Source organism: Agromyces excoecariae (genome assembly GCF_051715505.1).
GTDB lineage: Bacteria > Actinomycetota > Actinomycetes > Actinomycetales > Microbacteriaceae > Agromyces.
In genome coordinates this window covers 1-46,289 of the sequence record NZ_JBPSLA010000010.1, presented here as the reverse complement: position 1 = coordinate 46,289, position 46,289 = coordinate 1, and the positions used below count along the sequence as shown (strand labels likewise).

Genomic DNA, 46,289 nt, shown 5'->3' with positions numbered 1-46,289 from the left:
CGGTTCCTGTGTGGGGCGGCCCCCGCCGGGGCGGGGGGGCCCCCCCCCCGGGGGGGGGCCGCGGCCGCTCCGTTTCGTTCGCGACGTCGCCGCGGCTCGACCGGCGCGCTACACGGTTGCGCGGATGCGGCCGACGACGCGTCCGCCCCCGAGCACGTCGAGGCCGAGCTCGGGTTCGAGCGCGTCGACGGCCGACGCCTCGAGCGCCCCCGCTCCGACGAGCAGCCGTGCGGCGACGATCGCGGACGCGCGTGCCGAGCCGTCGAGCATCTTGAGTGCGACGGTGGTGCCGTCGGGGGCGGTCATCACCTGGACACCCTCGGCTCCGAACTTCGAGAACACGCCGAGCCGGTCGATGGCGACCGAGTCGGGCCGCCCCGGACCGGCGATCGCCCAGCCGTTCGCGCGCACGCCCTCGGTCAGCGCGGCCCCCTCGCGGAAGAGCGCGAAGGGCGACGACGTCGACGAGGACGCGATCTTCTGGATGCCGCGTGCGAGCGCCGTGAGGCCGACCGCGTGCACCGGTGCGCCGCAGCCGTCGATCACGGTGGCCGCCGGCCGCTCGCCGGTGAGGCGCTCGAACACGTCGAGGATGCGCTTCTGCAGCGGATGGTCGAGGTCGAGGTAGTCCTCGATCGGCCAGCCGTTGGCGTGGCAGGCGAGCAGCATCGCGGCGTGCTTGCCCGAGCAGTTCATCGTGATGGACTCGGGTCGCATGCCGCCGCGGACGAGCTCGTCGCGCGACGCGCGGTCGGTCGGGAACTCGGCCGGGCAGCGCAGGGCCGACGGGGGCAGGGCGACGCGTGCGAGCAGGCCGCGAACGAGCGCGACGTGCTGCGGTGTCCCGGTGTGGCTCGCGGTCGCGATGGCCGCATCCTCACCGCGCAGGGTCACGCCCGAGGTCATCACGGCGAGCGCCTGGAACGGCTTCATGCTCGAGCGGGGGAGCACTGGGGCCCTCGTGTCGCCGAGCTCGCGCACGACCTCGCCGTCGGGTCCGAGGACGACGGCCGAGCCGACGTGGCGCGACTCGACGAAGCCGCCACGATCGACGACGGCGAGCTGTGCGGCGGCGGATGCCGCGAAGGTCTCGCCCACGGATCAGGCGAGGGACGCGAAGGCGTCGTCGAGCACGCCGAGCGCGTCCTCGATGAGCTCGTCGGTCATGCGGAGACTCGGGAGGAACCGCAGGACGTTGCCCCACGTGCCGGCGCTGAGGAACAGCACGCCCTGCTGGGCGGCGTACGCGACGATCGCCGACACGGCCGCCGCGTTCGGCGTCTTCGCGGCCTCCGCCGTCCCGGACTCGACGAGCTCGATCGCGATCATCGCGCCGCGGCCGCGGATGTCGCCGATGATGTCGTACTTCCCGCGCAGCCGCTCGAGGCCGGCGGTGAGGGTCGCCTCGATGCGGCTCGCCTCGGCCAGCAGGCCCTCCTCCTCGATGGTCTCGAAGACCGCGATGGCGGCCGCGCACGCGACGGGGTTCCCGCCGAAGGTTCCGCCGAGGCCGCCGGGGTGGGAGGCGTCCATGATCTCGGCACGACCGGTGACGGCCGCGAGCGGGAAGCCGGCGGCGATGCCCTTGGCCGTGAGCACCAGGTCGGGGGTCCAGCCGAAGTGCTCGGACGCGTAGTACGCGCCGGTGCGCGCCATCCCGGACTGGATTTCGTCGGCGATCATGACGACGCCGTTGGCCGTGCACCACTCCTGGAGCGCGGGGAGGTAGCCGTCGGCGTAGACCATGAAGCCGCCCTCGCCCTGGATGGGCTCGACGACGAGGCATGCGAGGTCGGACGCGCCGACGACCTTGTCGAGGTAGGCGATGGTACGCGCCGCCGCCTGCGCGCCGGACAGGCCGTCGCGGTACGGGTACGAGCTCGGGGCGTGGTACACGTCGCCGGCGAACGGACCGAATCCGGTGCCGTAGGGCATCGCCTTGTAGTTCATGGCCATCGTGAGGTTGGTGCGGCCGTGGTAGGCGTGGTCGAGCACGGCCACCGCGCGGCGGCCGGTGTGCTTGCGCGCGATCTTCACGCCGTTCTCGACCGCCTCGGCGCCGGAGTTGACGAGCACGGACTTCTTGGCGAAGTCGCCGGGCGTGTGCGCCGCGAGCAGTTCGGCCACGCGCACGTACTCCTCGTAGGGGGTGATGGTGAACAGTGTGTGCAGGACGTCTCGCGACTGCGCGGTGGCGGCTTCGACGACGCGGGTGGGCGTGTGGCCCGCCGTGGTCACCCCGATGCCGGCGCCGAAGTCGAGGAATCGGTTGCCGTCGACGTCCTCGAGGACGGCGCCGTGCGCGCGCTCGATGTAGACGGGGAGCACGCTCGACACGCCCGCCGACACGACGGCGGTGCGCCGAGCCTGGAGCTCCTGAGAGCGGGGACCGGGGACAGCGGTGACGATCCGTCGCTCCTGCGGCACGGTGGCCGATTCGGCCGATTCGGCGGGCACGGATTCGACGGGGATCCAGGTGTCAGTCATGATCGGACCAGCTTAACCCCGGGGCCGCCGTGCGAGGTCGGCGGCCGGGTGCAGGATCGACGACGTCGGAGCGCAGCGGGCGCACCGGGCGGGAGGGAGCGACATGCTCGGCGAGCACCACTACGCGATCGAGGTCGAGTGGGAGGGCGACCGCGGGGAGGGCACGACGACGTATCGGTCGTACGGCCGTCAGCACGCCGTGCGCGCCACCGGGAAGCTCCACGAGATCGCGGGCTCGAGCGACCGCGCCTTCCACGGCGATCGCGATCGCTGGAATCCGGAGGAGCTCGTGCTCGCCGCCCTCAGCGAGTGCCACATGCTCTCCTACCTCCACGTCGCCGTGAACCACGGGGTCGTGGTGGTCGGCTACGAGGATGCGGCGATCGCGACGATGCGCGAGGACGGGCGCGGTGGCGGGCGCCTCGAGGAAGCGGTCCTCCGTCCGCGGGTCACGGTCGCCGACCCCTCGATGCGAGAGCTCGCCGAGTCGCTGCACCACGAGGCCTCCGAGAAGTGCTTCATCGCGGCATCCGTCGCCTTCCCCGTTCGGCACGAGCCGACGACGCTCGTTCGCGGAGCCTGAGGCCGACGGGCACCCCGGTGCCGTCGGGCGATCGGGCCGGATTCGGCAACCCGGCCGAGCACCGGCGGGAACGCGTCGCAGCGCGTCAGGGCAGGGCCGGGGTCGGCGCGAGGCCCGACCCGGGCGGTGCGGGCGCCGGACAGGGGTAGCCGCCGACGAGCCGCGAGCAGGGCGGGAAGTACGCCGGCAGCCGCTCGTCATGGGGGTCGCCGAACCAGCGGTTCCAGATGCGCCAGAAGTTCAGGTTGCCGTAGGCGGAGCACTGGTCGCCGCCCGAGGGGTCGGCGAGCACGGCGTCGTTCGGCTGGTACGGCGTGTAGTTGTACAGGTTCGCCGTCGCCTGGTTGCGGATCCGCACGGTCGAGGCGCCGCAGGCCGCATCGGGGTGGAAGCCCACGTCGACGCTGCCGACGTGGAACTGCCGGACGGGTTCGACGGTGTACTGCCGGAACTGCCATGCCGCGCGGTAGACCTGGTTGAAGAACCCGAAGTACCTCGCATCGCAGTCGGCGGTGTCCGGGCAGCCGTACCCTGTTGCACGTTCGTACCCGCGTGCGCTCGGCCGTGTCAGCAGCGACTGCTCCTTCTGGAGGAGCACGAGGAGGGTTCGCTGGCTGATGCCGCAGGCGGCGGCGACCTCGACGATGATGCGGCTCGCGGGCAGCGCCTCGCCGCCCGGCACCGCGGTGCAATGCCGTGGGCCGGCCGCGGGAACGGGCTCGACGTCCTCGGTGTACTCCGCGAGGCACGGCACGTCGTCGACGGGCCGGCACTCGCGCGACTCGAGGAAGGCCTGGACGTCTCGCACCGTCATCGCGGCCGAGTCGTAGAACGCGTCGTCGCTCACGATGAAGCCCGGGTCGAACCGGTCGGTCGACGGGATGCGCCGGTCGGCGGAGGTCGGGTCGCGCTCGATCCCGGGGGTCGGTACGCAGCCGGCCAGCAGCAGCGCGACGGATGCCGCGAGTGCGGCGATCCAGGCGCGGGAGCGGGTCCTCATCGGGCCGACGATACCGGTGCGGACCGCCCGGTCGCTGGGAACCTCCACCGATCCCGGTGAACCCCCGGCCGGAGGGCGACGGCGGCGCGCAGCTAGAAGCGTTCCCTCGGGGCGACGCGGTCGGCGATCTTCGCGAGCGTGCCCTGCGGCGGCGCCTCGTTGTACGCATCCGCGAGTTCCTGACCGGTGAGGGCGTGGATCGCGGCCATGATCTCGTCGGTCGCGGCCCTGCGGGCGCGTCCCGACGTCGCGGCACCGTGCCGACCGAGGTCGAGCGGCTCGCCGAATCGCACGGTGACCGGGCGCACCCGCGGCAGGGACGAGCCGACGGGTTGGATCTCCTCGGTGCCGATGAGGCCGACCGGCACGACCACGGCTCCGGTGGTGAGGGCGAGCCACGCGACTCCGGTCCGCCCGCGGTAGAGCCGCCCGTCGAGGGAGCGGGTGCCCTCGGGGTAGAGCGCGAACGCGCTGCCGGAGTCCAGGATGCGGCGCCCCTGGTCGAGTGCCGTCTGGGCCTGCGCGCCGGCGCCGCGTTCGACGCTCACGGCGCCGATCGCGGTGAAGAACGTCCGCGACATCCAGCCCTTGACGCCGGTGCCGGTGAAGTAGTGCGACTTCGCGAGGAACTGCACGGGTCGCGGCGCCGCGAGCGGGATCACGATGCTGTCGACGAACGACAGGTGGTTCGAGGCGAGGATCACTGGTCCCGACCGTGGCACGTGCTCGGCGCCGGTGATCGTGGGCCGGAAGATCAGTCGGACGAGCGGACGGAGGACGCCGCGCACGAGCCCGTACACCGGGCCGGGCTTCGACGGCGGGGACGGGACGGCGTCGGCCTCGATCTCACTCACCCTCCGACGCTACGTCAGCCCGTATGCGGACCCCGGAATATTGCTCGGCAGCGGGGCGCGGGTGCGCCATCATGGGCAGATGGACACCGCATCGGCCGAGGTCGTCGAGCTCGCCGAGTCGGGGGTCCGCGTGCTGGTCGCCGCGGGCGGCCGACGCGGCGCCGGCGTCGATTCGGTGCTCCGGGCCCACCTCGCCGCATCGGCCGGCGTTCCGGCGGACGACGTCGAACTCGACCACGCCTGCCCGGTGTGCGGTGTGAGGCACGGCAGCCCCGTGGTGCGCTATCCGACGACGCCCTCGGGCGGGTCCTGGTTCGCCGACGCGGCGACGGGCGCCGGCGTGGTCGTCGCGGCCGTCGGCACGCGGTATCCGGTCGGGGTCGGCGTCGAGGCGGCGGCCGACGCCGCGCCGATCCTGGACGCCGCGGCGCTGCACCCCGACGAGCGCGAGCGGTTGGCCGAACTCGACGCATCCGCCCGGGCCCTCGTGCGCGCGCAGCTGTGGGCGCGGAAGTCCGCACTCCTGCGCGCGGTCGGCCACCTCGAGGTCGTCGAACCCTCGCGGATCGCGGTGACGATGCCCGGCGACGACCACGGCGAGGCCCGCATCTCGCGGAGCGTGCCCGAGCTCGGGTCGCGATGGGAGGACGTCCGGATCGCGGACGTCGCCGTGCCCGGCCGGGTCGCGGCATCCGTCGCCCTGCTCCCGCGCCGCTGAGGCGGCGCGGCCTAGAGTTGGCGTGTGCGCAGCGTCATCATCCTCGGGTCCACCGGTTCCATCGGCACGCAGGCGCTCGACGTCATCCGCGCGAATCCGCGGCGCTTCGACGTCGTGGGCCTCGCCGTCGGCTCCAACCGCGCCGAGCTCGAACGGCAGGCGGAGGAGTTCGGGGTCGAGAACACGGCGGTCGGCATCGACGAGGCCGTGCAGCTCGTCAGGAGCGTCGACGCCGACGTGGTGCTGAACGGCATCACGGGCTCGGTCGGGCTCGGGCCGACGCTCGCGACGCTCGAGCGCGGAATGACCCTCGCCCTGGCGAACAAGGAGTCGCTCATCGTCGGCGGCGACCTGGTCACGCGGCTGGCCGCGCCGGGGCAGATCGTGCCGGTCGACTCGGAGCACTCCGCGATCGCGCAGGCGTTGCGGTCCGGCACGCACGACGAGGTCCGCCGGCTCGTGCTCACCGCGTCGGGCGGGCCGTTCCGCGGTCGCCCACGCGAGGAACTCGTCGACGTCACTCCGGCCGAAGCCCTCGCGCACCCCACCTGGGACATGGGCCTCGTCGTCACCACGAATTCGGCGACGCTCGTGAACAAGGGCCTCGAGGTGATCGAGGCGCACCTGCTCTTCGCCGTCGACTACGACCGGATCGAGGTCGTCGTGCATCCGCAGTCGATCGTGCACTCCATGGTCGAGTTCGTCGACGGCTCGACGATCGCCCAGGCGTCGCCGCCCGACATGCGCCTGCCGATCTCGCTCGGGCTCGACTGGCCGAACCGCGTCGCCGCGGCAGGGAATCCGCTCGACTGGACGAGCGCGCAGCAGTGGACCTTCGAGCCGCTCGACGAGGCGGCCTTCCCGGCCGTGAAGCTCGCCAAGCAGGTCGGCCGCGCCGGCGGCGAGTACCCCGCCGTGTTCAACGCCGCGAACGAGCAAGCCGTGGCGGCCTTCCACGCGGGCCGCATCGGGTTCACCGAGATCGTCGACACCGTGAAGGCGGTCGTCGACGCGCACGAGTCGCCCTCCGGCGCGCTGACGGTCGACTCGCTCGCCGAGGCGGAGCGGGTGGCGCGGCGGGCGGCCGACCTCCGCATCGCGCGGGCGTAGCGCCGGGCGGGCCCGCGGCATCCGTTCACAGTCGGCGGACAGCGCGCGCCAAGGGATCGCCCCTACGATGACGGGGTGGAATCCGTGCTCCTGTTCGTGATCGGCGTCGCCATCATCGTCGTCGGCCTCGCCGTCTCGATCGGCCTGCACGAGATCGGCCACCTCGTGCCCGCGAAGCTCTTCGGCGTGAAGGTCACCCAGTACATGATCGGCTTCGGTCCGACGGTCTGGTCGAAGCGGAAGGGCGAGACGGAGTACGGGGTCAAGGCGATCCCGCTCGGCGGCTACATCGCGATGATCGGCATGTTCCCGCCCGGCAAGGACGGTCGCGCCAAGGAGGACAGCACGGGCTTCTTCCGCTCGCTCGTGCAGGACGCCCGGGACTCGAGCGCCGAGTCGATCACTCCGGGCGACGAGCATCGCGCGTTCTACCGCCTACCGGTCTGGAAGCGGATCGTCGTCATGTTCGGCGGCCCGTTCATGAACCTCGTGCTCGCGATCGTGCTCTTCGGCGTGCTCCTCATGGGCTTCGGCGTCTCGCAGCCCTCCACCACGATCGGGTCCGTCTCCGAGTGCGCACTGCCCGCGACCAGCGAGCGCCAGACGTGCGAGCCGGGGGATCCGGCGGCGCCCGGCGCGGAGGCCGGCATCCAACCCGGGGACACGATCGTCGCCGTCGACGGCGAGCCGATCGACTCGTGGACCCGGTCCACGGCGATCATCCGGGAGCACCCGGGCGAGGAGATCCCGGTGGTGGTCCTCCGCGACGGCGCGGAGGTCGAGCTCACGGTCACCCCGCTGCTCAGCGAACGGTACGTCGTCGACGACCGGGGCCAGGTGGTTACCGGGGCCGACGGCGAGCCGCTCACCGACGAGGTCGGGTTCGTCGGCATCGGGCCCGCGACCGAGACCGTCCGCCAGCCCGTCACGGCCGTGCTGCCGATGGTCGGCGAGAACGTGCAGGCCGTCGCCGGCATCATCGTGAACCTCCCGCAGCGGCTGGTGGACGTCGCGAACGCCGCGTTCGGCCCGGACGAGCGCGACCCGAACGGGCCGATCTCCGTCGTCGGCGTCGGACGGGTGGCGGGCGAGATCGCGAGCCTCGACGAGGTGCCGATCGCCTCGCGCGCCGCGGGTCTCGTGGGCATCCTCGCCTCGCTCAACGTCGCCCTGTTCGTCTTCAACCTGATCCCGCTCCTCCCGCTCGACGGCGGCCACATCGCCGGCGCGCTCTGGGAGGCCATCCGGCGCGGTTTCGCGAAGCTCCGCAACCGGCCGGACCCCGGACCCGTCGACCTCGCCAAGCTCATGCCCCTCACGTTCGCGATGGTGATCGTCCTCGGCGGCATGAGCGCGCTGCTCATCTACGCCGACATCGTGAAGCCCATCAGCGTGCTCTGATCGGGGTACTCCCGGAGGAGTAGCCCGCCGCCATCCCGCCGGCCGATCCGGGCGCCGCGCACCGGGGATACGATCGGGAGATGCCCGCGCCGACCTGGGACGGCGCCGCCCCGTGGGGCGGACGACCCGAGCGATTCCGGCCCTCGCCGACGGCCGTGCTCGTCGCCCCGGTGGTCGTCAGCGCCATCGTCCAGGTGCCGGCGGCGATCGCGATCGCAGCGTGGATGCGGTTGCCTGCGGGCGTCGCGGTCCTCTCGGTCGGGCTCGCCATCGCCGGGCCGCTCGCGCTCCTCGCCGCCCGCCGTGCGCCCGGTCCGACCGTCGCGGTGGTCACGGGGCTCGCCCTCGCCGACCTGCTCCTGCCGCCGGACGTCGGGCCGCCGTACGTGGCGCTCGCGTTCGCGATCGTCCTCGCGGTCTCGCGCGGCGCACTCGGGTGGGCGGTCGTCTCGGTCGTCACGGGCTGGGTGGCCGCGATCGTCCTCGCGTCGAGCCTCGGTCCGACGTGGCATCCGCTGCGCATCGCCGCCACCACCGCGCTCCTCGCCGCGTGCTTCGGGATCGGGACGTTCGCGCGCGTCCGGCGCGAGCGCGCGGCGACCTACCGCGCCGACCTCGCGCGACGACGACGGACCGCGGAGGAGCAGGAGCGGATGCGGATCGCCCGCGAACTGCACGACGTCATCGGGCACGCGCTCTCGCAGATCAACGTCCAGGCGAGCGTCGGCCTGCACCTGATGGACCGCGAACCCGAGCGGGCGCGCAGCGCGCTCGAGAACGTGAAGACGACCTCGAAGACCGCCCTCGAGGAGGTGCGCACCGTCCTCGGGGTCATCCGGGGCGATGGCGAGGGCGATGGTGAGGGCCCGGCTCCGCTCGCGCCGCAGGCCGAGCTCGCCGACCTGCCTGGGCTGGTGGCGGGGGTCGCGGCGCCGGGCCTCGAGCCCCAGCTCGTCGATCGGCTCGAATCGGCGCCGCCCCGCGCAGTGCAGTTCGCCGCCTACCGCATCGCGCAGGAGGCGCTCACGAACGTGGTGCGGCACGCCGAGGCGTCGCGGGCGTTCGTCGTCCTCGAACGGCTGGGCGACGACCTGCTCCTCACGGTCGACGACGACGGTCGCGGACTGCGCGGTGCGGACGAGGGCAGCGGCATCCTCGGCATGCGCGAGCGCGCGGCGCTGCTCGGCGGCACGGTCGCCGTGGAACGCTCGCCGCGAGGCGGGACCCGCGTCACGGCCCGGCTGCCCTGGGGAGGCGCAGGATGATCCGGGTCGCGCTCGCCGACGACCAGGTGCTCGTGCGCGCGGGGTTCCGGGCACTGCTCGAGGCCGAACCCGGCCTCTCGGTCGTCGGCGAGGCCTCGACCGGCGAGGAGCTGCTCGCGCTCCTGCGGGCGGAGCCCGTCGACGTCGTGCTCATGGACATCCGGATGCCGGGCGGCGACGGGCTCTGGGCGACCGAGCAGATCGCCGCCGATCCGGCGCTCGCCGAGGTGCGCGTCGTGGTGGTGACGACGTTCGAACTCGACGAGTACGTGGTCCGTGCGGTCAGGGCCGGAGCGAGCGGCTTCCTCGTCAAGGACACCGAGCCGGTCGACCTCATCCGAGCGGTCCGCGTCGTCGCCGAGGGCGATGCGCTGCTCTCGCCCGGCGTCACGCGGCGCCTCCTCGAGCGGATGTCGGTGGGGCTCCGCGATGCGCCCGACGGCGACGCGCTCGACGAGCTCACCGATCGCGAGCGCGAGGTGCTGCGCCTCGTCGGGCTCGGCCTCACGAACGACGAGATCGCCGAGCGGCTCGTGCTCAGCCCGTTGACGGCGAAGACCCACGTCTCGCGCATCATGTCGAAGCTGCACGCGCGCGACCGGGTCCGGCTCGTGGTCATCGCCTACGAGTCCGGCCTCGTCGCGCCCGGTTGGCAGTGACGGGCATGGGCGGGCGGCGACGACCGCCGTCGGCCGGGGCCGTGCTCCCTCGGGAGTAGCGCCAGTGCCGCCCTGCGGCGGATGCATCGTCGGTCGCCCGCGGCGAGGCTGGTTCCGACGGCCCGTTCCGGGGCCGCACGATCAAGGAGTCCCGACATGCTCACCACACTCGCCGCCGCGTCCGCGGTCGCCCACGCCGGTCCGTGGGGCGCCGGATTCGGCTGGGCGTTCCTGTTCGTCCCCATCCTCTGGATCCTCGTCATCGGACTCGTGGTGTTCCTCGTCACGCGCCGCCGGCGCGCATGGGGCGGCGCCGACGGCCCGCCGTGGGCCCGGTCGGCCTCGGCCGAGTCGACGCTCGCCGAGCGGTTCGCCCAGGGCGACATCGACGAGGCCGAGTACCGGGCGCGCCTCGAGGTGCTCCGCGCGAGCCGGCCGAACGGCTGAGGCCCGCGGCCGCGCTCGAGCGAACCTCAGGCCAGCGAGCGCTCGAGCGCGGCCGCCTGGTGCCGGTGGCCGATCGTCTCGTAGCCGACGATCACGACGATCGGCGAGAGCGATGCGACGACGATCCCGCTCCCCATGCTCGCACCGTTCGCGACGACCACGACCGCGGCGACGAGGGGGATGAGGCTTCCGACGTAGAGCAGGATGTGGAACGGGTCGAACTCGCGCAGCAGCGCGGAGTAGATCGCGAACAGCGCCGTCGAGTACACGGCGACCGGGACCACGACCGTGAGGACCGCCGTCGTGTCGTCGATGTGCGCCGTGCCCTCGATGACGTACGCGGCGACGTGCAGGCCGGCGCCCGTCGCGGCGAGCGAGCCGAAGATCGCCAGGTGCCCGTACCCCCAGACGAATCCGCGTTCGCGGTGACGCGCGAGCACCGCCCCGGACGGCATGGTGAAGTACACCCACCAGAGCCCGAACGCGAGCATCGTGCCCCCGACCGTGACGAGCACGGCCTCGACGTCCCACCCCTGCTCCTCGACCACGGCGCTGATCGCGAGGATCGTGCCGAGCACGATCTCGCCGAGCGTGATGATCACGAGCAGGCCGTAGCGCTCGGCGACGTGGTGCGGATGCCACGGCGTGCCGCCGCCGACGCGCTCGGCGATGATCGGCCCCGCCATCTCGAAGACGACGAGGGCGATCCAGACGATGAACACGGTCGAGAGCGGGGGATTCGCGACGAGCAGCAGGATCCAGCCGACCTGCGCCGTCGAGACCAGTACGACGTAGGCGAGCGCGGCACGGCGGTGGGCGGGGTCGTGCCGCGCCGCCCGGAGCCACAGCGCGACGACCGCGACGCGCATGATCACGTAGCCGATCACCACGACGCCGTTCTCGAGCTCGCCGCCCGCGTCGATCGAGTGGAAGGCCTGGGGCAACCCGAGCGCGAGCACGATGACGCCGATCATCACGACCATCGTGGCGACGCGGAAGAAGATGTCGTCGTTGTCGTACGCCGATGCCAGCCACGTGAAGTTGATCCAGGCCCAGGCGATCGCGAAGACCGCGAACACGAAGCCCGCGGTGGCGGAGGCGAAGTGGCCGAGCTCGAGCAGGTGCGCGGTCTGGCTTCCGGCGGCACTGAATGCGGCGACGAAGACCAGGTCGAAGAAGAGCTCGAGCGGCGTGGCTGCGCGGTGGGGCTCGTCGGGGTCGCGGCCGGTCATGCGGCGCAGCCGGTGGTCGAGTCGCATGGGCCGGTGCGCCGCGCGCCCCGCGGCGTCCGTGGTCGCCTCGCTCATCGCGCCTCCTCGTCGGACCGGCCCGTGCCGTGGGGCCCCATTCCATCACAGCGGGGGCCACCTCGGCACGGGCCGGGCCCGGCGTCGCAGGTCAGCGCGAGAGCAGCAGCGCCTCGCCCTGCCCGCCGCCACCGCACAGGGCGACGGCCGCCCGGCCTCCGCCGCGCTGCGCGAGCTCGCGCGCGGCGTGGAGGGCGAGGCGGGCGCCGGAGGCGCCGATGGGGTGGCCGAGCGCGATCGCACCGCCGTGGACGTTCACCTTCTCGGGGTCGAGGGAGAGGTCCTTCATCGACTGCAGCGACACGGCGGCGAACGCCTCGTTGATCTCGACGAGGTCGAGGTCGCCCGCCGTCCAGCCCTCGCGGTCGAGGGCCGCGGCGATCGCGTTCGAGGGCTGCGAGTGCAGCGAGTTGTCGGGTCCGGCCACCTGGCCCGACGCTCCGACGAGCGCAAGCCACGGCAGGCCGCGCTCCTCGGCCCAGGCGCGGCTCGCCACGACGACGGCCGCGGCGCCGTCGGAGATCGGCGAGGAGTTGCCCGCCGTGATCGCGCCGCCCTCGGCGAAGGCCGGACGGAGCTTCGCGAGGGTCTCGGGCGTGGAGTCGGGGCGCACGCCCTCGTCGGTCGCGACGACGACGGGGTCGCCCTTGCGCTGCGGGATCTCGACGGGCACGATCTCGTCGTCGAAGACGCCGTCGGCCTGGGCCTTGCCGGCGCGCACGTGCGAGAGCGCCGCGATCTCGTCCTGTTCGGGACGGCCGAGTCCGTACCTGGCGTTGAAGCGCTCGGTCGACGCGCCCATCGACTCGTGGTCGAACGCGTCGGTGAGTCCGTCGTGCGCGGTGACGTCGAGGAGCTCGACGCTGCCGTAGAGGTGGCCCGTGCGCGATCCGGGGAGGACGTGCGGGGCGTTGGTCATCGACTCCTGGCCGCCGGCGACGACGACCTCGGCCTCGCCGAGGCGGATGAGCCGGGCGGCGTCGGCGATCGCGACGAGGCCCGACAGGCACACCTTGTTGAGCGTGATCGCGGGCACGCGCCACGGGATGCCGGCGGCGACCGCGGACTGCTTGGCGGGGTTCTGGCCGGCGCCGGCCTGGAGCACCTGGCCCATGATCACGGCGTCGACGTCGTCGGGGGAGACCCCGGCCTTCTCGAGGGCGCCGCGGATGGCGACGGTGCCGAGTTCGACGGCGGTTCGGCTGCCGAGGTTGCCGGCGATGCGGCCGAACGGCGTGCGGGCGCCGGCGACGATGACGACGTCGGGGAAGCTCATGACGGTGGGACTCCTTCGTCTCGGTGGGGGTGCACGGGGTGGGCGCACCGGTCCGGGTTGCGCGTCGTGCGCGATCGACTCTAGTGTACGTTCCTGAGACCTGAACCACCTGTCAGGTTTCATGACACCGTCGTCACTCAGAGAGGCTCACAGCATGCGAGTTACACCGAAGTACCTCGCGCCGGCGCTCGTCGCCGCCGCGGCGATCACCCTGGCCGGTTGCGCGCCGACCACCTCCGGGGGAGGCGACGCCGACACGGCGGACGCCGCTCCCGTCGCGATCGGCATGATCACGTCCCAGACCGGCCCCCTCGCCGCCTACGGCGAGGCCTACACCGCCGGCTTCGAGGCCGGCCTCGACTACGCCACCGAGGGCACCGGCGAGGTCGACGGCCGCGAGCTCGACATCACGTGGGAGGACGACCAGGGCAACCCCGACACCGCGGTCGCCAAGGCCAAGGACCTCATCGGCCAGGGCACGACCGTGCTCGCCGGCACGGTCGTCTCGGGCATCGCGCTCTCGCTCGCCGAGCAGGCCGAGCAGAACGAGATCCTCTACATCTCCGGCCCGGCCGCAGCCGACGCGATCACCGGCGTGAACGACTACACGTTCCGCTCGGGTCGCCAGACCTACCAGGACGTGGCCACCGCGGGCACGTTCATCGGCGACCCCGACGGGAAGAAGGTCGTCGTCTTCGCACAGGACACCGCGTTCGGCCAGGGCAACCTCGCCGGCGTCGAGGCCGTGCTCGGCGGGCAGGGCGCCGAGGTCCAGGGCGTGCTCGTCGCCGAGGACGCGACCGAGTTCACGCCGTTCGCGCAGCAGCTCATCGACGCGCAGCCCGACCTGATCTTCGTCGCCTGGGCGGGCGCCTCCTCCGGCGCGATGTGGACCGCACTGCAGCAGCAGGGCGTGTTCGACGCCGCCCCGGTCGTCACGGGCCTCGGCGACGTCGCGACCTACCAGGCCTACGGCGATGCCTCGGCCGACATCTCGTTCCTGAACCACTACTTCGGCGGCGCCGCCGGCACCGACATCGAGGACGAGATGATCACGCGCCTCGAGGACGCGGGCACCGTGCCCGACCTGTTCTCGGTCGACGGCTTCGTGGCCGCGCAGATGATCGTGCAGGCCGTGCGCGAGGGCGGCGACGACGTCGACGCCATGATCGACGCGCTCGAGGGCTGGACGTTCGAGTCCGTCAAGGGCGAGGTCACGGTCCGCGCCGAGGACCACGCGCTGATCCAGCCGATGTACCAGGTGAAGCTCGTCGAGGGCGCCGACGGATGGGCCCCCGAGCTCATCGAGACCGTCGACGCCGAGACCGTCGCGCCCCCGGTCGCAGGCTGAGCCGGGCCATCCGACCCGAACCGACCAGGAACGGAACGCACTCGCGATCATGACCGACAACCACGCGGCGCTCGAACTCGAGCACGTCACCCTCCGCATCGGCGGCGCGCACCTCCTCAAGGACGTGTCGCTCACCGTGCCCGAGGGCGAGATGCTCGGCGTCATCGGCCCGAACGGCGCCGGGAAGACGACCCTCTTCAACATCGTCTCCGGTGTCCTCCGCCCCACCGAGGGCGTCGTGCGCCTCGGGGGCGCCGACGTGACCGCCCACCCCGTGCACCGACGCGCCGCGGCCGGCCTCGGCCGCACGTTCCAGACGTCAAGCCTCTTCCCGGCTCTCGACGTGCTCGAGAACGTGCGGCTGGCCGCCCAGGCGCACGAGGGCCGCGCGGCATCCGTGTTCCGGATCCCCCGGCGCACGGATGCCGCGACCCGGCGTGCCCTCGCGGCCCTGGAGGAGGTCGGCATGCCCCATCGGGCCGATGCCGGCGCCTCGGGGCTCTCGCACGGCGAGAAGCGCAAGGTCGAGATCGCGATGCTCATCGCGATGGAGCCCCGCGTGATCCTCCTCGACGAGCCCATGGCGGGCGTCGGCTCGGCCGACGTCCCCGCGCTCACCGAGGTCATCCGCGGGCTCCATCGCGGCGGGCGCACCGTGCTCATGGTCGAGCACCACATGGACGTCGTCCTCGGTCTCGCCGACCGGGTCGCCGTCATGCACCACGGCGAACTGCTCGCCGCCGACTCCCCGGAGGCCGTCATGGCGAACCCCACCGTCCAGTCCGCCTACCTCGGGACCGCCGCGTGAGCGGGCCCGTCGCGGACGAACCCATCCTGAGCCTCCGCAACCTGTACGGCCGGATCGCCGGCCAGCAGGTCGTCGAGGACGTCTCGTTCGACGTCCCGGCGACCGGGGTCACGGCACTCCTCGGCCGCAACGGCGTCGGGAAGACGTCGACGATCAAGTCGATCCTCGGCCTCATCGACCGGTCGGGCGAGATCCGACTGGCGGGCGAGCGCATCGACCGGGTGCCCACGCACCGCATCGTGCAGCGCGGCGTCGCCTACGTGCCGGAGGACCGCGAGGTCTTCGGCTCGCTCACGGTGGCCGAGAACCTGCGGCTCGCCGAGCGCGACCGCTCGCCGCGACGCGAGCTCGTGGCCTCGCTCTTCCCCGACCTCGAGGCCCGACGCGACCAGCGCGCCGGCACGCTCTCCGGTGGCCAGCAGCAGATGGTCTCGCTGGCGCGAGCGCTGGTCAACGAGAACCGACTCCTGCTCGTCGACGAGCCCACCAAGGGGCTCGCCCCGCGCATCGTCGACGAGGTCGCCGACGCCCTCGCCGAGGCCGCGCGCACCACGCCGATCCTCCTCGTCGAGCAGAACCTGCTCGTCGTCCGCCGCCTCGCCGAGCGCGTCGTCGTGCTGAGCAGCGGCCGCGTCGTCTTCGCGGGCTCCGCCGCGGAACTCCTCGACGACCACGACCGCGTCCAGCGCTACCTCGGCGTGCACGACGAACGGGAGGCCGCCTGATGGACACCCTCGTGCTGCTGGTGATCACCGGCCTCGGCCTCGGAGCCCTGTACTTCCTCGTCGCGAGCGGCCTCTCGCTCATCTACGGCCTCATGGGCGTGCTGAACTTCGCCCACGGCGCGTTCCTCACGATCGCCGCCTTCCTCGGCTGGGAGGCCGGTCGCCGGATCTCCGACGGAACGTGGACGGGCCTCGTGATCTCGGCGATCGTCGGAATCCTCGTCGGCGCGACGGTCGCGGTGCTCACCGAGGTGTTCATCATCCGCCGTCTCTACGAGCGGCACATCGAGCAGGCGCTCGTGACGGTCGGCATCTCGCTCGCCGCGGTCGCACTGTTCGAGGGGATCTGGGGCACCGACCCGATCTACACCGACCGGCCCGCGTGGCTCACGCAGACCACCGAGATCCTGGGCGCCCGCATCCCGAACGACCGGTTCGTGCTCATCGCGTGCGCGGCGCTCGTGCTCGGCGGCATCGTGCTCTTCCTGAAGAGGACCCGGTACGGCCTCATCATCCGCGCGGGTGTCGAGAACCGGCACATGGTCACCGCGCTGGGCATCGACGTGCGGCGCTCGTTCACGCTCGTGTTCGCGATCGGCGGCGCCGCTGCCGGCCTCGGCGGGGTCCTGGCCTCGGTCTACTACGGGTACGTGTCGGCGCACCTCGGCTCGGTGCTGCTGATCTTCGCGTTCATCGTCACCGTCATCGGCGGCCTCGGCTCGCTCACGGGCGCCGCGATCGCCTCGGTGCTCGTGGCGGTGCTGCAGCAGTTCGCGAACTTCTACCTCGGCGGCACGGGCGACCTCGTGGTCGTCGTGCTCCTCGCCGCCGTGCTGCTCATCCGCCCGCGTGGACTCATGGGGAAGGCCGCATGAAACATCGCATGACCGCTGCGTCGCTCCGCCTCGTCATCGGCGGCATCCTGCTCGTCGTCGCACTCGCCGTGCTGCCGCTCTTCGCGATCGACATCCCCGGCGTGCTGCCGGGCCCGACCTACACGCCGGGCACGCTCCAGCTGCTCGCGTTCGCGCTGCTCATCGCCGCGCTCGCGCTCACCTACCGGATGATGTTCGGGCTCGCGGGACTGCTGTCGTTCGGCCACGCGCTGTTCTTCGCCGCGGGCGCCTACGGGCTCGCGATGACGCTCGAGGCGTTCGGGCCGGCCGAGTGGCCGAGCGCGTTCGTCTTCACCGTGGCGATCGCCGTGACGCTCGTGCTGGGGTTCGTGCTCGCCGCGACGGTCGGCGCGCTCGCCCTGCGGGTCACGGGGATCTCGTTCGCGATGGTCACCCTCGCGTTCGCCCAGGCCGGTTCGGTGCTGATCCGCCGCAACCCGGGCAGCGCGACGGGCGGTGACGAGGGCCTCGCGCTCGACACCGCGCACGTCCCGCCGGAGCTCGTGGGCGTCGTCGACACCCGGAACCTCTACTGGGTCGCGCTCGGCATCCTCGTGCTGGTCTACCTCGTCGTGCTCTGGGTCGAGAAGAGCCGTGCCGGCCACGTCGCCGAGGCGATCCGCGAGAACGAGCTGCGCGTCCGCGTCATCGGCCTGCGTCCGTACAACGTCAAGCTCCTCGTCTTCATCGCCGCGTCGGTCCTGGCGTCGGTCGCGGGAATGGGCTACCTGCTGCTCCAGTCGGGCGCGGCGCCGCGCATCGCGACGGCGGACTTCACCCTGACGCTCCTCGTCATCGTCGTGCTGGGCGGAGTGGGGGCCCGCTGGGGCGCGATCGTCGGCGGTATCGTCTACACACTGCTCGACCAGCGCCTCACGGCGCTCGCCGGGTCGGACGCGATCGCCGCCCTGCCCGACATCCTCCGGGTCCCGCTGTCCGAGCCGCTGTTCATCCTGGGCACGCTGTTCGTGCTCGTGGTGCTGTTCCTCCCGGGGGGCATCGCGGGGCTGCCCGCCCGCATCGCGACGGGCCGCAAGCAGCACCCGGCCGAACCGGAGGAGACGGTCGATGCCTGACGGAGCCTGCACCCTGGGCCGGTGGACCGCCGACCGGGCCCGCACGGCGCCCGACGCGATCGCGATCGACGACCGCGGCGTCTCGATCAGCTACCGCGAGCTCGACGAGCGCGCCGAACGGCTGGCCGCGGCGTTCCGCGCCGGGGGCTACGCGATCGGCGACCGGGTCGCGACGATCACCGGCAACAGCGCCGACCACGTCGTGCTGTTCTTCGCGTGCGCGAAGGCGGGGCTCGTGCTGGTGCCCCTGTCGTGGCGCCTCTCGCCGCGCGAGCTCTCGGAGCAGCTCGAGATCGCCGACCCGGTGCTCCTGCTCGTCGAGGACGAGTTCCAGACGCTCTCGCGGGCGACGCTCGGCCGTCTCGCCCGGCGCATCCCGGTCGCCGCACTCGGCGCTCACGGCGTCGAGCAGCGCGTGCCGCACCCGGGCGCGCGGCGCGAGGCTGCGTGGACCCGCACCGAGGTGCGAGACGACGACACGCTGCTCGTCGTCTTCACCTCGGGCACGACCTCGCGGCCGAAGGGCGCGATGCTCACGCACGCGAACTGCTTCTGGACCAACCTCTCGCTGTCGAAGACCATCGCGATCGCCGAGCACGATGTGGTCCTCGCGGTCATGCCGCAGTTCCACGTCGGCGGCTGGAACATCCAGCCGCTGCTCGCGTGGTGGTCGGGGGCGACCGTCGTGCTCGAGCGCACCTTCGACCCCGGGCGCGTGCTCCGGCTGGTCGCCGAGCGCGGCATCACGACGATGATGGGCGTCCCCGCCAACTACCTGTTCCTCGCGCAGCACCCCGACTTCGCCCACACCGACCTCTCGAGCCTGGGACACGCCGTGGTCGGCGGCGCCCCGATGCCGCCGGCGCTCCTGCGCACCTGGCACGCCCGCGGGGTCGCGCTCACGCAGGGCTACGGCCTCACCGAGGCGTCGCCGAACGTGCTGTGCCTGCCCGACCGCGAGGCCCGCGAACGCGTCGGGTCGGCCGGCCTGCCGTACGCGCACGTCGACGTCGCGGTCGCCGACCCGGCCACGGGCGAGCTCCTCGAGGGGGCGGCCGAGGGCGAGCTGCTGGTGTCGGGGCCGGGCGTGTTCGCCGGATACTTCCGCGACCCGGCCGCCACGGCCGCGGCGCTCCACGACGGCCGACTCCACACCGGCGACCTGGTGCGCCGTGACGCGGACGGCTACTTCACGATCATCGACCGGCTCACCGACGTGTACATCTCGGGCGGCGAGGGCGTCTCGCCCGCCGAGGTCGAGTCGGTGCTCATCGCGCACCCGGCGGTCGCCGATGTCGCGGTGGTCGGCGTGCCGGACGACCGGTGGGGCGAGGTCGGCTCGGCCTGGGTCGTGCTCCGGGCCGGTGCGATCACGGATGCCGCCGAGCTCGCGGAGTTCGCCCGAGCCTCGCTCGCGGGCTACAAGGTCCCGCGCGACATCCGCTTCATCGACGAGATCCCGCGCTCGACGGCGGCGAAGACGCTCCGCCGCGTGCTGGGGGAGCGGGCCGCGCGCCTCCGGGAGGACGAGGCGGCGGAGGCCGCGGCCGCCACCGGTCCCGCCGAGGGAGCCGGCGCATGAGCGCCGCACCACGCACCGCGCGCGGCGAGCAGACCCGCCGCCGGATCCTGGAGGCCGCCGAGCACGTGTTCGCCGAGCACGGGTACACCGAGTCTTCCGTTTCGCGCATCACCGAGCGGGCGGGCGTCGGGCAGGGCACGTTCTACCTGTACTTCGACTCGAAGCTCGAGGTGTTCGAGGAACTGGTCGAGGACCTGAACCAGCGCGTGCGGCACGCCATGAGCGAGGGAGCGCGCGGCGCGACCACCCGGCTCGAGGCCGAGCGCGAGGGCTTCGCGGCGTTCTTCCGTTTCACCGCCGAGCACCCGGCGCTCTACCGGGTGGTCCGCGAGGCCGAGTTCGTCTCGCCCGGTGCGCTCCGGCTGCACTACACGCGCATCGTCGAGGGCTACATCGACGGGCTGCGCGAGGCCCAGCTGGACGGCGAGATCGGCGACATCGACCCGACCGTCGCCGCGTGGGCGCTCATGGGCATCGGCGAGATGATCGGCATGCGCTGGGTGCTCTGGGGCAACGGCGACGGGCCGGGCGACGACGCCGACCCGACCGCGTCGGGAACCGATGCGGTGCCCGAGCACGTGCTCGACGAGATGATGCGATTCATCGGCGGCGCCCTGGGACGGGGCGATCGCCGCAGCGAAGGGGAGGACTCATGACCGGACTGTCGGGATCGACCGCGCTGTCGGGGCGGCGCGCGATCGTCACCGGGGGAGCGAGCGGCATCGGCCTCGCGTGCGCCGAGGCGTTCGCGGAGGCCGGGGCGCACGTGACGATCGCCGACCTCAACGGCGAGGCGGCGACGGCGGCGGCCGAGCGCATCGGCGGCGAGGCCTGGCAGGTCGACCTGGGAGACACCGCGTCGCTCGCCGACCTCGCGCTGGACGCCGACATCCTGGTCAACAATGCGGGCATCCAGCACGTGCGCCCGATCGAGGAGTTCGAGCCCGAGCGGTTCTCGCTGATCCTGCGCATCATGCTCGAGGCCCCGTTCCTGCTCATCCGCGCCGCGCTGCCGGGGATGTACGAGCGCGGCTGGGGCCGGGTCATCAACCTGTCGAGCGTGCACGGGCTGCGCGCCTCGCCGTTCAAGTCGGCGTACGTCGCCGCGAAGCACGGCCTCGAGGGGCTCTCGAAGGTGACCGCCCTCGAGGGCGGCCCGCACGGCGTCACGTCGAACTGCGTGAACCCCGGCTACGTGCGCACGCCGCTCGTCGAGAAGCAGATCGCCGACCAGGCGAAGGTGCACGGGATCCCGGAAGAGGACGTCGTCGAGAAGGTCATGCTCACCGAGTCGGCGATCAAGCGCCTCGTCGAGCCCGCCGAGGTCGCGAGCCTCGTGCGCTGGCTGGCGAGCGAGGACGCCCGCATGGTGACCGGTGCCAGCTACACGATGGACGGCGGATGGAGCGCGCGATGACCGGACCCGAGCCCTTCTCCGCGCCGGTCCGCGGCGGCGACCTCGCGGGCGGCCAGTGGCGGGCGGATGCCGCGGGCGTGCCGATGCTCGCCATCCACGGCATCACGGCGAGCCACCGCGCGTGGCACCATGTCGCCGGGGCCCTGCCCGAACGGCGGATCGTGGCGCCCGACCTTCGGGGGCGCGGCCGCTCGGCCGACCTGCCCGGCCCGTGGTCGCTCCGCGACCACGCCGACGACCAGCTGCGCGTGCTCGACGCGCTCGGCATCGAGCGGGCGTTCGTCGTCGGGCACTCGATGGGCGCGTTCGTCTCCGTGCGCTTCGCGGCCGCGCACCCCGACCGCATCGCCGGGCTCGTGCTCGTGGACGGCGGCCTGCCGATCCCGCACCCCGAAGGCCTCGACCCCGAGGAGGTCGCCGCCGCCGTGCTCGGCCCGGCGATCGCCCGACTCGAGATGCGGTTCGCCGACCACGACGCGTACGCCGACTTCTGGAAGGCGCACCCGGCGATCGGCCCGGCCTGGGACGAGTGGGTCGCCGACTACGTCGCCTACGACCTCGTCGGCGCGGAGCCGGAACTGCGGAGTTCGTCGCGGGCCGACGCGGTCGCCCAGAACGTGCTCGAGCTCGACGGCGGCGACGGCTACCTCGAGGACCTGCTCGGACTTCCGGCCCCGGTCGACTTCCTCCGCGCCGAGCGCGGGATGCTCGATCAGCCCGAGGCCCTGTACCCTGCCGAACGGGTGGCGGCGGACGCAGAACGGATGCCGGCGCTCCGCGTCACCGAGGTCGCGGAGCTCAACCACTACACCATCGTCATGACGGATGCGGGCGCCGCCCGGGTCGCCGCGGTCGTCGCACCGCGGCTCGCCGAGGCCGACGCGGAGGCATCCGTCGGGACGCGTTGACGAGGAGGTCACACGATGACACTGGACAAGACCGTCGGATCGGCCGCTGAGGCGGTCGCCGACATCCCGGACGGCGCGTCGCTCGCCGTCGGCGGGTTCGGGCTCTGCGGCATCCCCATGGTGCTGATCCAGGCCCTCCTGGAGCGCCGCGTCGGCGACCTGTCGGTCGTCTCGAACAACTGCGGCGTCGACGACTGGGGCCTCGGGGTCCTGCTCGGCGCCGGCCTGATCCGCAAGATGACCTCGTCGTACGTCGGCGAGAACAAGGAGTTCGAGCGGCAGTACCTCTCGGGCGAGCTCGAGCTCGAACTGACCCCGCAGGGCACGCTCGCCGAGAAGCTCCGGGCCGGCGGCGCCGGCATCGCCGGGTTCTTCACGCAGACGGGCGTCGGCACGCAGGTCGCCGAGGGCGGCCTGCCGCAGAAGTACGCCGCCGACGGCTCCATCGCGATCGCCTCGAAGGCCAAGCCAGTGCAGACGTTCACCGTCCGGGGCGAGGCGCACGAGTTCGTGCTCGAGGAGGCCATCACGACCGACTTCGCGCTCGTCCACGCCTTGAAGGGCGACCGGCACGGCAACCTCGTCTTCGACAAGTCGGCCCGCAACTTCTCGCCGCTGTGCGCGATGGCCGGCCGGATCTGCATCGCCGAGGTGGAGGAGCTCGTCGAGCCCGGCGAGATCGACGCCGACGCCGTGCACCTGCCCGGCATCTTCGTCGACCGCGTCGTCGAGGTCGGCACCGACATCGAGAAGCGGATCGAACGGCGCACCGTGCGCCAGGCCGGCGAGACGGAAGAGGGGAACTGACCATGGCGCTCACCAGGCTCGAGATGGCCGCGCGCGCGGCGAAGGAGCTCGCCGACGGCTCGTACGTGAACCTCGGCATCGGCCTGCCGACCCTCGTCCCGAACTACGTGCCCGAGGGCGTGACGGTCGTGCTGCAGTCCGAGAACGGCATCCTCGGCGTCGGGCCGTACCCGACCGAGGACCAGGTCGACCCCGACCTCATCAACGCCGGCAAGGAGACCGTGACCGTGCTTCCGGGCGCCGCATACTTCGACTCGGCGACGAGCTTCGGCATGATCCGCGGCGGCAAGGTCGACGCCGCCATCCTCGGCGCGATGCAGGTGTCGAGGGACGGCGACCTCGCGAACTGGATGATCCCCGGGAAGATGGTGAAGGGCCCCGGCGGCGCGATGGACCTCGTGCACGGTGCCCGCAGGCGCATCGTGCTCATGGAGCACGTCGCGAAGGACGGCTCGGCGAAGATCGTCGACTCGTGCTCGCTGCCCCTGACGGGCAAGGGCGTCGTCGACCGCATCATCACCGACCTCGCCGTCATCGACGTCACCCCCGACGGGCTGAAGCTCGTCGAGCTCGCGCCCGGCGTGAGCGTCGAGGAGGTCGTGGAGAAGACCGAGCCCGCGCTCGACACCTCGAGCGTCACCGCACTCACGACGTAGACCCACCCGCACCACCGCACCACCCCGAAGGCCCGAAGGAGCGCCACATGGACCACATCCTCCCCGGCATCGTCGTGCACGAGCTCGCGACGCCGCGCTACACCGCGCAGGTGCTGGAGCGTCCCGCAGCGGACGCCGACGCCCCGCGCGCGACCGTCCTCTTCGTGCACGGCAACGTGTCGTCGTCGCTGTTCTGGCAGCCGACGATGCTCGCCCTGCCGGCCGACGTCCGCGCGCTCGCCGTGGACCTCCGCGGCTTCGGCGGCAGCGAGGTGCGACCGGTCGACGCCACCCGAGGGCTCGGCGACTACGCCGAGGACGTCGCGTCGGTCGTCGACGCGCTCGGACTCGACGAGGTGCACCTGGTCGGCTGGAGCATGGGCGGCGGGGTCGTGATGCAGGCGCTCATCGAGCACGAGCTGCCCGTGGCATCCGTCACGTTGGTCAACCCCGTCTCGCCGTACGGGTTCGGGGCGACGGATGCCGCGGGCCGGCTGCTCACGCCGGACGCCGCGGGCTCGGGCGGCGGGGGAGCGAACCCCGACTTCATCGCCCGGCTGAGGGACGGCGACCGGACCGCGGACGCGCCGTCGTCGCCGCGCTCGGTGTACCTCGGCACGTACGTGACGCCCGGCTTCGTCTCCGAGCACGACGACCGCTGGGTCGAGTCGATGCTCACGACCGCCATCGGCGAGGACAACTACCCGGGCGACGCGCAGCCCTCCGAGAACTGGCCGGGCTTCGCGCCCGGCACGCGCGGCGTGCTCAACACCATGGCGCCGACCCGGTTCGACGCGAGCGGCATCGTCGACCTGGAGGCGAAGCCGCCGATCCTGTGGATCCGCGGAGCGAACGACGTGATCGTCTCCGACACGTCGCTCTTCGACCTCAACCACCTCGGTGCGCTCGGCGTGATCCCCGGCTGGCCGGGCGAGGACGTCGCCCCGGCGCAGCCGATGGTCGCGCAGACCCGCGCGGTCCTGGACCGCTACGCGGAGCGCGGCGGCGACTACCGCGAGGCCGTCTTCGCGGCGAGCGGCCATTCCCCGCTCCTCGAGGAGCCCGAGCGTTTCGTCGCTGAGCTCGTCGCCCACGTGCTCGGGGACGACACCGCGCCCGCCTGAGCGCGCTTCGGGCGGAATCGCGCGACGGGGATGCGCCGAGGGTGCGTCCCCGTCCGCGCGCCACCCCCTGTCGTCACGGAGCCATTCGACGCAGGATGGTCGTCGACGCCTCGCGAGGGAGGAATGCATGCCCGGCGCGCCACGCGACCACGACGTCCCCATGGCGGACCCGCGGGATCCGCGCAAGCCGTCCTCCCCGTTCCAGATCACGCGGCGGGCGTGGCGCTACCTGGCCAGGCGCGTCTTCCGCGAGTTCATCGACGACGAATGCCTCGACACCGCGGCCGCGCTCACGTTCTGGGGAACCCTCTCGGTCTTCCCCGGACTGCTCGCCGTCACCTCGCTCCTCGCGCTGGTCGGGCAGGGCGGCGCCATCCGCGAGATCCTCGGCCTCGCCGAGCAGGTCGCCCCTGGTCCCGTGCTCGACGTGGTCCGGGAGCCGCTCCGAGCCTTCGCCGGGTCGCGCGCGGCGACCATCGGCTTCATCACGGGCCTCGCCATCGCGCTCTGGTCGGCATCCGGGTACATCGCGGCCTTCACGCGGGCGATGAATCGCATCCTCGAGATCGAGGAGGGCCGGCCGTTCTGGAAGCTGCGCCCGTTCCAGCTCCTCATCACGGTCGGCGCCATCCTGCTCGTCACGATCGTCGCCGTGATCCTCGTCGTCTCAGGTCCGGTGGCGGATGCCGTCGGCGAGGCGCTCGGCGTCGGCGCGACGTTGCGCACCGCGTGGGATCTCGCGAAGTGGCCCGTGCTTGCGGCGGTCGTCGTCATGGTGGTCGCCCTGCTCTACTACGCGACCCCGAACGCCCGACAGCCCAAGTTCCGCTGGATCAGCCTCGGCGCCCTCATCGCGATCGTCCTCATGCTGGTCGCGTCGGGCGGCTTCGCCCTCTACGTCGCGAACTTCTCCAGCTACGACCGCACCTACGGCTCGCTCGCCGGCATCGTCGTGTTCCTGCTGTGGCTCTGGATCACGAACGCCGCGCTGCTGCTCGGCGCCGAGTTCAACGCGGAACTCGAGCGCACCCGCCAGCTGCAGGCGGGCATCCCCGCCGAGGAGAGACTCAGGATGCCGCCCCGTGGCACGCGATCCATCGAGAAGGCGGCGGAGCGTCACCGTCGGAACCTCGAGCTCGGTCGCCGCATCCGGCGGGCGCACGATGCGGAACCCGATCACGCCGGAGAGCGCGGCGAGGAGCGGAACGGCTGACCGGCACGTCGCTCCGCACCATCCGTTCGATGGGCGCCCCCCGCGGCCCGGAGGCAGACTCGGGCACGTTCCTGACCATGGCGCCGACCCGGTTCGACGCCAGCGGCATCGTCGCCCTGGAGGCGAAGCCGACGATCCTGTGGATCCGCGGCGCGAACGGCGTGATCGTGATCACGGGCGAGGGATCCGCGCCGGTCGCCGGGCCGTGATCCAGTCGTGATGCGGGGGTGCGCGTACGCGCGCACCCCCGATGCCATGCTGGGACGGCGGTTCCCTCGCCCCTACGAGGGAGCCGCGACCGAGTGCGCCGCAGGTCGGCGACTCGAGGTTCGACCCGAAGGAATCCGATGACCTCATCCAGTCCAATCCCGCGGAGTGCTCGGCGGTTCGGTACTTCACTCGTCTGCGCCGCGCTGCTCGTCGTGGTCCTGAGCGGCTGCACAGCCGGGGCTGCGGGCTCGGAGCCTCCGACCTCGGCTCCCGCGACGGAGGCCCCGCCCGCCACCCCGTCGGCGACGGCCGAACCCGCCGTCACCGTGACCGCGATCGCGGTCGGTCCCGAGGCGGTGGTGCTGCGCGACGACGAGGGTCGTGCGGTCGAGACGTTCCCGTACGCGGACGAGGACGCCGCCCCCGCGTTGACGGCGATCGAAGCGCTCCTCGGCCCCGCTCCGGAGGTCGAGGAACACCCGGGAAGCCAGGAGCACCAGCCCGTGACCTCCCACCGCTGGCCCGGATTCCGGCTCGAGGTGGTGCGCTACGTCGACGGCTGGGTCCGGGAGGACCTCGTCCCCACGAGGGCTCCGGCGTTCCGGGTGACGCTCGATGCACCGGTCTCCGGCTCGGTCGCACTGGTCACCCTCGACGGGTTCCACGTCGGCGACGCGTGGACGTCGGTCACCGGCGCCTCCGCGTACGCCGAGTCCCCCGCGGACTGCGCGCACGGCTTCACCGACGCGATCGAGCAGGCGGTCACCTGGTACGACGGATCCGACCGGATCGAGCTCGTCGTCGTCGACCTCGTCCCCGGCTCCGATCTCGCCGCCTTGACGCAGGTGCGGGCGCCGGTCGCCGCGTCCGGGTGCGTCTAGGGGCGCTGACCGCCACGCCGGCATGCCGCGTACGAGGGCCGCGCTCGGCGGTGCCCGGCGCCGGCCCGCATCGTGGCGAAATCGTCATCGAGTCGTGACGCGGGGGTGTCCCGACGGAGTGGGCCCCGCTGCCATGCTGATGCCGACGGTTCCCCACCGCCCTACCAGAAGGAGAATCCGTTGACCACACGACCCACGCACGTCCGGGCACTCGCGATGACCGCGATGCTGGTCGTGTGCGCCGCGCTCGCGGCGTGCACGACGCCCGCTCCCGCACCGGAGCCGCCGGTGCCGGCGGTCCGCGAGGCCGACCCGGTGCCCACCGAGGACGCGACGGCGGAGCCGGCGGTCGCCGCGATCGTGGCTCGTCCTGAGGCGCTCGAACTCCGCGACGCCGGCGGCGCCGTGGTCGCGACGTACGACTACCTCGGGGACCCGCGGGCGGCGATCGACGCCGTCACCGAGCTGCTGGGGGAGGCCCCGGTCACCGAGGACCACCCCGGGAGCAGCCATTTCCCGCCGAACACCGCCCATCGCTGGGAGTCGCTCGTCCTCTGGGAGCAGCGGCGCGACGATCGCTGGGCGAACGTGGAGTACTCGCTGTTCAGTCCGCGCTTCCTCGTCGAGTTCACCGGACCGAGCGCGTTCGGCATCGAGCTCACGACGACGCAGGGGATCCACGCGGGCGAGCCGTGGCCGGAGCTCCTGGCCGAGCCGGGCCTCACGACGAACCCCTCCGGGTGCTCCGGGTCGTACCTCGAGGCCGTCGAGGTGACCGGCGTGAACCCCGATGGCGGGGCGTACTCGGTGCCGGTCGTCGTGGATTTCCGCCCTTCCGCCGATGACGCCGTCATCGCCCGGATCGGCGCACCCGTCCCCGCGTTGGACGGCTGCGCGTAGCCGGTCTCGCCGGATCGGCCGTCGGTCTCGCATCATCGAGCCATCCGTTCGATGGAGGCGACCCCCAGCGGCCCGGAAGTAGACTCGGGCACGTGCCTGCAGTGAATCTCGGAATGCCCAAGGTCCCCGAAGTACTGGCCCCTCGACGCAAGTCGCGCCAGATCAAGGTGGGCAAGGTGCTCGTCGGCGGAGACGCGCCGGTGAGCGTGCAGTCGATGACGACGACGCCGACGCCGAACATCAACGCGACCCTGCAGCAGATCGCGGAGCTCACCGCCTCGGGTTGCGACATCGTCCGCGTCGCCGTGCCGAGCCGCGACGACGCCGAGGCGCTGCCGATCATCGCGAAGAAGAGCCAGATCCCGGTCATCGCTGACATCCACTTCCAGCCGAACTACGTCTACGCGGCGATCGATGCGGGCTGTGCCGCGGTCCGGGTGAACCCGGGCAACATCCGCAAGTTCGACGACCAGGTCGCCGAGATCGCGCGCCGGGCGAAGGCGGCGGATGTCTCGATCCGCATCGGCGTCAACGCCGGGTCACTCGACCCGCGCCTGCTCGAGAAGTACGGCAAGGCGACCCCCGAGGCGCTCGTCGAGTCGGCCGTGTGGGAGGCGAGCCTCTTCGAGGAGCACGACTTCCACGACTTCAAGATCTCGGTCAAGCACAACGACCCGATCGTCATGGTGAAGGCGTACCGCATGCTCGCCGAGCGGGGCGACTGGCCGCTGCACCTCGGCGTCACCGAGGCCGGCCCCGCGTTCCAGGGCACGATCAAGTCGGCGACCGCGTTCGGCATCCTGCTCTCCGAGGGCATCGGCGACACCATCCGCGTCTCCCTCTCCGCCCCGCCGGTCGAGGAGGTCAAGGTCGGCCTGCAGATCCTGCAGTCGCTGAACCTCCGCGAGCGCAAGCTCGAGATCGTCTCGTGCCCGTCGTGCGGGCGCGCGCAGGTCGACGTCTACAAGCTCGCGAACGACGTGACCGACGGCCTCGAGGGCATGAGCGTGCCGCTCCGCGTCGCCGTCATGGGCTGCGTCGTCAACGGACCCGGCGAGGCCCGCGAGGCCGACCTCGGCGTGGCATCGGGCAACGGCAAGGGCCAGATCTTCGTCAAGGGCGAGGTCATCAAGACCGTGCCCGAGGCCGAGATCGTCGAGACCCTCATCGCCGAGGCGAACCGCATCGCCGCCGAGATGGGCTCCGACGCGCCGGTCGGCTCGCCGACGGTCGTCACCCCGTAGGGAGGGACCCCGCACACGCAAGGCCCTGTCGGGCGGCGCGCAGCTCGGATACCGTCGAGGCCGACGGCGCAGGGGGCGCCGAGGGGAGGAATCGCGATGAGCGGAGACGGTTACGAGTACCCCGACGAGGCCGGGTATCCGGACGGCACGGGCACGTTGTACGAAGGCACCGACGAGGCGCCGTCGGCGGGCGGCGACCAGCCCGATGAGGCCGACCGGGCGGAGGTCGAGCTGAACGAGTTCGCGATGGAGGACGAAGAGGACCTCGACGGGAACGTCTGATCGTACGGCGAGGGGTCGATCGAGCGGCGCGCCCGCGGCATCCGCCCTGCATAGAATCGTCGGGTGCCCACACGCCTGACGAACTTCTTCCTCCGCACGCTCCGCGAAGACCCGGCCGACGCCGAGGTCGCGAGCCACAAGCTGCTCGTGCGCGCCGGCTACATCCGGCGCCAGGCTCCGGGCGTGTTCGCGTGGCTGCCGCTCGGCCTGCGGGTGAAGGCGAAGATCGAGCGGGTCGTCCGCGAGGAGATGGAGGCCGCCGGGGCGCACGAGGTGCACTTCCCGGCGCTGCTGCCCCGCGAGCCCTACGAGCAGACCGGCCGCTGGACCGAGTACGGCGACGCCCTCTTCCGGCTGAAGGACCGCAAGGAGGCCGACTACCTCCTCGCGCCCACGCATGAGGAGGTCTTCACCCTGCTCGTGAAGGACCTGTACTCGTCGTACAAGGAACTGCCGCTCACGATCTACCAGATCCAGGACAAGTACCGCGACGAGGCGCGCCCGCGCGCGGGCCTGCTGCGCGGCCGCGAGTTCACCATGAAGGACGCGTACTCGTTCGACGTCTCCGACGCCGGACTCGACGCGAGCTACCAGGCGCAGCGCGACGCGTACGAGCGCATCTTCACGCGGCTCGGCCTCGAGTACGTCATCGTCAAGGCGGATGCCGGCGCCATGGGCGGCTCGAAGAGCGAGGAGTTCCTGCACCCCACGCCCGTCGGGGAGGACACGTTCGTCCGCTCGGCCGGCGGATACGCGGCCAACGTCGAGGCGTTCACGACGGTCGCGCCCGAGCCGATCCCGTTCGACGGCCTGCCCCCCGCCGAGGTGCTCGACTCGCCGAACACGCCGACGATCGCGACGCTCGTCGACCTCGCGAACCTCGAGTACCCGCGTCCCGACGGTCGGGACTGGACCGCCGCCGACACCCTGAAGAACGTGGTGCTCGCGCTCACGCACCCCGACCACACCCGCGAGATCGTCGTCGTCGGCATCCCGGGCGACCGCGAGGTCGACGCCAAGCGCGTCGAGGTGGCGTTCGCCCCGGCCGAGGTCGAGGCGGCGACCGAGGAGGACTTCGCGAAGAACCCCGGCCTCGTCAAGGGCTACATCGGCCCGTGGTCGCCCGACGGCGCAGTGCTCGGCGCCGAGTCGTCGACCGGCATCCGCTACCTCGTCGACCCGCGCATCGTCGACGGCACCGAGTGGATCACGGGCGCCAACCTCGACGAGAAGCACGTGTTCGGGCTCGTCGCCGGACGCGACTTCGTCGCGGACGGGACCATCGAGGCGGCGAACGTGCGCGAGGGCGACCCGGCGCCGGATGGCTCCGGACCCGTCGAGCTTGCGCGCGGCATGGAGATCGGCCACGTCTTCCAGCTCGGCCGCAAGTACGCCGAAGCGCTCGGCCTCAAGGTGCTCGACGAGAACGGCAAGCTCGCGACCGTCACCATGGGCTCCTACGGCATCGGCGTGACCCGCATCCTGGCGATCATCGCCGAGCTCAACAACGACGACAAGGGCCTCGTCTGGCCGGCCGCGGTCGCGCCGTTCGACGTGCACGTGCTCGCGACCGGCAAGGACCAGGCGGCGTTCGACGCCGCGGAGCGCGTCGTCGCCGACCTGGAGGCCGCCGGACTCGACGTCCTCTTCGACGACCGACCCAAGCTCTCGCCGGGCGTGAAGTTCGCCGACGCCGAGCTCATCGGCGTGCCGACGATCGTGATCGCCGGCCGCGGCGTCGCCGACGGCGTCGTCGAGGTCTGGGATCGCGCGACGGGCGACCGTACGAGCGTCCCGATCGACGGCGTGCGCGCGGCGCTCGGGCGCTGATCGTCTCCTCCTGACGCGGCGAGGGCCGGTGCGGATGCCCCGCACCGGCCCTCGCGCGTTCCCGCCGCCGTCTCACATGCGCGCGTACTTGGAACGGGCGAAGCAGTAGGCGCCGTAGACGATCAGCCCGGCGCCGACGAGCCAGAGCACGACCGTCCCGAAGGGCAGGTCGGCGAGGCTCTTCAACGCGGCGTCGAGGCCACCGGCCTTCTCGGGGTCGTTGGTGAGCGAGGCGACGACCCAGAGCACGCCGACGACGCCGACCGCGATGCCCTTGGCGATGTAGCCGACCGTGCCGAGCGTGAGCACGCCCTTCCGCATCGGATCGGACGGCAGGGAGAGGTGCTTCGCGAAGCGCTGGGTCGCGCCCCGGTAGACGAACGCGATGCCCACTCCGACGATCGCGAGCCCGACCAGGACCAGGAGGAAGACGCCGCCGGGAGCCGCGAGGACCTGGGCGCTGAGCGACTGCGACGACTGGTCGGAGTCGGAACGGCCGCCGAGCGCGTACACGAGGGACGTGATGCCGATCGAGATGTACGCGATGGCGGTCCCGACGTACTTGACGCGGTGCCCCCATTTCTTCTTCGTGTCGGGGTCGCGCTCGAGGAACGCCTCGGTGACCTGCCAGATCGCGAGGGCGAACAGGCCGAGCGCGATGACCCAGAGGAGCACCACGCCGAAGGGGAGGCTCGACACCTGCTGCATCGCACCGCTCTGGTCGGCCTCGCCGCCGGCGCCCTGCGCGACGGAGATCGCGATGCCGCCGATGACGATGTGCACGATGCCGAGCACGACGAAGCCGACGCGCGCGGCGATCTCGAAGGCACGGGAGTTCTGCGCCGCGGTGGCCGCGGCCTTGCCTCTATCGGTCATCATCCGCACAGCGTATCCGCGCTGGAGTCCGGCGCGTCAGGCCCCCGCCCGTGCTTGCGCGGGGCGGATCCCGAGTGCTATCGCCCGCGCGGGCCCGATCGACCGGTTCGAGCGGCGTCCGTCCGCCGTTCACCCCGCGGACGCCGGCGCGTCGATCGCCGGTCACCCCGGACCGACAGGCTCGGCGCGTCCCTCCGGCCCGACGCGCGGGTCGTCCGCGCACTGAACGAGGAGCATCATGACCATCCCCGAACTCCGCCTCACCCCGGTCTCGCACGCGATCGGCAAGCGGTCGCCCGTGACCTGCCGGCTGAAGTGCGCCGACGCGTGCCTCGGTCCCGAGTGCAACACGTCCTCGAACGCCCACTTCCGCGACATCGCCTCGCAGGCCATCTCGCGTCGTTCGGTGCTCGGCCTCGGCGTCGCCGGCGCCGTCGGCCTCGTGGTCGGCGGTGCCGCCGGCGGCGATGCTGCGCCCGCGTTCGCGGCGAGGCCGGGAACCGCCGGACTCGCGTTCACCCCGATCGCGCCGGTCGACCGGACCGTCGACGCCTTCACCGTCCCGGCCGGATATCGCTGGCAGCCGATCATCCGCTGGGGCGACCCGCTGTTCTCGTCGGTCCCGGCGTTCGACTTCGAGAACCAGACCGCCGAGGCCCAGGCCGGGCAGTTCGGCTACAACAACGACTACCTCGACATCATCGCCGACCCGAGCGGCAAGACCGGCGTGCTCGTCACCAACCACGAGTACGTGAACCCCGACATCATGTTCGCCGCGACCGCCGACCCCGAGGAGCGTCGCCGCCGCGGCGAGGTCTACAAGGCGGCGATGGGCATGGCCGTCGTCGAGGTGAGGCGCCGCCGCGTCGGCGACCCGTGGGAGTACGTGGTGGACGGCCGGCGCAGCCGTCGGCTCACGGTCGAGTCCACCTTCGAGCTCACCGGCCCCGCCGCCGGATCCGACCTCGTGAAGACCGCCGCCGACCCGGAGGGGCGCTGGGTGAAGGGCACCCTCGGCAACTGCGCCGGCGGCACGACGCCGTGGGGCACGGTGCTCTCGGGCGAGGAGAACTTCAACGGCTACTTCGCGTGGGCGGCCGACACCGCCGAGCAGCGGCGCTACAGCGCCAGCTCGACCACCTCGACCGAGACCGGCTGGGAGCAGTACGACGGGCGCTTCGACGCGCACGACCCGGCGTACGTCAACGAGCCCAACCGGTTCGGGTGGGTCGTCGAGATCGACCCCGACGACCCGACGTCGACGCCGAAGAAGCACACCGCGATGGGACGCTTCAAGCACGAGGGCGCCAACGTCACGATCGCCGAGGACGGCCGGGTCGTTGCCTACATGGGCGACGACGAACGCAACGACTACCTCTACAAGTTCGTCTCGAAGGGGCGCTACACCGCGTCGACGTCCACGGGCGCGCGGAAGAGGAACATGGCCCTCCTCAGCGAGGGCGACCTCTTCGTCGCGCGCTTCTCGGGCAACTCGCCCGCGGGCGAGATCACCGGGGCCGGCGCGCTTCCTTCCGACGGCGCGTTCGACGGCACCGGCGAGTGGATCGCGCTCACCCGCGGCGGCGAGAGCGTCGTGCCCGGCATGACGACCGAGCAGGTGCTCGTCTACACGCGGCTCGCCGCAGACCTCATGGGCGCCACGAAGATGGACCGACCGGAGGACGTCGAGCCGAACCCGCTCACGGGCAAGGTGTACCTCGCGCTGACGAACAACAGCCGCCGCACGGTCGCGACCCTGGACGAGGTCAACCCGATCACGGGCAACCGGTACGGCCACGTCGTCGAGCTCACGGAGACCTCGGGCCAGGCCGGCGAGACGTTCGGCTGGAGCATCCTGCTCCTCTGCGGCGACCCGGCGGTGACCGACTACACCTACTTCGCCGGCTTCCCGAAGGAGCTCGTCTCGCCGATCTCGTGCCCGGACAACGTCGCGTTCGACTCCGAGGGCAACCTCTGGATCTCGACCGACGGCGCACCGAGCACGATCGGGTACAACGACGGCCTGTTCCGGGTGCCGCTCGAGGGCGACCAGCGCGGCAACGTGCAGCAGTTCCTCTCGGTGCCCCGCGAGGCCGAGACGTGCGGGCCGGTCATCCACGACCGCGAGGGCCTCGTCTTCGTCGCGGTCCAGCACCCCGGCGAGAACGGCTCGGTCGGCGCGCAGACGTCGTACTTCCCCGACTACGTCGGGGCGCACTCGGGCGACCGCGTCGCCGCACCGCGACCGTCGGTCGTGCAGGTCTGGAGGGGCTGAGCGACCCGATCCCGGGGCGGGGGGGGGGGGGGGGGGGGGCGGCCCCCCCCCCCCCCCCCCCCCCTCGCCCAGGCGGCGGCGCCGCGTGGCCCCCGCGGCGCGCCGACCAGTGCGACGCCGACCGCGGAGAGCACCGCGAACGCGGCGTCCGGGATCCAGGTGCCGAGCGCCGCGACGTGCCAGACGAAGAAGAGCGGGAAGGCCCAGAGTCCGGCACGCACGACCCGGGAGTCGATCCCGCCGATCACGGCGGTGATGCCGAGCACTGCGGCGAGCACGCCGAACGAGGCGATGAGCACCGTCGCCGACGACGGGAACGGATCCTCCTCGACGAGCGTCGACGACGCGATCACCCCGGCGAGTGCGAAGAGGGCGATGAGGACGCCCTGCCCGATCCGGACGCGCGCGCCGCGACGCCCGGGATGGTCGGGGCCGGCTGCCCCACGGGCGTCCGGACGTGCGCCGCCGGTGCCCTCGAGGTCGGTCTGGGCACTGGACATGTCGATTCCCCTCTCGTGACCGCGCACCACGCGGCGGTCTGCGCTTCCGGGTCGCTCCCGGCGAGGCCAGCCAATCGCGGCCCGCCGCAGGGTCGCACTGCGGTGGACCGTACGACCGCTGCGGTCGACCGCACGATCGTCCGCGTTCGATCGGTGGGATACTGCGGGCATGCCCCGGATGCGATCGGCGATCGGCGCGGTGGTGCTCGCCGCGACGGCCGCCGCCGCGCTGGTCGTGGTGGTGGTCGCGGCCCCGCTCCCGCTCGCCGAGTCCGGCCCCACGCTCGTCGTCCCGGTGATGTTCGTGCTCGCCGGGCTCCTCGGCCCGATCTGGCGGGGGAGCGCGTTCACGTGCGCTGCCGTCGCCGGGATCGGGACGCTGCACCTCGTGGCCCTGGCCGCCTCGGCGCTCGCGCTGGCCGATCCGGGATCGGGCCTCGCCTGGCACGTCGCCTCCCAGGTCGCCTTCGTCGCCGGATTCGGCCTGCTCGTGCCCCTCGCGGCCGGCTACCCCGGCGGTCCGGTTCCGCCGTGGTCGCTCGTCGTCCTCGGTTCCGGCATGGCGATCCCGGTGCTCGCCGCGTTCGCCGGATCGACTCCGGCGGTCCTCGACGGCATCACGATGCTCGGACCGGTCGCCGAGGTCCTGCCCGGCTGGATCGCCTCCGCGAGCGCGATCGTGTTCCTGCTCCCCGCGGCATCCGTCGTCGTCGGCGTCATCAGGCTCGTGCGGGGCGACCGGGCGTTGCGTCGTCGGCTCGCCTGGCCGCTCGCGGCGCTCGCCGCGATGGCCGCGGTCGTCGCCGTCGGCGCCGCGTTCCAGTCGACCGCGGCGGGACTCACGACAGCCCTGTTCCTCGCCTCGTCGCCGCTCGTGCCGGTCGGCCTGATCGCCGGCGCCCGCGCGGACGACGACGCCGATGCGGACGCGGAGGCCCGGAGGCTGCGGCGGGAGCTCCAGGCGATCGCCGTGCGACTCGAGGCCGCGTCGCGCGCCCTTCCTGGGGAGCCGGCGGGGGCTGCGGGGTCGCCCGCGGCCGGTTCGGACGGTCGGAGCGGTGGCGCAACCGCGGGCGCGCCCGACCCGCGGTTGGCTCGCCTGACCGAGCGCGAGGCCGCGGTGCTCGCGCTCGTGGCGGCGGGTCGCTCCAACCCGGCGATCGCACGAGAACTGCACGTGTCGCTCTCGGCCGTGGAGAAGCACGTCAACGCGATCTTCCAGAAGCTCGAGCTGCAGCCCGGGCCCGACACGCACCGCCGCGTCGCGGCGAGCCTCGCCTACCTGCGCGATCGGCGCTGAGCGGCGGGCCGGATACCCGTGGTTTCCACACGGATAGCGAACGGATAGCGCCCCGATGCAGCCTCGGAGCACGAGAGGGAGCACGCACCGCGCTCCCCGGCGGAGGTCGACGATCACCTGCCGCCCGCTCAAGAGTTCGAGAGGTGGAGAGAAGGATGTTCGCACCGAGCATTGATCGCAGGGCCGTGCACCGGCGCGCCGCGGGAGCGGCGATGGCCGCAGCTCTGCTGCTCACCGGATGCGCCACGGCGGGCCAGGGCGGACAGCCCTCGGTGACCGCCGACGCCGGATCCGAGCCGGTCGCCGAGGCCTCCTGGGACGACCCGATCTGGGAGGCCTACGGCGAGGAGGGGGAGTTCGTCGAGGAGATCGACGGCGTCGCCGACGACTTCCCCGCGCAGTTCCCGCTCCCGGACGGGGAACTCGTCTACTCCGCCGTGGCTCCCGGGGTCTTCGACATGATCTTCGAGACCGACGAGCCGGAGCAGGCGCAGGAGCTGGCCGCGCGGATCGGCGAGATCGTTCCGCAGGTCTCGAACGGGCCCCTCCGCGGCGGTGACGAGGGCGAGCACTGGGGCTTCTCCGACGACGACTTCGTCGTCGCGCTCGAGATGCGACCGGGCCCCGTCCCGCCGCCGATGGTGGCCATCACCGTCCTCGAGCGGTGACCCGACCCCGTTGACGTGTCCGTCGCACCGACCCACACTGCCATCATGACCGTGTGCGTGCTCGGTCCCCTCGACACCGGCGGGCCGGCGCTGAGCCCGAGGGAGCGGACCGTCCTGTCCGCCCTGGTCGTGCGGCGCGCGCGGCCGGTGTCGCCGGACGAACTCGCCGACGCATGCTGGGGTGAGCGGCTCCCGAAGACTTGGACGCAGCAGGTCCAGAACGCGATAGCCAGGATCCGCTCGCGTCTCGGAAGGGACGCCGTGCTCACGGTCGGCGGCCGCTACCGACTCGGCATTCCGGATGACGCGGTCGACGCCGTGACGTTCGAGCGCGAGGTCTCCCGTGCGCGGCGATTCGGGTTGGAGGGCGCGCACGACCGCGCCGCTGCCGCCTATCGCCGCGCGCTCGACCTGTGGCGAGGCGACCCCTACCCGGACGTCCCCGACTGGCCGCCCGCTCGCGTCGAGGCGGCCCGCCTCGCCGAGATCCACGACGACGCCGAGGAGGAGTTGCTCGATTCGCGACTCCGGCTGGGCGAGGACTCGGCGGTCATCCCGGATGCCGAGCGGATGGTGCGAGAGGCGCCGTTGCGCGAGCACCGCTGGGCTGTCCTCGCCCTCGCGAACTACCGTGCCGGGCGCCAGGCCGAGGCGGTCGGGGTCCTCCGATCCGCCCGCGTGCGGATCGTGGAGGAGCTGGGGCTCGACCTCGGTGACGAGCTCCGCGGCCTCGAGGTCGACATCCTCCGCCACGACCCCGCACTCGAGCCGGAGGTCGGACCCCCGGGCGGGCGGCCGGGCGGCGCGGAGGAGTCGTGCCCGTACCGCGGACTCGTCGCCTACGACGTCGACGATGCGGCGGTGTTCTTCGGACGCGATCGCGACATCGGGGCGATCCTCGCCCGCGTCCGGCCCGGTGCGGTCGTCACGATCGTGGGCCCGAGCGGGTCGGGCAAGTCCTCGGTGCTGCGTGCCGGCGTGGTGCCGCGGCTGCGCGAGCTGGGCCGCAGCGTGGTCGTCATCACTCCGGACGAGTCGGGCCTGGCCGAGCTTCGCGACACGGTCTCGGGCGAGCCGGTCACGCTCGCGGTGGACCAGGCGGAGGAACTGCTCGAACTGCCGGACGACGAGCTGCGCGAGCTCGGCGCGCTCATCCGCTCGTGGCTCGATGCCGGCGGCAGCATGGTCCTCACGCTCCGCTCCGACTTCCTGGACCGGGCCAGCGCGGTCCCGGCGATCGGCGCCGAGCTCGGGCACGACGTGTACGCCCTCGCCCCGATGGACGAGGGCGGACTCCGTCTCGCGTGCACCGGGCCCGCGGAGGCCGCGGGTCTCTCGCTCGAGACCGGCCTGGTCGAGGTGATCCTCCGCGACGCCGGGAGTCGCTCCGCCATCCTCCCGGCGCTGTCCCACGCACTCGCGGCGACTTGGGGCCGTCGCGACGGCGCGACCCTCACCCTCGAGGGATACGACGCCGTCGGCGGGATCGCCGGCGCGATCGCCGGTTCCGCCGAGCAGGTCTTCGGCGCCCTCGGCACGGAGGGTCGGGAGGTCTGCCGCTCGCTCATGATGCGACTCGTCGAGCGCACCCCCGAGGGCGCGACCGTCCGACGCCGCGTGCCGCTGGAGACGCTCGCCGACGGGGCCACACGTCGCGCCGTCGTCGAGTCCCTCGTCGCGGCGAGGCTGGTCACGATCGACCGCGACTCCGCGATCATCGCCCACGAGGCCGTCGGTCGGGCCTGGCCGCGGCTGGACGCCTGGCTCGACGAGGATGCCGGTGACGCGCGGATGCTGCGCCGGACCGAAGCCGCCGCTGCCGCGTGGGACGCCGCCGGACGGCCCGACGACGAGCTCATGCGCGGTGCGAGCCTGCAGGCGACCGTGGAATGGCGCCAACGCGCCGCTCCCGAGCTCACGAGCGCCGAGTCCGACTACGTGGCGGCGTCGCTCGCCGCGCACCGCGACGAGGTGCGGGAGCTGGAGGAGCGCGCAGAACGGGAGCGGGCGAGCAACCGCAGGCTGCGCGTCGCCTTCGCGGCGTCGGCGATCCTCGCGGTGATCGCCGTCATCGCCTCGGGCGTGGCGGTCGTCCGGAGTGCGGACGCCGAGGCCGCCGCCGAGGAGGTCCGCATCGAAGCGCTCGCCTCGACGGCGTCGAGCCCGGCGACGGATCGGGAGGTCGCGGCGCTCGTGGCGGCGGAGGTCCAACGTCGCTGGCCCGAGGACCCGCGTGCCAGGATCGCGCTGGAGGGTGCCCTCGGCAATGCGGACGGGTTGGTGCGCACGATGCGGTTCCCCGATGCCGTGAGCGTCGCCGCGGCGGTCGTCCCCGGAACCCGCACGGCCCTCGTCGCCGTCGATCCGGCCGCGGAGGGCGGTGAGGCCGGCTCCGGCCCCGCCGCGATGATCCTCGACCTCAGCACGGGCGAGGTCGTGCGCGAACTGGACGTGGACCTGACCTCCCTCGGGGGCGAGACGGCGCGCAGCGTGAGCCGTTCGGTCGCCCCGCACCGCCAGGTGATCGTCAGCGAGGACGGGTCGACGGCGCTGATCCACACCCGTCGCGCCTCGTCGACCGAGCCGGAGTCCTGCTGCGTGAGCGATCTCGTCGGGGTGCCCCTCCGGTCGAGCGGGTTCGCCCTCGAGGCCACGACGCTGGACGTGGATCTCGCCGATCGCCCGGTCCTCGCCCGCGACGGCCGCGCCGCCTACCTGCTCCTGCGGGGCGCCGGCGGGCCGGCGATGATCGAGCTGACGACCGGCCGCCTCGTCGACTCTCCCGAGGTTGTCGCGGCGTCCCAGCCGGGGATCGGCCTCCAGCGGCTCGCGCTCGTCGACGACCGGGTGTACGGCGGCGCCCGCGACCACCTCCGTGTCTACGACGCCGAAACGCTCGCGCTCACCGAGGTCATCGACCTTCCCGTCGACGGGAATCTCTCGATGACCTCGCTGCTGCTGGCGTCGGACGGGAGCGGCGGGCTCTTGGCGATGTCCTCCGACCGGGCGGCTCGGATCCGCGTGCCATCGGGTGACGTGGACTGGGTGCGGACGGCCCTCCGATGCCGGACGGTCCTCGTCCCGTCGGCATCGGGCTTCCTCTGCAGCCGCGTCGACGGGATCTGGTCGTACGACCTCGACAGCGGGCAGCCGCTCCGCCGGGTCCTGGAGCCGCTTCCGTCGTGGACGTCCACGATGGATCGGGTCGTCGGCGCCTCCGAGATCGTGACCGTCACGCGCGATCCCGCCACCATCCGGCGTTGGCGACCGGACGGCGGAATCGCCGCCCGCGACGTCGACGCGATGCGCGACGCGGCGTGCGCGCTCGCGTCGCGCCAGCTCACGAGGACCGAATGGGCGGACCACTTCGGTGACGAGCCGTACCGGCGCACCTGCCCCGACCTGCCCTGACCGGCCGCACTCGCCGGTTCACGAGAGCGCGACCGCCTTCGCCGCTCGCTCGCCCGACTCGACCGCTCCGTTCAGGAACCCGAAGTAGTACACGCTCGTGTGCTCTCCGGCGAAGTGCACGTTGCCCTCCGGCACCGCGGCAACGCCGAAGAGCTCGGTGTACTGCCCCGGTCGCTGGCACGTGTACGCGCCCTTGGACCACGGGTTGGCCCACCAGAAGTCGCGGTAGGAGCGACCGGTGTACGCCCCGGTGACCCCCGGGAAGATCGGCTCGAGCTGGGCCAGGTAGGCGTTGACCTGCGCGGCCGGGGCGATGCCGAACGGGTCGCCCTTCCAGGCCTTGACCTGGTCACCGGCGGGGAAGAAGTTGAACACGCCGGCGGGCAGCGGCTGGTCGGCCGTGTCGTCCCACCCGCACTGGAAGCCCTCCTTGTTCGTGTAGGTCGCCCCGCCGTACCCCTGCTCGACCCAGGGCCGATGCGAGAGCTCGACGTGGACCTTCGAGTTCGCGCCCAGGCCGACCTCGGCGATCGCGCGGCGCTTCAGCGCGGAGAAGCCCGATTGCGAGAGGTCGCAATCCTTCAGCGTCGTGAAGGGCAGCGCCAGGATCGCGCGGTCGGCGACGACGTCGAGCGTCGAGTTGCCCGAGCGGAAGCTCAGTCGCACCGTTCCGTCCGCGAGCTGCGCGACCGCGACGAGTTGGCGGCCGTACTGCACCGTGCCCGCCGGGAGCTGGTCGATCATCCGCGAGACCAGCAGGTCGTTCCCGCCGTGCACGCTGTACTTCTCGTCGGCGCCGTTCACCGGCGAGAGGCTGTTCTGCGAGTTCCAGCCGAGCAGGTACACGAGGTTCAGGGCGGACTGCTCGTGCGGTTCGAGGCCGTACTCGGCCATGACGTTCGACTGCATGAGCTTGGCGAACGGGCTCGCCAGCCCGCCGGGGACCTTCTGCTGCAGCCACTCGTCGACCGTCATGCGGTCGAGCGCGACGCCCGCTGCGGTCTGGGAGTCGTACGTCTGGCAGTAGGGCGCGGCCGCGAGGTCGGACTTGAAGGCCTGGTAGACGGCGCCCCAGTCCTCGTTCGCGTCGTCGTACGGGTAGTCGACGCCGTCGATCCAGTACTTGTCCTCCCAGCCCTGGTAGCTCCCGCCGGCCACCACATCGAGGCTCAAGCCGAGGTTGGCGGCGAGGTTGCGCGTCGCATTGTGGTCGGTGTTGATGAGCGCTCCACCGTGCTCCACGACGAAGCCGTTCGAGAAGTGGTCGCGCAGCGACCAGCAGCGGCCCCCGGCCCGGGTGCTCGCCTCGTACACCGTCGACGGGATGCCCTTGACACGCCACAGCCAGTGCGCGGCGCGGAGCCCCGCGAGGCCGGCACCGACGATCGCCACGCGGGGTGCGCTGGGCTTCGCGGCGCTCGCCATGTTGGCGGGGCCCGCCATCGCCAGCGCGGCTCCGGCTCCGAGTGCGGCGCCGGACCGCAGCAGTGCACGGCGCGAGATCCCCGACGAGCCGGTTCGCTCATCGCGCGCGCGGCCGAGCACGTCGTCGACGGGCACGCCCGTGCGCTCGGATTCGGCGTGGGCGCGGATGATGCGCCCGATGCGCGCCGACGTGGGGGTGGTGCCCATTCGTCCTGCCATGATGAGAGCCTCGCAATCCGGTCGTGAAGTGGGGAGGAGCGCTGCTTAACATGTTGCTTAGTGACATTGAGCAGCAATCCACGCGCGGCGTCAACACCCGGCGGCCGGCGAGGAGGGACCGACGTGGGCGATGAGGGGGTCGGCGAGCAGGTCCGCCGATACCGCAGGGCCCGGCGGATGTCGCAGCGTGCGCTCGGTTCGCAGGCCGGCGTCACCTCGGGGTTCCTGAGCCAGCTCGAGACCGGTCGCGCGAACGCGAGCGTCGCCACGCTCCGACGCCTCGCCGACGCGCTCGGCGTCGCGCTGGGCGACCTCGTGGCGCCCGGGCCCGTGCCCGCGGGCCGCGTGGTCCGCGCCGACCGTCGCCGGAGGTTCTCGGCGAGCGACGGGATGGTCAAGTGGTTCCTCACCGAGCCGCCGCACGGCCACGTCGAGATGTACGCCGTCACGATCGACCCGGGCGGGTCGACGGGCCCCCGGCAGTACCGCCACGGCGACTCGGAGGAGGTCATCCTCGTGACCGGCGGGGCCGTGCGCGTCGAACTCGAGGACGAGGCCTACGAGCTCGGCACGGGCGACAGCATCGTGTTCCCGAGCAGCACCCCGCACCGCGTCGCGAACGTCGGGGACGTCGGTGCCGAGCTCGTGTGGGTGAACTCGCCGCCGACGCCGGAGTGAGCGCGCCGAGCGCGCCTCGGCCCCGCGCTACTCCTCGTGGTGCAGGTGGTCGCGGTGCTTCTCCGCCTGGTGCTTCGCGGTGGGCATGTCGATCGGGCCGGTGACCGATCGCTCGTCGACCCAGCACTCGATGCCGGTGACATCCGGCAGCAGGTCGCGCGTGAAGACGGGATCCCGCCCCTGCCGTCGCTGGTGGGTGTAGTCGCGCAGCAGCCGGAACGCCACTCCGGAGAGCAGTGCGATGGCGATGAGGTTCACGAGCGCCATGAGCCCCATGACCCCGTCGGCGGTGTTCCACACGAGGTCGGATGCGGCGACCGAACCGACGAAGATCGCGACGACGACGAGGGAGCGGTAGGTCGTGAGCAGCCACGGCTTCGGCGAGATGAACTCGATGTTCGACTCCCCGTAGTAGTAGTTGCCGAGGATCGAGCTGAACGCGAGCAGGAACACGATGATCGTCAGCAGGATGCTCGCCCACGGCCCGAGGTTGGCGACCATCGCATCCTGCGTGAGCCCGATGCCGCGCTCGGCGCTCGCGAGGTCGGGATTCGAGACCAGGATGATGAACGCCGTGATCGTGCAGACGAGGAACGTGTCGAAGTAGACCCCGAGGGTCTGCACGAGGCCCTGCTTGACCGGGTGGGTCACCGCGGCGCTCGCGCCCGCGTTCGGGGCCGACCCGAGGCCGGCCTCGTTGGAGAACATGCCGCGCTTGACGCCCGTGAGGATGATGGTGCCGAGCGTCGCGCCGACGACCTCGTTGAACCCGAAGGCCTCGGTGAAGATCGAGGCGAACACCTCGGGCAGTCGCGTGATGTTCAGGGCCACGATGATGAGGCCGACGAGCAGGTACAGCAGCGCCATGAGCGGAACGACCGCCTGCGTGACATGGGCGATGCGGCGGACGCCGCCGAAGACCACGAGCCCGGTGAGCACTGCGAGCACGGCGCCCGCGGTCCAGGCGATCCACTCGCCGCCGCCGTCGGGTGCGACCGCGCCGGTGAGCGACGCGCTGATCGTGTTCGCCTGCAGCGACGAGAACGCGAACGGGAAGCAGACGATGAGGATCACCGCGAAGAGGATGCCGGCCCATCGCGCCTTGAGGCCGCGCTCGATGTAGTACGCGGGACCGCCCCGGAAGCCGTCCTTGTCGTGCACCTTGAAGAGCTGGCCGAGGCTCGACTCGACGAACGCGGAGGCGCCGCCGATGAAGGCCATCAGCCACATCCAGAAGATCGCACCCGGCCCGCCGATCGCGATCGCCGTGCCGACGCCGGCGATGTTGCCGACGCCGACGCGCGACGCCGCCGAGATCGTGAACGCCTGGAACGCGGACACCGACTGCGGCTCGCCCGACTCGTCACGCGGCGTCTTGTCGGTGAGGGTGCGGAACATCTCGGGGATGAGCCGGAACTGCACGACGCCGGAGCGCACCGTGAAGTAGAGGCCGAGGAGGACCACGACGGGCAGCACGATCCAGGTCCAGAGCGTGTCGCCCGCAGCGAGCACGAGGCCGTTGAGCGCATCCATCCCGCAAGCATGGCAGCGGTCCCGAGCGAACCTCGGGAACCGCGCCGGACCGGTACGGCCGGCGTCGGATGGCGGCGCCGGCCGGTGCCGACGGATCCCGAGTCATCCGGTACGCTTGAGTGTTCCGCCCGAGAGGGGGAGGCGGACCGAGAGCTGAATAGAGGAGGCCGTAATGGACATCGACCTCAGCGTGCTCCGCATGATGGAGCGCGAGAAGGAGATCCCGTTCGACGAACTGGTGCAGATCATCGAGCAGGCGATCCTGATGGCCTACCTCAAGCACACCAACCCCGGCCAGCACGGCCATGCGAACCCCAAGGGGGCGCGCGCCCACCTCGACCGGAAGACCGGTCACGTGTCGATCTTCATCCCGGAGCACGACGAGGAGGGCAACGTCATCGGCGAGGCCGAGGACTCCCCGAGCGACTTCGGCCGCATCGCCGCCTTCGCCGCGAAGCAGGTCATCAACCAGCGCCTCCGCGACATCGCCGACGACGCCGTGCTCGGCGAGTTCCGCGGCCGTGAGGGCGACATCGTCGCGGGCATCATCCAGCAGGGCCCGAACCCGCGGATGGTGCACATCGACCTCGGCACCGTCGAGGCCATCCTGCCGCCCGAGGAGCAGGTCCCCGGCGAGGAGTACCCGCACGGCCAGCGCATCCGCGTCTACGTCACGAGCGTCGCCAAGGGCGCGAAGGGCCCCTCGATCACCGTCTCCCGGACTCACCCGGCGCTCGTGCGCAAGCTCTTCGCGCTCGAGGTCCCCGAGATCTCCTCCGGCGTCGTCGAGATCGTCTCGCTCGCCCGCGAGGCCGGCCACCGCACGAAGATCGCCGTCCGGGCGAACCAACCGGGCGTGAACGCCAAGGGCGCCTGCATCGGCGAGCTGGGGCAGCGCGTGCGCGCGGTCACCGCCGAGCTCGGCAGCGAGAAGATCGACATCGTCGACTGGAACGAGGACCTCTCGACGTTCGTCGCGTCGGCCCTCTCGCCGGCGAAGGTGACGAGCGCGTACGTGATCGACGAGGGCACGCGTGCGGTGCGCGCCCTGGTGCCCGACTACCAGCTCTCGCTCGCCATCGGCAAGGAGGGCCAGAACGCCCGCCTCGCGGCCAAGCTCACCGGCGCGAAGATCGACATCCAGCCGGATTCGATCCTCGATCAGGCGTGAGGGCCGCAGCCCGCGCGGGCGGCGGTCGGGAGACGCCCAGCCGGGAGGTGTAGGATGGAGCCCGTCAGAACGTGCATCGGATGCCGTTCGCGCGCCCCGCGGTCCTCACTTCTGAGGGTCGTCGCCCAGCACACCAGAGTCCTCGCCGACACGTCGGCGGTGCTCCCCGGGCGTGGCGCGTGGCTGCATCCGACGCTCGAGTGCTTCCGACTCGCCCAGCGACGCCGCGCCTTCGGGCGCGCGCTTCGCGTGAGCGGCGAGCTGGACACATCCGATGTAGAGAACAGGCTGAACGGCTAATGGACAACTCATGAGCGGCTCGAAATGAGACCCGTCCGCCATTGATGGTCCGCCCCTGTCCCGGGGTCGGACCCGGAACAGGAGAGAAGTGGCTGCCAAACCACGCGTACACGAGATCGCCAGCGAACTCGGCGTCGACAGCAAGGTCGCGCTCGAGAAGCTGAAGGAGATGGGCGAATACGTCAAGGGCCCGTCGTCCTCGATCGAACCCCCCGTCGCACGTCGCCTCCGGGCCGCCCTCGAGGGCGCCGGCGCGGCGAGCAAGCCTGCAGCGGCGCCCAAGCCCGCTGCGGCCAAGCCCGGCCCCAAGCCGGCCCCGAAGCCGGCGGCCGCGCCGCAGGCCGACGCTCCCATGAGCGTCGCCGAGCGCCAGGCCGAGGCCGAGAAGAAGGCGGCGGCCGCGGCCGCCGAGAAGCAGGCCGCGTCCGAGACGACGCCCGCACCGGCACCGGCCGCCGAGGCCCCGGCTGCGTCCGCGCCTCGCCCCGGCGGCGCGCCGAAGCCCGGTGCGCCCAAGCCCGCCGACGTCGCGCGCCCCGGCGCGCCGAAGCCGGGCCAGAGCGCCCCGCGACCGGGCGGTCCCCGCCCCGGTGCGCCGCGCCCGGGCAACAACCCCTATTCCTCCTCGCAGGGCATGGGCCAGCGTCCGAGCCAGCCGCGTCCGGGCAACAACCCGTTCTCGAGCTCGCAGGGCATGGGCCAGCGCCCCACCCCCGGCAACATCCCGCGGCCCCAGCCCCCGCGTCCCGGTTCGCCGCGCCCCGGTGCGCCGCGTCCGGGCGGTGGCGGCGGCGGTCGTCCCGGCGGCTTCCAGCGTCCCGGCGGCGGTGGCGGCGGCCCGCGTCCCGGCGGCGGCGCCGGCGGCGGCTTCCGTCCGGGCGGCGCGCCCGGCGGCGGCTTCGGCGGCCCGCGCCCC

Annotated in this window: 43 protein-coding genes; 34 read left to right on the top strand and 9 right to left on the bottom strand. The window is 72.5% G+C overall.

Going from position 1 to position 46,289, the window contains the following annotated elements:
* Positions 1 to 108: 108 nt before the first annotated feature.
* Positions 109 to 1,098 carry an asparaginase gene (locus tag ACSJD1_RS10295; RefSeq protein ID WP_438855220.1) on the bottom strand — a complete coding sequence of 330 codons (990 nt, stop codon included), beginning with the start codon at positions 1,096 to 1,098 and terminating at the stop codon, positions 109 to 111.
* A 3-nt stretch (positions 1,099 to 1,101) separates the two neighbouring features.
* Positions 1,102 to 2,487 (bottom strand): 4-aminobutyrate--2-oxoglutarate transaminase, encoded by a 1,386-nt coding sequence (gabT, locus tag ACSJD1_RS10290; protein WP_438855219.1) that lies wholly within the window; start codon positions 2,485 to 2,487, stop codon positions 1,102 to 1,104.
* Positions 2,488 to 2,590: 103 nt separating this feature from the next.
* On the opposite strand from gabT, the gene ACSJD1_RS10285 reads away from it, so the two are divergent.
* The gene (locus ACSJD1_RS10285; protein WP_438855218.1) at positions 2,591 to 3,070 is read left to right on the top strand and encodes an OsmC family protein; all 480 of its coding nucleotides are present in this window, start codon (positions 2,591 to 2,593) and stop codon (positions 3,068 to 3,070) included.
* A gap of 85 nt (positions 3,071 to 3,155) precedes the next feature.
* Here the strand turns inward: ACSJD1_RS10285 and ACSJD1_RS10280 are convergent, their stop codons facing one another.
* Both ACSJD1_RS10280 and ACSJD1_RS10275 read right to left on the bottom strand, forming a co-directional pair.
* The gene (locus tag ACSJD1_RS10280; protein ID WP_438855217.1) at positions 3,156 to 4,070 is read right to left on the bottom strand and encodes a hypothetical protein; all 915 of its coding nucleotides are present in this window, start codon (positions 4,068 to 4,070) and stop codon (positions 3,156 to 3,158) included.
* Positions 4,071 to 4,162: 92 nt separating this feature from the next.
* Entirely contained in the window at positions 4,163 to 4,924 is a 762-nt protein-coding gene (locus ACSJD1_RS10275) for a lysophospholipid acyltransferase family protein (RefSeq protein WP_438855216.1), read from the bottom strand.
* Positions 4,925 to 5,003: 79 nt separating this feature from the next.
* On the opposite strand from ACSJD1_RS10275, the gene ACSJD1_RS10270 reads away from it, so the two are divergent.
* The 6 genes from ACSJD1_RS10270 to ACSJD1_RS10245 all read left to right on the top strand — a co-directional run bounded on the left by ACSJD1_RS10270 (position 5,004) and on the right by ACSJD1_RS10245 (position 10,524).
* Positions 5,004 to 5,642, top strand: coding sequence for a 4'-phosphopantetheinyl transferase family protein (locus ACSJD1_RS10270; protein WP_438855215.1), 639 nt, complete (start codon positions 5,004 to 5,006; stop codon positions 5,640 to 5,642).
* Positions 5,643 to 5,666: 24 nt separating this feature from the next.
* Positions 5,667 to 6,752: a 1-deoxy-D-xylulose-5-phosphate reductoisomerase gene (gene dxr / locus ACSJD1_RS10265; RefSeq protein WP_438855214.1), complete on the top strand. Its 1,086-nt coding sequence runs from the start codon at positions 5,667 to 5,669 to the stop codon at positions 6,750 to 6,752.
* Between the two features lie 75 nt (positions 6,753 to 6,827).
* Positions 6,828 to 8,153 (top strand): M50 family metallopeptidase, encoded by a 1,326-nt coding sequence (locus ACSJD1_RS10260; protein ID WP_438855213.1) that lies wholly within the window; start codon positions 6,828 to 6,830, stop codon positions 8,151 to 8,153.
* 80 nt (positions 8,154 to 8,233) lie between these two features.
* Positions 8,234 to 9,418 carry a sensor histidine kinase gene (locus ACSJD1_RS10255; RefSeq protein WP_438855212.1) on the top strand — a complete coding sequence of 395 codons (1,185 nt, stop codon included), beginning with the start codon at positions 8,234 to 8,236 and terminating at the stop codon, positions 9,416 to 9,418.
* A complete protein-coding gene (locus tag ACSJD1_RS10250) occupies positions 9,415 to 10,077 on the top strand; it encodes a response regulator (protein ID WP_438855211.1) in 663 nt (220 codons plus the stop codon). Before ACSJD1_RS10255 ends, ACSJD1_RS10250 begins: the two co-directional genes overlap by 4 nt.
* A 156-nt stretch (positions 10,078 to 10,233) precedes the next feature.
* Positions 10,234 to 10,524, top strand: a complete 291-nt coding sequence (locus ACSJD1_RS10245) for an SHOCT domain-containing protein (protein ID WP_438855210.1) — start codon at positions 10,234 to 10,236, stop codon at positions 10,522 to 10,524.
* Positions 10,525 to 10,550: 26 nt separating this feature from the next.
* Here ACSJD1_RS10245 and ACSJD1_RS10240 read toward each other — a convergent pair whose 3' ends face one another.
* Positions 10,551 to 11,831 (bottom strand): low temperature requirement protein A, encoded by a 1,281-nt coding sequence (locus ACSJD1_RS10240; protein ID WP_438855209.1) that lies wholly within the window; start codon positions 11,829 to 11,831, stop codon positions 10,551 to 10,553.
* A 91-nt stretch (positions 11,832 to 11,922) separates the two neighbouring features.
* Entirely contained in the window at positions 11,923 to 13,107 is a 1,185-nt protein-coding gene (locus ACSJD1_RS10235) for an acetyl-CoA C-acetyltransferase (protein WP_438855208.1), read from the bottom strand.
* Positions 13,108 to 13,261: 154 nt separating this feature from the next.
* Between ACSJD1_RS10235 and ACSJD1_RS10230 the strand changes: the two genes are divergently transcribed.
* From ACSJD1_RS10230 to ACSJD1_RS10140, 19 genes are all read left to right on the top strand, one after another.
* Positions 13,262 to 14,458 carry a substrate-binding domain-containing protein gene (locus ACSJD1_RS10230; RefSeq protein WP_438855207.1) on the top strand — a complete coding sequence of 399 codons (1,197 nt, stop codon included), beginning with the start codon at positions 13,262 to 13,264 and terminating at the stop codon, positions 14,456 to 14,458.
* Between the two features lie 49 nt (positions 14,459 to 14,507).
* Positions 14,508 to 15,266, top strand: coding sequence for an ABC transporter ATP-binding protein (locus tag ACSJD1_RS10225; protein ID WP_438855206.1), 759 nt, complete (start codon positions 14,508 to 14,510; stop codon positions 15,264 to 15,266).
* Positions 15,263 to 15,991 carry an ABC transporter ATP-binding protein gene (locus ACSJD1_RS10220; RefSeq protein ID WP_438855205.1) on the top strand — a complete coding sequence of 243 codons (729 nt, stop codon included), beginning with the start codon at positions 15,263 to 15,265 and terminating at the stop codon, positions 15,989 to 15,991. Before ACSJD1_RS10225 ends, ACSJD1_RS10220 begins: the two co-directional genes overlap by 4 nt.
* Entirely contained in the window at positions 15,991 to 16,866 is an 876-nt protein-coding gene (locus tag ACSJD1_RS10215) for a branched-chain amino acid ABC transporter permease (RefSeq protein ID WP_438855204.1), read from the top strand. The genes ACSJD1_RS10220 and ACSJD1_RS10215 overlap by 1 nt, the downstream gene beginning before the upstream one ends.
* An 8-nt stretch (positions 16,867 to 16,874) precedes the next feature.
* Complete coding sequence (locus ACSJD1_RS10210) at positions 16,875 to 17,963, top strand: branched-chain amino acid ABC transporter permease (protein ID WP_438855203.1); 1,089 nt, start codon at positions 16,875 to 16,877, stop codon at positions 17,961 to 17,963.
* Entirely contained in the window at positions 17,956 to 19,545 is a 1,590-nt protein-coding gene (locus tag ACSJD1_RS10205; RefSeq protein WP_438855202.1) for a class I adenylate-forming enzyme family protein, read from the top strand. Before ACSJD1_RS10210 ends, ACSJD1_RS10205 begins: the two co-directional genes overlap by 8 nt.
* The gene (locus ACSJD1_RS10200; RefSeq protein ID WP_438855201.1) at positions 19,542 to 20,201 is read left to right on the top strand and encodes a TetR/AcrR family transcriptional regulator; all 660 of its coding nucleotides are present in this window, start codon (positions 19,542 to 19,544) and stop codon (positions 20,199 to 20,201) included. The genes ACSJD1_RS10205 and ACSJD1_RS10200 overlap by 4 nt, the downstream gene beginning before the upstream one ends.
* A complete protein-coding gene (locus ACSJD1_RS10195; RefSeq protein ID WP_438855200.1) occupies positions 20,198 to 20,962 on the top strand; it encodes a 3-hydroxybutyrate dehydrogenase in 765 nt (254 codons plus the stop codon). Before ACSJD1_RS10200 ends, ACSJD1_RS10195 begins: the two co-directional genes overlap by 4 nt.
* Positions 20,959 to 21,870 (top strand): alpha/beta hydrolase, encoded by a 912-nt coding sequence (locus tag ACSJD1_RS10190; RefSeq protein WP_438855199.1) that lies wholly within the window; start codon positions 20,959 to 20,961, stop codon positions 21,868 to 21,870. The genes ACSJD1_RS10195 and ACSJD1_RS10190 overlap by 4 nt, the downstream gene beginning before the upstream one ends.
* 15 nt (positions 21,871 to 21,885) lie before the next feature.
* Positions 21,886 to 22,677: a CoA transferase subunit A gene (locus ACSJD1_RS10185; protein ID WP_438855198.1), complete on the top strand. Its 792-nt coding sequence runs from the start codon at positions 21,886 to 21,888 to the stop codon at positions 22,675 to 22,677.
* A gap of 2 nt (positions 22,678 to 22,679) precedes the next feature.
* On the top strand, positions 22,680 to 23,333 hold the full coding sequence (locus ACSJD1_RS10180; protein ID WP_438855197.1) for a CoA transferase subunit B: 654 nt from the start codon (positions 22,680 to 22,682) through the stop codon (positions 23,331 to 23,333).
* A 47-nt stretch (positions 23,334 to 23,380) separates the two neighbouring features.
* The gene (locus tag ACSJD1_RS10175; protein WP_438855196.1) at positions 23,381 to 24,457 is read left to right on the top strand and encodes an alpha/beta fold hydrolase; all 1,077 of its coding nucleotides are present in this window, start codon (positions 23,381 to 23,383) and stop codon (positions 24,455 to 24,457) included.
* 127 nt (positions 24,458 to 24,584) lie between these two features.
* The gene (locus tag ACSJD1_RS10170) at positions 24,585 to 25,670 is read left to right on the top strand and encodes a YihY/virulence factor BrkB family protein (RefSeq protein ID WP_438855195.1); all 1,086 of its coding nucleotides are present in this window, start codon (positions 24,585 to 24,587) and stop codon (positions 25,668 to 25,670) included.
* A 29-nt stretch (positions 25,671 to 25,699) separates the two neighbouring features.
* Positions 25,700 to 25,879, top strand: coding sequence for a hypothetical protein (locus tag ACSJD1_RS10165; RefSeq protein ID WP_438855194.1), 180 nt, complete (start codon positions 25,700 to 25,702; stop codon positions 25,877 to 25,879).
* Positions 25,880 to 26,206: 327 nt separating this feature from the next.
* Positions 26,207 to 26,761, top strand: coding sequence for a hypothetical protein (locus ACSJD1_RS10160; RefSeq protein WP_438855193.1), 555 nt, complete (start codon positions 26,207 to 26,209; stop codon positions 26,759 to 26,761).
* Positions 26,762 to 26,941: 180 nt separating this feature from the next.
* Complete coding sequence (locus tag ACSJD1_RS10155; protein ID WP_438855192.1) at positions 26,942 to 27,661, top strand: hypothetical protein; 720 nt, start codon at positions 26,942 to 26,944, stop codon at positions 27,659 to 27,661.
* Positions 27,662 to 27,774: 113 nt separating this feature from the next.
* Positions 27,775 to 28,905, top strand: a complete 1,131-nt coding sequence (gene ispG, locus ACSJD1_RS10150; RefSeq protein WP_438855221.1) for a flavodoxin-dependent (E)-4-hydroxy-3-methylbut-2-enyl-diphosphate synthase — start codon at positions 27,775 to 27,777, stop codon at positions 28,903 to 28,905.
* A 96-nt stretch (positions 28,906 to 29,001) separates the two neighbouring features.
* Positions 29,002 to 29,187: a hypothetical protein gene (locus ACSJD1_RS10145; protein WP_438855191.1), complete on the top strand. Its 186-nt coding sequence runs from the start codon at positions 29,002 to 29,004 to the stop codon at positions 29,185 to 29,187.
* Positions 29,188 to 29,250: 63 nt separating this feature from the next.
* Positions 29,251 to 31,017, top strand: coding sequence for a proline--tRNA ligase (locus tag ACSJD1_RS10140; protein ID WP_438855190.1), 1,767 nt, complete (start codon positions 29,251 to 29,253; stop codon positions 31,015 to 31,017).
* A gap of 72 nt (positions 31,018 to 31,089) precedes the next feature.
* Here the strand turns inward: ACSJD1_RS10140 and ACSJD1_RS10135 are convergent, their stop codons facing one another.
* The gene (locus ACSJD1_RS10135; protein ID WP_353815544.1) at positions 31,090 to 31,896 is read right to left on the bottom strand and encodes a DUF1206 domain-containing protein; all 807 of its coding nucleotides are present in this window, start codon (positions 31,894 to 31,896) and stop codon (positions 31,090 to 31,092) included.
* A gap of 235 nt (positions 31,897 to 32,131) precedes the next feature.
* On the opposite strand from ACSJD1_RS10135, the gene ACSJD1_RS10130 reads away from it, so the two are divergent.
* From ACSJD1_RS10130 to ACSJD1_RS10115, 4 genes are all read left to right on the top strand, one after another.
* Positions 32,132 to 34,168 carry a PhoX family protein gene (locus ACSJD1_RS10130; protein ID WP_438855189.1) on the top strand — a complete coding sequence of 679 codons (2,037 nt, stop codon included), beginning with the start codon at positions 32,132 to 32,134 and terminating at the stop codon, positions 34,166 to 34,168.
* 669 nt (positions 34,169 to 34,837) lie between these two features.
* Complete coding sequence (locus ACSJD1_RS10125; RefSeq protein ID WP_438855188.1) at positions 34,838 to 35,968, top strand: helix-turn-helix transcriptional regulator; 1,131 nt, start codon at positions 34,838 to 34,840, stop codon at positions 35,966 to 35,968.
* Positions 35,969 to 36,180: 212 nt separating this feature from the next.
* Positions 36,181 to 36,636, top strand: a complete 456-nt coding sequence (locus ACSJD1_RS10120; RefSeq protein WP_438855187.1) for a hypothetical protein — start codon at positions 36,181 to 36,183, stop codon at positions 36,634 to 36,636.
* 45 nt (positions 36,637 to 36,681) lie between these two features.
* Positions 36,682 to 40,047, top strand: a complete 3,366-nt coding sequence (locus tag ACSJD1_RS10115) for an nSTAND1 domain-containing NTPase (RefSeq protein WP_438855186.1) — start codon at positions 36,682 to 36,684, stop codon at positions 40,045 to 40,047.
* 18 nt (positions 40,048 to 40,065) lie between these two features.
* On the opposite strand, the gene ACSJD1_RS10110 is transcribed toward ACSJD1_RS10115, so the two are convergent.
* A complete protein-coding gene (locus tag ACSJD1_RS10110; protein ID WP_438855185.1) occupies positions 40,066 to 41,691 on the bottom strand; it encodes a flavin monoamine oxidase family protein in 1,626 nt (541 codons plus the stop codon).
* A gap of 123 nt (positions 41,692 to 41,814) precedes the next feature.
* On the opposite strand from ACSJD1_RS10110, the gene ACSJD1_RS10105 reads away from it, so the two are divergent.
* A complete protein-coding gene (locus ACSJD1_RS10105) occupies positions 41,815 to 42,369 on the top strand; it encodes a helix-turn-helix domain-containing protein (RefSeq protein WP_438855184.1) in 555 nt (184 codons plus the stop codon).
* A gap of 27 nt (positions 42,370 to 42,396) precedes the next feature.
* Here ACSJD1_RS10105 and ACSJD1_RS10100 read toward each other — a convergent pair whose 3' ends face one another.
* A complete protein-coding gene (locus tag ACSJD1_RS10100; RefSeq protein ID WP_438855183.1) occupies positions 42,397 to 43,902 on the bottom strand; it encodes an alanine/glycine:cation symporter family protein in 1,506 nt (501 codons plus the stop codon).
* Positions 43,903 to 44,074: 172 nt separating this feature from the next.
* Between ACSJD1_RS10100 and nusA the strand changes: the two genes are divergently transcribed.
* The 3 genes from nusA to ACSJD1_RS10085 all read left to right on the top strand — a co-directional run.
* A complete protein-coding gene (gene nusA, locus ACSJD1_RS10095; protein WP_438855182.1) occupies positions 44,075 to 45,073 on the top strand; it encodes a transcription termination factor NusA in 999 nt (332 codons plus the stop codon).
* 54 nt (positions 45,074 to 45,127) lie between these two features.
* A complete protein-coding gene (locus ACSJD1_RS10090) occupies positions 45,128 to 45,373 on the top strand; it encodes a YlxR family protein (RefSeq protein ID WP_400993617.1) in 246 nt (81 codons plus the stop codon).
* 88 nt (positions 45,374 to 45,461) lie between these two features.
* On the top strand, positions 45,462 to 46,289 hold an 828-nt coding region (locus ACSJD1_RS10085; protein WP_438855181.1), incomplete at its 3' end, for a translation initiation factor IF-2 N-terminal domain-containing protein.

Coding starts and splice junctions, on each gene's coding strand:
- ACSJD1_RS10210 (WP_438855203.1), top strand. CDS start 16,875: ATGACCGCTGCGTCGCTCCGCCTCGTCATCGGCGGCATCCTGCTCGTC.
- ACSJD1_RS10250 (WP_438855211.1), top strand. CDS start 9,415: ATGATCCGGGTCGCGCTCGCCGACGACCAGGTGCTCGTGCGCGCGGGG.
- ACSJD1_RS10180 (WP_438855197.1), top strand. CDS start 22,680: ATGGCGCTCACCAGGCTCGAGATGGCCGCGCGCGCGGCGAAGGAGCTC.
- ispG (WP_438855221.1), top strand. CDS start 27,775: ATGCCCAAGGTCCCCGAAGTACTGGCCCCTCGACGCAAGTCGCGCCAG.
- ACSJD1_RS10240 (WP_438855209.1), bottom strand. CDS start 11,831: ATGAGCGAGGCGACCACGGACGCCGCGGGGCGCGCGGCGCACCGGCCC.
- gabT (WP_438855219.1), bottom strand. CDS start 2,487: ATGACTGACACCTGGATCCCCGTCGAATCCGTGCCCGCCGAATCGGCC.
- ACSJD1_RS10195 (WP_438855200.1), top strand. CDS start 20,198: ATGACCGGACTGTCGGGATCGACCGCGCTGTCGGGGCGGCGCGCGATC.
- ACSJD1_RS10255 (WP_438855212.1), top strand. CDS start 8,234: ATGCCCGCGCCGACCTGGGACGGCGCCGCCCCGTGGGGCGGACGACCC.
- ACSJD1_RS10235 (WP_438855208.1), bottom strand. CDS start 13,107: ATGAGCTTCCCCGACGTCGTCATCGTCGCCGGCGCCCGCACGCCGTTC.
- ACSJD1_RS10130 (WP_438855189.1), top strand. CDS start 32,132: ATGACCATCCCCGAACTCCGCCTCACCCCGGTCTCGCACGCGATCGGC.
- ACSJD1_RS10200 (WP_438855201.1), top strand. CDS start 19,542: ATGAGCGCCGCACCACGCACCGCGCGCGGCGAGCAGACCCGCCGCCGG.
- ACSJD1_RS10170 (WP_438855195.1), top strand. CDS start 24,585: ATGCCCGGCGCGCCACGCGACCACGACGTCCCCATGGCGGACCCGCGG.
- ACSJD1_RS10225 (WP_438855206.1), top strand. CDS start 14,508: ATGACCGACAACCACGCGGCGCTCGAACTCGAGCACGTCACCCTCCGC.
- nusA (WP_438855182.1), top strand. CDS start 44,075: ATGGACATCGACCTCAGCGTGCTCCGCATGATGGAGCGCGAGAAGGAG.
- ACSJD1_RS10135 (WP_353815544.1), bottom strand. CDS start 31,896: ATGATGACCGATAGAGGCAAGGCCGCGGCCACCGCGGCGCAGAACTCC.
- ACSJD1_RS10125 (WP_438855188.1), top strand. CDS start 34,838: ATGCCCCGGATGCGATCGGCGATCGGCGCGGTGGTGCTCGCCGCGACG.
- ACSJD1_RS10205 (WP_438855202.1), top strand. CDS start 17,956: ATGCCTGACGGAGCCTGCACCCTGGGCCGGTGGACCGCCGACCGGGCC.
- ACSJD1_RS10280 (WP_438855217.1), bottom strand. CDS start 4,070: ATGAGGACCCGCTCCCGCGCCTGGATCGCCGCACTCGCGGCATCCGTC.
- ACSJD1_RS10175 (WP_438855196.1), top strand. CDS start 23,381: ATGGACCACATCCTCCCCGGCATCGTCGTGCACGAGCTCGCGACGCCG.
- ACSJD1_RS10245 (WP_438855210.1), top strand. CDS start 10,234: ATGCTCACCACACTCGCCGCCGCGTCCGCGGTCGCCCACGCCGGTCCG.
- ACSJD1_RS10120 (WP_438855187.1), top strand. CDS start 36,181: ATGGCCGCAGCTCTGCTGCTCACCGGATGCGCCACGGCGGGCCAGGGC.
- ACSJD1_RS10100 (WP_438855183.1), bottom strand. CDS start 43,902: ATGGATGCGCTCAACGGCCTCGTGCTCGCTGCGGGCGACACGCTCTGG.
- ACSJD1_RS10285 (WP_438855218.1), top strand. CDS start 2,591: ATGCTCGGCGAGCACCACTACGCGATCGAGGTCGAGTGGGAGGGCGAC.
- ACSJD1_RS10145 (WP_438855191.1), top strand. CDS start 29,002: ATGAGCGGAGACGGTTACGAGTACCCCGACGAGGCCGGGTATCCGGAC.
- ACSJD1_RS10090 (WP_400993617.1), top strand. CDS start 45,128: ATGGAGCCCGTCAGAACGTGCATCGGATGCCGTTCGCGCGCCCCGCGG.
- ACSJD1_RS10230 (WP_438855207.1), top strand. CDS start 13,262: ATGCGAGTTACACCGAAGTACCTCGCGCCGGCGCTCGTCGCCGCCGCG.
- ACSJD1_RS10215 (WP_438855204.1), top strand. CDS start 15,991: ATGGACACCCTCGTGCTGCTGGTGATCACCGGCCTCGGCCTCGGAGCC.
- ACSJD1_RS10165 (WP_438855194.1), top strand. CDS start 25,700: ATGGGCGCCCCCCGCGGCCCGGAGGCAGACTCGGGCACGTTCCTGACC.
- ACSJD1_RS10110 (WP_438855185.1), bottom strand. CDS start 41,691: ATGGCAGGACGAATGGGCACCACCCCCACGTCGGCGCGCATCGGGCGC.
- ACSJD1_RS10270 (WP_438855215.1), top strand. CDS start 5,004: ATGGACACCGCATCGGCCGAGGTCGTCGAGCTCGCCGAGTCGGGGGTC.
- ACSJD1_RS10115 (WP_438855186.1), top strand. CDS start 36,682: ATGACCGTGTGCGTGCTCGGTCCCCTCGACACCGGCGGGCCGGCGCTG.
- ACSJD1_RS10190 (WP_438855199.1), top strand. CDS start 20,959: ATGACCGGACCCGAGCCCTTCTCCGCGCCGGTCCGCGGCGGCGACCTC.
- ACSJD1_RS10185 (WP_438855198.1), top strand. CDS start 21,886: ATGACACTGGACAAGACCGTCGGATCGGCCGCTGAGGCGGTCGCCGAC.